Here is a 56,171-nt window from a genome sequence, read left to right as displayed (position 1 = left end):
TGATGACCTCCCGCCGGGACCCGCTGGAGGCGCTCACGCCCCGCGAGCGCGAGGTGCTCGGCCTGATGGCGCAGGGCCTCGACAACGCCACGATCGCGACCACCCTCGTCATCACCGAGCGGTCGGTCAGCAAGCACATCGGCGCCGTCTTCGCCAAGCTCGGCCTGCCGCCGACCGACAGCGGGCACCGCCGCGTCCTCGCCGTGCTCGCCTACCTGAACTCATGAGGGTCCGCCGCGCCGTGCGGGCCCTCCTCCTGGACGGCGACGCGCTCGTCCTGCTCCGCCGCACCCGCCCGGACCGCCCCGTCTACTGGACGACCCCCGGCGGCAAGATCGAGCCCACCGACGCGTCCCCCGAGGCCGCCCTGCGCCGCGAACTGGACGAGGAGCTCGGCGCGACGGCCGGAGCCGTCCGCCAGGTCTTCGCGTGCGGCGAGCAGGGCCCCTGCGTGCACCGCCTCAACACCTTCTACGTCTGCCGCCTGACCTCGATGGACCTGTCCCGCCGCCACGGCCCCGAGTTCGCCGACCCGTCGCGGGGCCGCTACGACGTGGACCTCGTCCCGTGCACCCCCGCCGCCCTGGCGGCCATCGACCTCATCCCGGAGACCCTCGCGGCCTACCTGCACGACCACGCCGCGGACCTGCCGGGCCTCGTCCCCTAGATCCCGCCGGGCGGGTCTTGTCAGAAGTGACAGGGTGTGCGAATTTTGCGGGACTTCTGTGATCAAGGAGCCCCCATGTCGCGTACCGGCCTGCGGGCGGCGGGCACCGCGGCGGTCGCCGCCGCCGCCCTCTCCGCCGCCCTGGCGCCCGTGTCCCCGTCCGTGGCCGCCGTCGGCGAGCGCGGCATGTCGGCGACCGTCCGCTACACCGAGTACGGCATCCCGCACATCACCGCCGCGGACTACGCGGGCCTCGGCTACGGCACCGGCTACGCGGCGGCGAAGGACAACGCCTGCCTGATCGCACAGGGCGTCGTCACGCTCCGCGGGGAACGCTCCAGGTACTTCGGCCCGGACGCCTCGCCCGACAGGGCGCTGTCGTCGGCGTCCACCAACCTGGCCAGCGACGTCTTCTTCACCGGTGTCAACGACAGCGGCATCGTCGAGCGGCTGGCCGCCGCGCCCGCGCCCTACGGCCCGACCGGCGACGTGCGCGAGCTCAGCCGGGGCTGGGCCGCCGGCTACAACCGGTACCTGCGCGAAGGCGGGGTCGCCGACCCGGCGTGCAAGGGCGCCGCGTGGCTGAAGCCCATCACCGCGCTGGACGTCTACCGGCGCGGCTACGCCCTCGCCATGCTCGGCGGCTCCGGCATGGTCACCGACCAGATCACCGAGGCGGCGCCCCCGAGCGGCGCGCGGGCCGGGACCGGGGCGCAGTCCTTGGAGAAGGCGGCCGAAGGCGCCCGCGGGCTGCTGACCAACACCGACATGGGCAGCAACGCCATCGCCGTGGGCGCCGACGCCACCGCGAACGGACGCGGCGTCCTCCTCGGCAACCCGCACTACCCCTGGCACAACGGGCGGCGCTTCTGGCAGATGCAGCAGACGATCCCCGGCGAGCTGGACGTGAGCGGCGCCGCGCTCCTCGGCGCGCCGTCCGTCAACATCGGCCACACCTCGACGTTCGCGTGGAGCCACACCGTCGCGACCGGCGTCCCGTTCAGCCTGACCGAGCTGCGCCTGGCGCCGGGCGACCCGACGTCCTACTTCGTGGACGGCAGGATCGAGAAGATGACGCAGCGGCGGGTCACCGTCCAGGCCAGGCAGCCGGACGGCACCCTCAAGCCGGTCGCGAGGACGCAGTGGCGCAGCCGCTACGGCCCGATCGTCACGTCCGTCTCGTCCATCGGGCTCCCGTGGACGACCTGGAACGCCTACGCGATCACCGACCCGAACGCCACCAACCTGCGCCTGGCCAACACCTCGCTCGCCCTGGACAAGGCGCGCACCACCGGCGAGGCCGTCCGCGCGCTGAAGCAGACCCAGGGCCTGCCGTGGGTCAACACCATCGCGGCCGACTCGCGCGGGAAGGCGCTGTTCGCCCAGATCCAGGTGCTGCCCAACGTCACGAACGCGTTCGCCGACCGCTGCAACTCCCTGCTCGGCCACCTGACGCTCCGCCAGGCGGGCCTGGCGATCCTGGACGGGACGCGGTCGTCCTGCGCACCCGGGAAGGCGCCGGGGACCGTCCAGCCCGGCATTCTCGACCCCGACCGGTATCCGGTGCTGACCCGGGGCGACTACGTCACGAATTCCAACGACAGCTACTGGCTGTCGAACCCCGGGAAGCCGCTGACCGGATACGACCGCATCATCGGGGACGAGAAGACCGCGCGCACCCTCCGCACGCGAAGCGGCATCGTCTCCGTCCAGGACCAGCTCGCCGAGAGCAGGTTCACCCGCACCGACATGCAGGACCTCGTCTTCGCCGACCGCAACCACGCGGGCGAACTCGCCGCCGCCGGGACGGTGGAGATGTGCCGCGACATGCGCCTCGGCGAGCCGTGCGACGTCCTGGCCAAGTGGGACGGGACCGCCGACGCCGGCAGCCGCGGCGCGCTCCTCTTCGACCGGTACTGGCGCAAGGCGCTCTCGGCGTGGGACCTATGGAGGACGCCGTTCGACGCGTCCGACCCGGTCCGCACGCCGCGCGGCTTCAACACCGGTTCATGGGCCGCCCGCAAGGCCCTGGTCGACGCGGTCGACGAACTGCGGACGTCGAACATCCCGCTCGACGCGCCTCTCGGCGAGCACCAGTACGTCACCCGCAACGGCGAGAGGATCCCCCTCGGCGGCGGCAGCGAGGACCTCGGCGTCCTCAACAAGATCGAGGCCGCGTGGACGCCGGGCAAGGGCTACACGGAGGTCACCACGGGCTCCAGCTACGTCCAGGTCGTCTCGTTCGACGGGGACGCCTGCCCGGACACCCGGACCCTCCTCACCTACTCCCAGTCGGCGGACCCGACGTCACCGCACTACGCCGACCAGACGCGGCTCTTCTCCAAGAAGGGCTGGGTCGCCGAGCGCTTCTGCTCCGGCGAGATCGGCAGGGCGCCCGGCCTCAGGGTCGTCACTCTCACCGGGAACTGACCCCGCCGATCCCGTCGAGGAGGTGATCCAGGCCCTGGGCGAACGCGGCGTCCCAGTCGCCGGCGTCCAGACGGCCGTGCGCGGCGAGGGCCGGGTACAGGTCGCGGCCCGCGCGCAGGGACGCGTCCAGTACGCTCATCAGCCGCGCGACGCGGTTCTTGCCGGCCGGCGCGAGCGGATACCGGGAGAGGACCTCCGCCAAGACCGGTGCGGCCCGCTGCCGGGCCCGCCCGATCAGCATCCCGCCGACCGCGGGATCGCCCCCCGCGTCCAGCTCCCCGATCCGCGCGGCGCTCGCCGCGGCGCGCAGGATGTGCCCGACCTGCGTCGCCCGCGCGATCGGGTGCAGGTAGGCGGCGGACGCGGCGTCCCCGGCGGCCTGCGCGGCGAGGCGGGCGACCTCGGTGCCCGCCTCCTTCGCCGCCCGGTGCGCGTCCAGCGAGGTGACGCGCTGCAACTTCGTCCGCCTGGCGCCGCCGGCGAACTCCCACGCGGCGTCGAGGGCCGCTCGCGGCCGGGAATCCCCGGGAACGGCCTCCTCGAACACCGGCAGGACGTCCTGCGCGCTCTCCGCCGCGAAGCGGGCCACGATCCGAAGCTCGTCCATGGTCAGCTCGAAGTCGCCCGACACACTCGCCACGCTCCCGCCCCCGCTCCACGCGCCTCGGTCCCGCCGAAGATCATCACACGATCCGGCCACTCCACCGCCGATTCGGCGGACGCGGCTCGGGCCTGTCACCTGCCGCGGTTCGCGGAGTCGGGAGCAGGCCGGTTCGCACGGTCGTACGCCTCCTGCGACGCCGACACATCGTGGAGGTACGCGATCGCCCATTCCTCCAGCGCGCGCAGCGGCTCGCGCAGGGTGCGGCCCGCCTCGGTGAGCGTGTACTCGACGCGGACCGGCACTTCGGGGTGGACGGTGCGGCGCACGAGCCCGTCCCGTTCGAGCCCGCGGAGCGTCTGGGTGAGCATCTTCTGCGAGATGCCCTCGACGCGCCGGAGCAACTCGGAGAAGCGGGCGGTGCCGTCCCAGAGGGCGCCCACGATGAGCACCGTCCAGCGGTCGCCGATGCGGTCCAGGATGCGGCGGGTCGGGCAGTCGGCGCGGTAGGGGCTGCCGCGGAGCACCGGCTCGCCCGGAGTGGTTACCACAAAGTGCCTTCTTCCCGTTGGAGAGTAGGTCTCATACGGTAACCAGTGTGCGTCGTCCGGCGCCACCCGTCCCGTCGAAAGGCACCCCGTGTCCCGCATCACCGTCCTCGGAGGCACCGGCTACGCCGGTTCGGCCATCGTCGCGGAGGCCGCCGCCCGCGGTCACCAGGTCACCGCACTGAGCCGCTCGCTCCCCGAAGCGCCGATCCCCGACGTGACCTACGTCCAGGGCGACGCCACCGACGAAGCAACGCTCGCAGCAGTCATCGAGGGCTCGGACGTCGTGGTGGGCGCACTCGCCCCGCGCGGTCCGCTCGCCGGCGCCTTCCGCGACGTCTACCGCGCCGTCGCGCGTCTGGCCGATGCCGCAGGCGTGCCCCTGTTCGTCGTCGGGGGCTACTCGTCGCTGCGTCCCGCGCCCGGGGCGGATCGCTTCGTCACCGACCTCGGCCACATCCCCGCGGAGCTCCACGACGAGATCCGCGCGGGGGCGGCGCTCATCATCGAGGACCTCCCGGCAGCGCCCGCGACCCTCGACTGGGTCTTTGTGAGCCCCGCGCTCAGGTTCGGCGCGCGGATGCCCGGCGAACGGCTCGGCCGCTACCGGCTCGGCGCCGACGTCGCGGTCCAGCCCGACGGCGGCGGCGCGATCTCCGCCGCGGACTACGCCCTCGGGTTCCTCGACCTGATCGAGAAGGGCGACCACCGCAGGGCACAGGTCAACCTCGGCCACTGATACCCCGCCCGCGTTCGAGGCGGCGGGCGGATAGCAGGGTGGTGATAGCCGCCGGGCGAATCGGTATTTGCCCGGTCGCGCGGGGCGGGGGAGGGTGGGAGCGTGAGCGATCTGGACGACTGGCCGGGAAGCGGGCTCAGCGACGAGGAGCTGGACGTCGCCTACAACGTGCGGCGGAAGGCCGGGCCCGAGCTCTTCGCGCGGCACATGGCGCGGTACCGCGAGATGTCGGAGCGGGCCGTGGACGGGCTGCCCGGCCGTCCGGGGATCGTCTACGACGAGGCGAGCGGCGAGCGGCTCGACGTGTGGGGCGCCGGGGACGGCCTGCGGCCCGTGTTCGTCTTCGTGCACGGCGGCTACTGGATGGCGCTGTCGCGGGACGTGTCGTCCTTCATGGCGCGGGCCCTGTACGAGCAGGGCGTCGCGACCGTGGTGCCCGACTACACGCTGGCGCCGGAGGCGCCGCTGGAGGAGATCGTCCGGCAGGTGCGGGCCGCCGTGGCGTGGGTGTACCGGCATGGACGGGAGCACGGGCTCGATCCCGGCCGGATCGTGGTGGGCGGGAGTTCGGCGGGCGGGCACCTGACCGGGATGACCATGGTCGGCGGGTGGCAGGAGCCGCTCGGGCTCCCCGAGGACGTGGTGAAGGCCGCGATGCCGTTCAGCGGGCTGTTCGACATCCGGCCGATCACTCGCGTGTACGTCAACGAGTACGTGCGGCTGGACGTGGAGCGGGCGGCCGCGCTCAGCCCTTCGCTGCTGGACGCCGGCTACCGGTGTCCCGCGGTCTTCGTCGCCGGAGAGGACGACGGGGACGGGTTCCTGGAGCAGTCGCGGCTGTTCCAGCCTCGGTGGGGCCCCGGCGAGCTGCTGATCGTGCCCGGCCGCGATCACTTCGACGTCGTGCTCGATCTCGCCGATCCGGAGTCGCGGGTGAGCGCGGAGCTGAGGCGCCTGATCAGGCGGTGAGGGCCGCCGCCTCCCGGTGGAGGTGGTCGAGCATCAGGCGTGCCGACGGTGTGGGGGCGCGGTGCGCGGGGAGCGTGACGCCCACCTGGCGGCGGACGGCCTCCAGCGGGACGGGCAGCGGCGCGATCTCGGCGTCGGTGCGGGCGACCAGTTCGGGAAGCGCGGCGATCATGTCGGTGTCGCGCACGAGGGTGCGGACGGTCAGCACCGAGGTGCACTCCACCAGGTTGCCCGGCGGGACGAGGCCCGAGGCGCGGAAGACCTGTTCCAGTTCGGTGCGCAGCGCCGTCTGCTCCAGGGGGAGCACCCACGGGTAGGCCAGGAGGTCGGCGAGGCCGACGTCCGGCAGGGCGCGGGCCGGGTGGCCGTGCCGGGCCACGAGGAGGACGGGCTCGCCGTACAGGGTGGTCTGGCGCAGGCCGCGCAGGTCGCCGATCGGGTTGAGGCGGCCGAGGATCAGGTCGATCTCGCCGTCCAGGAGGCGGGGGACCTGCGCGTCGAACGTGGCCTCCCGCACGATCACCGTGATGCCGGGCCGGTCCTTCTTCAGCGCGGCGATCGCGCGGGGGAGCAGGACGCTGGAGCCGGCCAGGAGGGTGCCGATGGTCACCGTGCCGACCTCGCCGTCCGCCAGGCCGGTGATGCGGTCGCCGGCGCGGCGCAGTTCGGCGAGGACGGCGCGGGCGTGCTCGATGAACGCGTCGCCGAAGAGGGTGGGGGTGACGCCGCGCGGCCCGCGGGTGAACAGGTCGACGCCGAGGAGCCTCTCCACCTCGCGCAGGCTGCGGGTGACGGCGGGCTGCGCCAGATGGAGGTGCTCGGCGGCCCGCAGGACGCTGCCGTGGTCGGCGATGGCGACGACGAGCACCAGGTGCCGGAGCTTCAGCCGTCCGTTGAGCAGGTCGATCGCGCGCATACCGCCTTACTATCACGGGTTCGTGATAGCTCACCGGCCGATTGGTATTTGCCAGGCATAGCTGGCGGGGCGGAGGATCGGGGCATGAAGGCTCAGCACTACGTCGGCGGCGTCTTCCGCTCGGACGGCTCCGCGTTCCCGCTCATCGACCCCGCGGACGGCGCCGAAGTGGGCGCCGTCCCCGAGGCGACGCCGGAGGTCGTGGACGACGCCGTCACGGCGGCGCGGGCCGCGCTGAAAGGCGGATGGGGCGCGCTGGGCGCCGAGGACCGGGCCGCCGCACTGCGGCGCGTCGCGGACGGGATCGACGCCCGGTTCGAGGAGTTCGCCGCGGCCGAGGTCGCCGACACCGGCCGCCCCCGGGCGTTCGCCGAGACCGTCGACGTCCCGCGCGCGGCGGGCAACTTCCGCGCCTACGCCGACCTGCTGTACGGGCGGCCCGAACGGGCCTACACGACGCAGGTCCCCGGCTGGAGCACCGGCGCGGGGCAGGCGCTCAACTACACGGTGCGCCGCCCGCTCGGCGTGGTGGCGGTCATCTCGCCGTGGAACCTCCCGCTGCTGCTGTCGACCTGGAAGATCGCCCCGGCGCTCGCCTGCGGCAACGCGGTCGTCCTCAAGCCGTCGGAGGAGACGCCGTCCACCGCGACCCTCCTCGCCCAGGTCATCGGCGAGGCGGGCCTGCCGGACGGCGCGTTCAACCTCGTGCACGGGCACGGCGCGGGCGCGGCGGGCGAGTTCCTCACCGGGCACCCGGGCGTGGACGCGATCGCGTTCACCGGCGAGTCGGCCACCGGCGCCGCGATCATGCGCAGCGCCGCCGACCGCGTCACGCCGGTCTCGTTCGAGCTGGGCGGCAAGAACCCCGCGCTGGTCTTCGCCGACGCCGACCTCGACGCCGCCGTGGACGGGACGGTCCGCTCGTCCTTCACGCACTCCGGCCAGATCTGCCTCTGCACCGAACGCGTCTACGTGGAACGGCCCGTCTTCGACGAGTTCGTCGCCCGGCTGGCCGCACGCGCGCGGGAACTCGACGGCTACGGCCCGATGATCTCGGCCGAGCACCGCGACAAGGTCCTGTCCTACTACCGGCTCGCCCGGGAGGAGGGCGCGACGGTCGTCGCCGGCGGCGGCGCCCCGCGGTTCGGCGACGCGCGGGACGGCGGCTTCTACGTCGAGCCCACCGTCCTCACCGGCCTCCCCGAGACGGCCCGCGCGGTGCGGGAGGAGATCTTCGGGCCGGTCTGCCACGTCGCCCCGTTCGACACCGAGGACGAGGCCCTCGCGCTCGCCAACGACAGCCCCTACGGCCTCGCCTCCGCCGTCTGGACGCGGGACCTGTCCCGCGCGCACCGGGTCGCGCCGCGCGTCGAGACGGGGATCGTCTGGGTGAACTGCTGGAACCTGCGCGACCTGCGCACCCCGTTCGGCGGTGTGAAGGCGTCCGGAATCGGGAGGGAGGGGGGAGAGTACTCCTTGGACTTCTTCTCCGAACCCGTCAACGTCTGCATCCAGATCTGAGGGCTGACCCAGTGACCACGAACATCGACGCCGCCGCGGAGCGGCTGCTCGGCGCCTACGCCGGCGGCACGCCGTGCGCGCCCGTCCGCGACCTGATCACGACCGCGGCGGACGCCTACGCCGTCCAGGACCGGCTGACCGGGCGCTGGCTGGCCGAGGGCCGCCGCCTCGCCGGACGCAAGATCGGGCTGACCTCCAGGGCCGTCCAGCGGCAGATCGGCGTGGACAGCCCCGACTTCGGGATGCTGTTCGCCGACATGGCCGTCCCGGACGGGGAGGAGATCCCCGCGGGCGCCGTGCTGCAGCCGCGCGCCGAGGCGGAGGTCGCGCTCGTGCTGGAGCACGACCTCACCCACGAGCGCCACACCGCCGCCGACGTCATCCGCGCGACCGCGTTCGCGCTGCCCGCCATCGAGGTCGTCGGCAGCCGCGTCCGCGACTGGGACATCACGCTCGCCGACACCGTCGCCGACAACGCCTCGTCCGGCATGTACGCGCTCGGCAACCGCCCCGTCCCGCTGAAGGACGTCGATCTGCGCCTGTGCGGGATGGTGATGGAGCGGCGCGGCGAGCAGGTCTCCACCGGCAACGGCGCGGCCTGCCTCGGCCACCCGCTGAACGCGGCGCTGTGGCTGGCCGACACGCTGGTCCGCGTCGGCCGCCCGCTGCGCGCCGGCGACACGGTGCTGACCGGCGCGCTCGGCCCGGTCGTCCCGGCCGCGCCCGGCGACGTGTTCGAGGCCCGCATCGACGGGCTCGGCGACGTGCGCGTCGCCTTCGGCCGTGACGACACGGGCAGGGAGGAAGGCTGATGGTCGACGTGCACGCGCTGGCCGCGACGCTGGACGAGGCCGCCCGGGACGTCCGGGCCGTCCCGAAGCTGACCGAGCGGACGCCGTTCGACGTGCCCGCCGCCTACGCGGTGCAGCGCGTCGGGATCGAGCGGCGCCGCCGCCGGGGCGAGCGCCTCGCCGGGGTGAAGATGGGCTTCACCAGCCGCGCCAAGATGGTGCAGATGGGCGTGGACGACGTCATCTGGGGCCTGCTCACCGACGGGATGCTCGCCGAGTCGTCCGTGGACGTGTCCCGCCTCATCCACCCGCGCGTCGAACCCGAGATCGCCTACCTGATCGGGCGGGAGGTCCGCTCGCCCGTCGAGGTCGAGTCGGCCGTGGCGGGCGTCGCGGTCGGGTTCGAGGTGCTCGACTCCCGCTACCGGGACTTCGGCTTCACCCTCCCCGACGTGATCGCCGACAACGCGTCGGCGGCGCGGTTCGGGTACGGGGCCTGGCACCCGCCGCGCGACCTGTCGAACGTCGGGCTGCTGATGGAGATCGACGGCCGCCCGGTGCAGGCGGGGTCGTCCGCCGCGATCCTCGGCGACCCGGCGCGGTCGCTGCGGGCGGCGGCGCGGCTCGCGCTCGGCGCCGGGCTGAAGCTCGAACCCGGCTGGATCGTCCTCGCGGGCGCGGCCACGGCGGCCGTCCCGCTGCCGAAGGGCGCGCACGTCCGCGTCACCGGCGCCGGGCTCGGCGCCGTGGAGGTGACGACGTGACCGGCGACGCGTTCCTCGTCGACGGGAAGGCCGAGCCGCGGGGACGGTTCCCGCACGTCAAGCGCGCGGGCGACCTCGTGTTCGTGTCCGGGACGAGCTCGCGCCGCCCCGACGGGACGTTCGCCGGGGCGAGCGCCGACCCTATGGGCGTCACCGACCTCGACATCCGGGCGCAGACCCGCGCCGTCATCGAGAACGTCCGCGACCTCCTGGCCGCCGCCGGAGGAGACCTCCGGGACGTCGTCAACGTCACCGCGTACCTGGTGAGCATGAACGACTTCGGCGGCTACAACGAGGTCTACGGCGAGTACTTCGACGAGACCGGCCCGGCCCGGACGACCGTCGCCGTCCACCAGCTCCCGCACCCGCACCTGCTCATCGAGATCTCGTGCGTCGCCCACATCCCCCCCAACGGCAAGGAGGCCCGGGCATGACCCTTCCGCAGCTGTCGCACGGACGGCCGTTCGACTTCGAGGCCTGGATCGACGAGCACCGCGACCTGCTGAAACCGCCGGTCGGCAACGTCCAGGTGTTCGACGGCGCCGGGCTGATCATCATGGTCGTCGGCGGGCCCAACCAGCGCACCGACTTCCACGACGACCCCACGGAGGAGTTCTTCTACCAGCTCAAGGGCAACATGGTGCTGCGCGTCATGGAGGAGGAGGGCCGCCCGCCGGTCGACGTCCAGATCAACGAGGGCGACATCTTCCTGCTGCCGCCGCACGTCCGGCACTCGCCGCAGCGGCCCGAGGCCGGCTCCATCGGCCTCGTCGTGGAGATCCCGCGGCCGGAGGGGCTGACGGAGGCGTTCGAGTGGTACTGCACCGAGTGCCACCACCTCGTCCACCGCGCCGAGCTCCAGGTCCGCTCGATCGTGGACGACCTGCCGCCCGTGTTCGAGCGCTTCTACGGCGGCGACCGGAAATGCTCCGAGTGCGGGGCCGTCCACCCCGGCAAGACGTGGCCGCAGACCATGACCCCGGCCACCGCGCCCCGGGTCTGACGGAGGTTCCGTGACTGTCATCGACGTCCACGCCCATGTCTTCCCGCGCATCGGCAGGGCCGAGGGCCGCGTGCTCGCCGACGACGGGCAGCCGTGGCTGCGCGTCGACGGCGGCGGCGCCGGGATGATGATGTGCGGCGACGAGGAGTACCGGCCGGTCGGCGAGGCGCTCTGGGACCCCGCGCGCCGCGTCGCCGACATGGACGCGGCGGGCGTGGACGTCCAGGCCGTCTCCTCCACCCCGCTGATGTTCGGGTACGCCGCCGAGCCGTCCCGCGCCGCCGACTGGTGCGACCTGGTGAACGACCGGATCCTGCGGCTCTGCGCGGACGCCCCGGACCGGCTGCTCCCGCTCTGCCAGGTCCCGCTCCAGGACCCGTCCCTCGCCTGCGAGGTCGCGACGCGGGCGGCCGCGGCCGGGCACCGCGGCGTCCACATCGGCAACCACGTCGGCGACCGCAACCTCGACGACGAGGGCATCACCGCGTTCCTCGCGCACTGCGCCCGGCTCGGCCTGCCCGTGCTGGCGCACCCGTGGGACATGCTCGGCGCCGACCGGATGCGCGGCCACATGCTGCCGTGGCTGGCCGGGATGCCCGCCGAGACGCAGCTGAGCATCCTCGGGCTGATGCTGTCCGGCGCGTTCGAGCGCATCCCCGCGTCGCTGCGGCTGTGCTTCTGCCACGGCGGCGGCAGCTTCGCGTTCCTGCTCGGCAGGGCCGACAACGCCTGGCGCAGGCGCGACATCGTCCGCGCCGACTCGCCGCGGCCGCCGTCGGAGTACGTCGACCGGTTCCACGTCGACTCCGCCGTGTTCGACCCGCGCGCCCTCCGGCTGCTCGTGGACGTGATGGGCCCCGAGCGCGTGATGCTCGGCACCGACTACCCCTTCCCGCTGGGCGAGCGCGAGCCGGGCTCGACGATCCGGGCGTGCCCCGGGCTGGACGACGCCGGCCGCGCCCGGCTGCTCGGCGGCAACGCGGAGGCGTTCTTCGCCCCCGCGCACGAACTGGTGACCACCGAAGGAATGACCCCGTGAGCCCCGAAGACCCGGCGAACCAGGAAGCGGAGGCGCGGCGGCTCGACGCGAGCGACCCGCTGCCCGCGCTGCGCGGCGAGTTCCTCGTCCCGCCCGCGCCCGGCGGGACGCACGCGGAGGCCGCCTACTTCGCCGGCAACTCCCTCGGCCTCCAGCCGCGGAGCGTCGCGGGACGGCTGCGCGAGGAACTGGACGACTGGGCGCGGCTCGCCGTGGAGGGGCACACGCGGGCCCGCCGCCCGTGGGTGGACTACCACGCGCTGCTCCGCGAGCCGGCCGCCCGGCTCGTCGGCGCGCTGCCGCACGAGGTCGTCGCGATGAACTCGCTCACCGTCAACCTGCACCTGATGATGGCGAGCTTCTACCGGCCCGCCGGGGCGCGCACCCGCATCGTCATCGAGGACGCGGCGTTCCCGTCCGACTCCTACGCGGTCGCCAGCCAGGCCGTCCACCACGGGCTGGACCCCGCGGTGACGGTCGTGCGGCTGAAGCCCCGCCCCGGCGAGGACAACCTGCGCACCGAGGACGTCCTCGCGTTCCTGGAACGGGAGGGCGGCACCGTCGCGCTGGTCATGCTCGGCGGCGTCAACTACCTGACCGGCCAGCTCATGGACATGCCCGCGATCACCAGGGCGGGCCGCGCCGCCGGGGCCGTCGTCGGCTGGGACCTCGCGCACGCCGCCGGGAACGTCCCGCTGCGGCTGCACGACTGGGACGTCGACTTCGCCGCCTGGTGCACCTACAAGTACCTGAACTCCGGGCCCGGCGCGGTCGCGGGCTGCTTCGTGCACGAGCGGCACGTGCGGGACGCCTCGGTGCCGAAGCTGTCGGGCTGGTGGGGGACCGAGCCGTCCGTCCGGTTCCGGATGGACCCGGTCGTCGCGCCGCCCGCGTCCGCCGACGCCTGGCAGCTCTCCAACCCGCCGATCATGGCGCTCGCGCCCGTGCTGGCCTCCCTGGAGATCTTCGACCGGGTCGGGATGGACGCGCTGCGCGCCAGGAGCGAGCGCCTCACCGGCTACCTCGCCGCCCGGCTCGCCCCGCTCCGGCGCGCGGAGACGATCACCCCGGCCGACCCGGCGGCGCGCGGGACCCAGCTGTCGCTGCGGGTCGCGGACGCGGGCGGGCTCGTCCGCCGGCTCGCCGAGCGGCACGGCGTGCTCGCCGACGCCCGCGAACCCGACGTCGTCCGGCTCGCGCCCGTCCCGCTGTACTGCACGTTCCACGACTGCCACCGCGCGGCCGAGGCAATGGCGGATCTTGTTTAGGTGTGTCGTTGCATAAACGGGGTCGGTATCGGGTAGGTTCGGAGGCGTTGCACGATGGCGCCGACCCGGTCGGCGTCGAGCAGTCTCGAAGCGTTTTCTCCGGGTGACCGGCGGACGTGGGATGAGTCCGCTTGCAGCCCGGTCCGCCGCCCGGCGGGTCGGTGAGGGTACACCCAGAAGGAACATAAGCATGGCCGAAGGCACCGTGAAGTGGTTCAACGCCGAAAAGGGCTTCGGGTTCATCGCCCCCGACGGCGGCGGCCCGGACGTGTTCGTCCACTACTCGGCGATCACCACCAACGGGTACCGCAGCCTGGACGAGAACCAGCGCGTCGGGTTCGAGATCACGCAGGGCCAGAAGGGCCCGCAGGCCGAGGGCGTCTACCCGCTCTAAGGCACTGATCTGACCCACGAACGGCCGGGGACGCTCGTCGTCCCCGGCCTTTCGCATGCCCGCACGCCGCGACGCGCCCCCGGGCCGCTACTCCTTGGGCAGGCGCTCGCCCGCGCGGAGCCGGTCGAGGCCCAGCCAGATGAACTCGACCGCCATCTGCTCGGCGCGCTCGCGCGGCGTGTCGGGGTGCTCGAGCCACCACGACACCATCGACAGCATCGACCCGTACATGAGCGGGACGAGCAGCCGGGCGCGGCGCTCGTTGACCTCCAGCGCGGCCCGGGACAGCGCGGGGTCGGCGCGGCGGCGGCGCAGCAGCAGGTCCGCGAACGCGGTGCCGAGCCGGTCGCGCAGCTCCCGCAGCTCCAGCCCCAGCTCGGGCTTGTCGAGGTGCCGGACGACCAGCGCCCACGCGTCCGGCTCCGCGGTGGCGTAGTCGAACAGGACGCGGATCATCGCCCGGATGCCGTCCGCCGAGCCGTGCGCGGCGAGCACGGCCTCGTTCAGCCGGCCGGTGAGCTCGCCGACGATCGTCTCGGTGACCTCGGTGAACAGCTCGTCCTTGGAGGTGAAGTGCTGGTACAGCAGCGCCTTGGACACCTGCGCCGCGACCGCCACGTGCTCCATCTGGGTCAGGTCGTAGCCGCGGCGGCCGAACTCGGCGAGCGCCACCTGGAGCAGCTGCTCGCGCCGCCGGGCGTACGGCATCCGCCGCCGTACGCCCGCCTCCCCCGTGTCGCCGGTCATGTGCCGACGTACTTGCCCAGCTCGGCGCGGGCCACGGAGCGGACGTGCACCTCGTCCGGGCCGTCCGCGAGGCGCAGGGTCCGCAGGCCCGCCCACATCGCGGCGAGCGGGGTGTCGTCGCTGACCCCGGCGCCGCCGTGCACCTGGATCGCCCTGTCGACGACCTCCAGCGCGACCCGCGGCGCGATCACCTTGATGGCCGCGACCTCGGACCTGGCCGCCTGGACGCCCTGCTCGTCGATCAGCCAGGCCGTCTTCAGGCAGAGCAGGCGGGCCTGCTCGATCGCCATCCGCGACTCGGCGATCTGCTGGCGGACCACGCCCTGCCTGGCGAGCGGCCCGCCGAACGCCACGCGGGACACCGCGCGCTCGCACATCAGCTCCAGCGCCCGCTCGGCCATCCCGATCGCGCGCATGCAGTGGTGGATGCGGCCGGGGCCGAGGCGGGCCTGCGCGATCGCGAAGCCGCCGCCCTCCTCGCCGACGAGGTTCTCCACCGGGACGCGGACGTCGGTGAAGGTGATCTCGCAGTGGCCGTGCTGGTCCTGGTAGCCGAACACGGGCAGCGCCCGGACGACCTCGACGCCGGGCGCGTCGAACGGCACCAGCACCATCGACTGCTGCTGGTACGGGTGCCCGTCCGGGTCGGTCTTGCCCATCAGGATCATGATCTTGCAGCGGGGGTCGGCGGCGCCGCTCGTCCACCACTTGCGGCCGTTGATGACGTAGTGGTCGCCGTCCCGCTCGATGCGGGTGGAGATGTTGGTGGCGTCGGAGCTGGCGACCGCCGGCTCCGTCATGGCGAACGCGCTGCGGATCTCGCCGTCCAGCAGCGGCTTCAGCCACTTCTCCTTCTGCTCGGGCGTGCCGAACAGGTGCAGGACCTCCATGTTGCCGGTGTCGGGCGCGGCGCAGTTGGTGGCCTCGGGCGCGAGGCTGGGGGAGCGTCCCGTCACCTCGGCGAGGGACGCGTAGTCGGTGACGGAGAGGCCGTGCGCCGGGTCCTCGCTGCCGGGGAGGAACAGGTTCCACAGGCCGCGCTCGCGGGCCTCGACCTTGAGGTCCTCGACGATCTGGGGGACGGTGTGCTCGCGCCCTTCCGCGCGAAGCTCCGCCCGCTGGGCGGCGTAGACCGGCTCCGCCGGGTAGACGTGGGAGTCCATGAATTCCTGGAGGCGGCCGAGGTGCTCCCGGGCCCGCCCGCTCAAACCGAAGTCCATTCCGCTAGAGTAACTGACGAGTCAGTTACTTCGGGAGGGAGTCCCCATGGCAGCCTTCGACGGCACCGGCAAGGTCGCGCTGATCACGGGCGGATCCAACGGCATCGGGGCCGCCGTGGCGCGCCGGCTCGCCCGCGAGGGCGCCCGCGTCGTCCTCGCCGACGTCGACGCGGAAGCGGGGGACGCGCTCGCCGATGAGCTGGACGGCGCGTTCGTCCGCTGCGACGTGCGCGAGCCCGCCGACAGCGAGGCCGCCGTCGCGACGGCCGTCGAGCGCTTCGGCGGGCTCGACGTCGCGTTCCTCAACGCCGGCGTCGCCGGCGGCGGGGGCGTGGGCGACGACTTCAACCTCGCCGCCTACCGGCGCGCCATGGGCATCAACCTCGACGGCGTCGTGTTCGGCGCGCGCGCCGCGCTGCCCGCCCTCCGCGCCCGCGGCGGCGGCGACATCGTCGCGACCGCGAGCATGGCGGCCCTCACCGCGACGCCGTTCGACCCGGTCTACGGCGCCAACAAGGCGGCCGTCGTCGGCCTCGTCCGCGCCCTGGGCCCCACCTACGCCGGGGAGGGCGTCCGCGTGAACGCCCTCTGCCCGTCCTTCGCCGACACCGACATCCTCACCCCGCTGAAGGGGCATCTCCAGGAGACCGGCTTCCCGATCCTGAACGTGGACGACGTCGTCGAGGCGTTCATCCGGATCCTGGACTCCGGCGGCGCGGGCGAGGCGTGGTACGTCGTGCCGGGCCGCCCGTCCGAGCCGTTCAAGTTCCGCGGCGTTCCCGGCCCCCGCTGAGCCCGCCGCCCGAGACCGACAGGAGAGACATGCGCGCGATCCAGATCACCGAGTTCGGCGGGCCCGAGGTCCTGACCGTCACCGAGCTGCCCGACCCGACCGCCGGGCCCGGGCACCTGCTCGTCGACGTCTCCCGGGCCGGCGTCAACTACGCCGACACCCACCAGGCGGAGAACAGCTACCTGTCGGCGTCCACGCTGCCGATGGTGCCGGGCGGCGAGGTCGTCGGCACCACCGCGGACGGCCGCCGCGTCGTCGCGCTCGTCGGCACCGGCGGCTACGCCGAGAAGGCCGTCGCACCCGAGGCGCTGGCCTGGAACGTCCCCGACGCCATCGACGACGTCACCGCCCTCGGCATGATCGTGCAGGGCGCGTCCGCGTGGGTGCTGCTGCGCCGCAGCGTCCACCTGGCGCCGGGCGAGTCCGTCGTCGTGCACGCCGCCGCCGGCGGGGTCGGCACCCTCGCCGTCCAGCTCGCCAAGGCGTGGGGCGCCGGGCGGGTCATCGCCACCGCCTCGTCCAAGGAGAAGCGCGACCTCGCCCTCGACCTCGGCGCCGACGCCGCGATCGACGCGAACGAGCCCGAGCTCAAGGACGCGCTGATCGAGGCCAACGGCGGCAAGCGCGTCGACACCGTCCTGGAGATGACGGGCGGCGCCGTCACCGACCAGAGCCTGCGCGCCCTCGCCCCGTTCGGCCGGCTCGCGTTCTACGGGATGGCCTCGCGGAAGGAGCCGTCGCCCGTCCGCCCCGCCACCCTGATGGCGCACTCCACCACGATCTCCGGCATGTGGCTGGCGCACGTCTTCCAGCTCCCCGGCGACGTCATGCGCGCCGCGCTGGACGAGCTGTTCGGCCTCGCCGCCGACGGCCGGCTGCGGGTGATCGGCGGCGGCGAGTACGGCCTCTCCGAGGTCAGGCAGGCGCACGAGGACCTGCGGGCCCGCCGCACCACCGGCAAGCTCGTCCTGGACCCCTCGCGCTAGCCGGACGCCCCGCCCGCTATCCCACGAGGCCGTTCTCGTAGGCGTACACGACGGCCTGGGTGCGGTCGCGCAGCGCCAGCTTGGTCAGCACGTGCCCGACGTGCGTCTTGATCGTCTGCTCGGCCAGCACCAGCTCGGCGGCGATCTCGGCGTTGGACAGGCCGCGCGCGATGAGCCGCAGCACGTCCAGCTCGCGCGGCGTCAGCCCCGCGGTCGCCTGCGGGCTCGGCCGCTGGTGCCGGCGCCGCCGCGCGAAGTCGCCGATCAGCCGCCGGGTGATGGACGGCGCGAGCAGCGCGTCGCCCGCCGCGACGATCCGCACGCCGTTCACCAGGTCGGCCGCCGAGGCGTCCTTCAGCAGGAACCCGCTGGCGCCCGCGCCGAGCGCCTCGTAGACGTACTCGTCCAGGTCGAACGTGGTGAGGACGAGCACCTTCGGCCGCGCCAGCGCCGGGTCGGCGCCCGGATCGGGGTCGCCCACCAGCTCGGCGGTGGCGGCGAGGCCGTCCATCTCCGGCATCCGGATGTCCATCACGATCACGTCCGGGTCGAGCCGGCGGCCCATCTCCACGGCCTCCAGGCCGTTGCCCGCCTGCCCCACCACCTCGATCCCGGGGTCGGAGGACAGCAGCGCCGCGAGCCCGTCGCGGATCATCACCTGGTCGTCGGCGATCAGCACCCGAATCGTCACGGGCCCAACCCTACGGCCGCGAAGATCAGTCCGCGTCCCCGTAGGGCAACTCGGCGACGACCGACCAGCCCGCGTCGGCGCGCGGGCCGGCGTCGAGGCGGCCGCCCAGCATCGTGACGCGCTCGCGCATCCCGACCAGGCCGTGCCCGCCGCCCTGCGACTCCTCCGCCGTGCTGCGGGCCCCGTCGTCGGCGACCGACACCGCCAGCGCCTTCGGCCCGTACCGCACCTCGACGTCGACCCGGGAGCCCGGCGCGTACCGGGCCGCGTTGCTCAGCGACTCCTGCACGATCCGGTACGCCGACAGGTCCACTCCCGCGTTCAGCGGACGCGGCATGCCGACCACGACGCTCGCGACCGACAGCCCGGAGCGGCGGGCGGCGGCGACCAGGTCGTCCAGCCGGTCCAGGCCCGGCTGCGGGGCCCGCTCGGGGCCCTCGCCGTCGGCGCGCAGCAGCCCGACGACCCGGCGCGTCTCGGTGAGCGCCTCGCGGGCGGCGTCGCGCACCACCCCGAACGTCTGCCGCGCGGCGTCCGGCAGGTCGGGGATCTTGTAGGGGGCCGCCTCCGCCTGCATCGCGATCACCGACATGTGGTGCGCGACGACGTCGTGCAGCTCGCGGGCGATGCGGGCGCGCTCCTCCAGCACGGCCTGCCGCGCCAGGTCCTGCCGGTGCTGCTCCTCGCGCCGGCGCAGCTCCTCCACCGCGGAGTGCCGGCCGCCGACCGCGTCGCCGAACGTCAGCGCGACCACGGCGATCCCCGCGAGGATCATGCCGAACCAGCCGGGCATCCCGAACAGCACGGCGGGCACCAGCACCCCGGCGATCGTCACCGCGCCCACGCCGACGGTGGTCTGCCGGTCGGAGCCGACGCCGGTGAAGAACAGGATGACGACCAGGGCCAGGATCGCCGTGACCGGCCACGGCATGAAGCCCGTCCCGTGCCGGATGACGACCGTGAGCAGCAGGCCGAACGCCGCGACCCGCCAGGCGACGAGCGGCCACCGGGCCGCGAAGATCAGCGGCGTCGCCTGCAGCACGCCGAGCGGCCAGGCCAGCCCGGTCTTGACGTGGTACTGCTGGATCGCGATGGCGATGGACCCCGCGGTGAAGCCGATGGTCAGCGCGGCGAGCAGGGCCAGGATCGGCAGGCGCAGCGCCAGCCGCCCCGGCAGCAGGGTGACGGGCGGGCCGTCCCTGCCGAGCAGGAGGGCGGAGCGGACCCCGGCGAGCAGGCGCGTGCGGCCCGCGGAGGCGAAGCGGTCTGGTTCGTTCATTTGACTCGGAGCCTAGGACCAGGGACGGCGGGACGGCCTGACCCGGGGGAGGGAGATCCGACCCGCCCCTCCAGTATCACCTCTGAGCAGCGCGACCAGCGCCGCCCGGCGCCGTGGGCGCGGCCCGCCGCGCCGGACCGCGATCTTGCGGTCACCGGCGCGGCGGCGGAGACTGCGGGAATGACCGACCTGAGCCATCCGATCTTCGCCCGGCTCTATCCCCGGCTGGACGCGGGCTGCGCCAAGGCGGGCGGGGACGCCCACCGCGCCGAGCTGCTCGCCGGGGCGTCCGGCCGCGTGCTGGAGGTGGGCGCCGGACACGGGGCCAACTTCGCGCACTACCCGCCGGACGTCGCCGAGGTGGTCGCCGTCGAGCCCGAGCCGCGGCTGCGCGCGAAGGCCGACCACTCCGCCGGCCGGGCGCCCGTCCCGGTCACGGTGCGGCCCGGCGTCGCCGAGGACCTCGACGAGGACGACGCCTCGTTCGACGTCGCGGTGGCCTCGCTCGTGCTGTGCTCGGTGCGCGATCCGGTCCGCGCCCTGGCCGAGCTGAGGCGCGTCCTCAAACCGGGGGGCGAGCTGCGCTACTACGAGCACGTCCGGGGCGGGACGCCGGGCAAGGTGCGCCTCCAGCGGTACGCCGACGTGCTGTGGCCGCTCTTCGCCGCGGGCTGCCACGTCTCGCGGCCGACGTCCGACTGGATCGCCGGCGCGGGCTTCACGGTGCGGGCCGAGCGGCGGTTCGACTTCCCCGAGCCGGGCCGGGGCAACCCCGCCTCGCCGCACGTCCTCGGAGTCGCCGTCCGCGACTGAGCCGCCGCCGGGCCCGCGCGTCGGGGCCGGACGCCGCATAAGGCCCTGCGCACGGGGAAGTCAGGGCCCATGACGACCTCGGGCAGCCAGCCGCGACCACCGGACGACCGGGCGCCGGAGGGGCCCTCGCACGCGACGGCCACCGCCGTGCTGCTCGCCGGGGCCGCCGCCCTCGGCGGCTTCCTGTTCGGCTACGACTCGTCAGTGATCAACGGAACCGTCGACGCGATCCAGGACGAGTTCGAGCTGAGCGGCTTCGCGGTCGGCTTCGTGGTGTCCGCCGCGCTGCTCGGCTGCGCGGTCGGCGCCTGGTTCGCCGGGCCGCTCGGCGACCGGATGGGCCGCGTCCGGGTGATGCTCGTCGCGTCGGCGCTGTTCGTGATCAGCGCGGTCGGCTCGGCGCTGGCCTTCAGCGCGGTCGACCTGACCGCCTGGCGGCTGGTCGGCGGGCTCGCCATCGGCGCCGCCTCGGTGATCGCGCCCGCCTACATCGCCGAGATCGCGCCCGCCGAGCTGCGCGGCCGGCTCGGCTCGCTCCAGCAGATGGCGATCGTCCTCGGCATCTTCGCGGCCCTCGTCGTCGACTACGTCATCGCCCGCGTGTCCGACGGCGGGGCCACCGGGACGTTCCCCCTGGGCGGGGACGCGTGGCGGTGGATGTTCGCCAGCGCCGTCGTGCCCGCCGTCATGTACGGCCTGATCGCCACGACCATCCCCGAGTCGCCCCGCTACCTGGTCAAGAAGCACCAGACCGCCCGCGCCCGCGAGGTGCTCCGGCGGGTCATGGGGCACGGCGACGTCGACGCCAAGATCTCGGAGATCGCCCGGTCGATCGCCGAGGACCGGCCCGTCCGCCTGACGGACCTGCGCGGGCACCGGCTCGGCCTGCTGCCCATCGTGTGGGTCGGCATCCTGCTGTCGGTCTTCCAGCAGTTCGTCGGCATCAACGTGATCTTCTACTACTCGTCCTCGCTGTGGCAGGCGGTCGGGTTCTCCGAGGACGACGCGATGCTCACCTCGGTGATCAACTCGCTGGTGAACGTCGCGTTCACGCTGGTCGCGATCGCGCTGGTGGACCGGGTCGGGCGGCGGCCGCTGCTGCTCGGCGGCGCCGCAGGCATGGCGGTCTCCCTCGGCACGCTCACCGTCTGCTTCGCCACCGCGCCCGTGGTGGACGGCGACCCGCGCCTCGGCGTCGTCGCCGGCCCGGTCGCGCTCGTCGCCGCCAACGCCTTCGTCGCCTCGTTCGCCGCGACCTGGGGACCGGTCGTGTGGGTGATGCTCGGCGAGATGTTCAACAACTTCATCCGGGCCTCCGCGCTCGCCGTCGCCGCGGCCGCGCAGTGGATCGCGAACTGGGTCATCACGACCACCTTCCCCGGCATCTCGGGCTTCTCGCTCGGCCTCGCCTACGGCCTCTACACGCTGTTCTCCGTCCTCGCGCTCCTGTTCGTGCTCCGCGCCGTCCCCGAGACGAAGGGACGCGAGCTGGAGGACATGGACCGGCTCGCCTCGCCGGGGTCCCGCGCGTGACCGCGCGCACGGCCCGGCGCGCGGCCGCGCCCGTCGGCTACAGTGGACGCATGCCGCACGTTCACGTCGAGACGACGACGCCGGGCCACTCCCGGCGCTGCGGCGGCATGTCCTGACATTGCACGCGCAAGGGCCCCGGGAGCGAATCCCCGGGGCCCTTCCGCGTTCCGGGGACCGCGACGGGGACCTCCGCCACGAGAGGAGACCCGATGGAACCGGATGCGTCCGGGGGAGACCCCGAGTCGATAGCATCGGAACCCGCTGATCCCAGACCGCAATCACGAGGAGTACCCGTGTCCACCGTGTCCGAACTGCGCATCACCCTCGACGGCGGCGAGCGGGCGGTACCGGTGGGCACCACCGCGGGCGAGGCCCTGGACGCCGACGGCCGCACCGTGATCGCCGCCCGGGTCAACGGCGAGCTGCGCGACCTCGCCGGGGAGCTGCGCGACGGCGACGCCGTCGAGCCGGTCGAGATCGGCTCCGCCGACGGCCGGTCGATCATGCGGCACTCCGCCGCGCACGTGATGGCGCAGGCCGTCCAGGAGCTGTTCCCCGAGGCCAGGCTCGGTATCGGGCCGCCGGTGGAGAACGGCTTCTACTACGACTTCGACGTCGCCGAGCCCTTCACCCCCGACGACCTCAAGCGCGTCGAGAAGCGGATGCGCGAGATCGTCAAGCAGGGCCAGCGGTTCTCCCGGCGGCCCGTGTCCGACGACGACGCGCGCGCCGAGCTGGCCGCCGAGCCGTACAAGCTGGAGCTGATCGGCCTGAAGGGCTCCGGCCCGGTCGAGGACGCCGCGGACGGCGCGGACGTCGAGGTGGGCGGCGGCGAGCTGACCATCTACGACAACCTCGACGCCAAGTCCGGCGAGCTGCGCTGGAAGGACCTGTGCCGCGGCCCGCACCTGCCGTCCACCCGCGTCATCCCCGCGTTCAAGCTGATGCGGTCCGGCGGCGCCTACTGGCGGGGCAGCGAGAAGAACCCGCAGCTCCAGCGCATCTACGGCACCGCGTGGGAGTCCCGCGAGAAGCAGGACGAGTACCTGCGGTTCCTGGAGGAGGCCGAGAAGCGCGACCACCGCCGGCTCGGCGCCGAGCTCGACCTGTTCTCCTTCCCGAACGAGATCGGCAGCGGCCTCGCCGTCTTCCACCCGAAGGGCGGCGCCGTCCGCAAGGTCATGGAGGACTACTCCCGCCGCCGGCACGAGGAGGAGGGCTACGAGTTCGTCAACACCCCCCACATCACCAAGGGGCACCTGTTCGAGACCTCCGGGCACCTCGGCTGGTACAAGGACGACATGTTCCCGCCGATGGAGGTCGACGGCGGCGACTACTACCTCAAGCCGATGAACTGCCCGATGCACAACCTGATCTACCGGGCGCGCGGCCGGTCCTACCGGGAGCTGCCGCTGCGGCTGTTCGAGTTCGGGTCGGTGTACCGGTTCGAGAAGTCGGGGGTCGTGCACGGCCTCACCCGCGTCCGCGGCATGACCCAGGACGACGCGCACATCTACTGCACCGAGGAGCAGATGGGCGAGGAGATCAAGCGGCTCCTCGACTTCGTCCTCGGGCTCCTGCGCGACTACGGACTGAACGAGTTCTACCTGGAGCTGTCCACCCGCGACGAGTCCGACAAGTTCATCGGCTCGAACGAGATGTGGGAGAAGGCCACCGCGGCGCTCCGCGACGCCGCCGAGTCGACCGGGCTCGGCCTCGTCCCCGACCCGGGCGGCGCCGCGTTCTACGGCCCGAAGATCTCCGTGCAGGCCAAGGACGCGATCGGCCGCACCTGGCAGCTGTCCACCATCCAGGTCGACCCGAACCAGCCCGAGCGGTTCGGCCTGGAGTACCAGGCGGCGGACGGCACCCGGCAGCGGCCCATGATGCTGCACCGGGCGCTGTTCGGGTCGATCGAGCGGTTCTTCGGCGTGCTGCTGGAGCACTACGCGGGCGCGATGCCGCCGTGGCTGGCGCCCGTCCAGGCGGTCGGCATCCCGATCGGCGACGCGCACGTCCCGCACCTGGACAAGATCGCGGCGAAGCTGCGCGAGCGCGGCATCCGCGTGGAGGTCGACACCTCCTCCGACCGGATGCAGAAGAAGATCCGCAACGCGCAGAAGCAGAAGGTCCCGTACATGCTGCTCGCGGGCGACGACGACGTGGCCAAGGACGCCGTGTCGTTCCGGTACCGCAGCGGAGAGCAGCGGAACGGGGTCCCGATCGCCGAGGCGGTCGGCGAGATCGTCAAGACCGTCGAGGCCCGCGTCCAGATCTGAGCCGGGGGGCCGCGCCCGCCCCGCGCGGGCGCGGCCCCGGTCCGGCGCCGGTCACTCCGCGGAGATGACCAGCGGTGCGTCGCCGTCCTTCTGCCCGACGGCCCACACCGCCGTGGAGCCCGGGACGCGCGTGATGCCCCGCACCTCTCCCCGCACGCCCGGCACGGTCGTTTCGAGCCGCCAGGCACCGCCCGTGTAGTGCAGGATGCGCGGCTCCGTGCCCGCCGGGCCGGGCCGCGGGACGGCCCAGAGCCCGCCCGCGCCGTCCTCGACGAGGCCGTCGGGGCGGTAGGACCAGAGGTCGAGGCTCGCGCTGTAGGTGTGGTGCAGCCCGCCGCCGAAGGCGGCGCCCTCCGGGAGGGCGTCCTCCCGCCATGACGAGCCGTCCCAGTGGTAGGAGCGGTCCACGCGGACACCGGCCTCCATGACGTAGCCGGTCACCCACACGTCGTCGGCTGCCAGCGGCAGGACGGCGACGAGGCGGCCCTCCTTGCCCGCGGCCTGCGGCGGCGTCACGGTGTGCCAGGCGGACCCGTCGAAGCGCGCCGCGAAGCCGCGCTCGGGCGCTCCGCCCGCCTCGGGCGTGCGGCCCACGGCCCACACGTCGCCCGGGGTCCGCTGCCGGACGCCCTGGATCGACGCGCCCAGCGTGTGCGGGGTCCAGCCGCCGTCCGCCCACCGGTGGACGGACGCGCCGCCGTCCGACGCCGGGATCCCCGAGACCCACGCGCCCGCCGCGTCGCCGTCGAGCGACTCCACCGCCCGGAGCGCGGACGGGACGGCGAGCTCCGTCCAGCCCTGGCCGTCCGACCTCGCGAGGTAGGGCGTGCCGAGCCCCTTGCCGTCGGCGGCGTCGCGGCTGCCGGCGGCCCACCCGTCGGCCGCCGTGACGGCGTCGACGAACTTGACCTGCCCGCGCCCGGACAGGCCGGGAGTGCCGATCCACGACCAGCCGCCGCCGTTCCGGCTCTGCAGGACGGGGTTCTGGTGGATGGCCGGCACGCAGGGGCCGCCGATCTCGCCGCAGAACATCGAGGTCCGGTAGCTGTACCACTGGTAGCCGCCGGTCAGCATCGCGTCCGGGCCGGCCGCCGACACCCCGAACAGGCCGCTGGCGCCGAGGGTGAACGGGGCGGGCCGCACCGTCCAGGCGGTGTCGGCGCGGGCGGCGGGCGCGGGGCCCGCGGCGACGCCCAGGGCGACCGCGGCGGACACCGCCGCGACCGCGGCCGGGACCGAGCGCCGCGCGCGGGAGGCGGGCATCGTGTTCATGTGACGGTCCCTTCCGGACGCCGGCCGCGGCGCTGGCGGAGGCCGATCCGCACCGCGCGCTTCCGGGGGAAACATATGATCTTCACCTCACGCACTATGTGACAAGCGGCCCCGGGGTCTCTTGTCCGGCGGGTGACAACCTCAGGGGGCACGGCGTGGCGCCGGATGGGCGAAATCGCGGAATGTGTCCACCGCGCCCTCCGCGCGAGCGGCTCCTCGACGCCGCCTACGCCATCGTGGAGGGCGGGGACTGGGACTCGCTGCGGCTCGCTCAGGTCGCCCGCGCGGCGGGGGCCAGCCGGCAGACCGCCTACAACGAGTTCGGCTCCAAGGTGGGGCTGGGCCGCGCCCTCGTCGAGCGCGAGATCGACGTGCTGGTGGGCGGCGTCCAGGAGCGCATGGAGGCGCACCTCGACGACCTTCCGGCGGCGGTGGAGGCCGCCGTGCTGTTCGTCCTGACCGTTGCGGGGCGCCGGACGCTGCTGCGGAGCATCCTGGGCGCCGGGCGCTACCGCGACGACGACCTCGTGGCCCTCGCCACCCGGCGCGGCGAGCCGATGCTCGCCGAGGTGATCGGCAAGTTCCGGCGCTACGCCGACGGCAGCTGGCCCGCCGTGTCCGGGGACGTCAAGGACGTGCTGGTGGAGACGCTGCTGCGGGTGACGATCAGCCATGTGGTGGCGCCCCTGCACGAGCGCGCGGAGGTCGCCCGCGACCTCGGCGCGCTGACCCGGCTGCTCCTCGCGCCGGCGGGCGCGGCGGGCGGGCCGGGCCCGCCCCGGTCCGCCGATGGCGGAGTGGGCGCCGCCCGGAGTTGGTAGCCTCGTCGCTCACGTGCCACGACGGGGAGTCAGCGGAGATGAAGTCCAGGAGGCCGGCGCGGCGGGGCCGGAGGGCTCGGCTCTGGGGCCGGATCGCCGGCTACGGCTGCACCCTGCTGCTCGTCACCGCCGCCGTCATCGTGCTCCTCATGCCACTGATGGACGACGGGGACAAGGGGACGACCGGGGCGCGGGGGCAGGCGAACCCGTCCGCGTCCGGGCCCGGCCAGCCCGGCGTCCCGGGCCCGGGGCTCCCGGCGACGCCCACCAACCCGCTGCCGCAGCAGAACGGCGGCGGCCGGCCGTATCCGGGCGGGCAGGACGGCGGCGGGTCCGGCGGCCAGGGCGGCGGCCCGGAGATCCCGGAGCAGAACGGCGGCGGCGGCTCCGTCGCCAAGTGCCCGGACGGCACGGCGTTCTACCGCGGCACGGCCACCGGCGTGGACGTGCTGGTCACCGTCTCCGCCAGCGGCCTGATCCGGGCGGAGCTCGTCCTGCAGGGGCGGTCCCCCACGTCGCAGCAGGCGAGCGCGAGCGCGGGCAGGCCGCACACCTTCCACTTCACGGGCGTCTCGCCGCCCCTCGTCGAACGCGTCAAGGTCACCACGGTGTCGGTCGGCGGCGGAATGCAGAGCTGCTACGCGCGGGGCGTCTGACCCGTCCCGCCGCGGGGCTGGGGCGGCGCGGGCATGCGGACGTCCCCCACGGAGACGTTGACCGCCGCGACGCGCGTGCCCAGCATCAGGCCCGTCACCCGCGCCACGTTCTCCTGCACGAGATGGGCGACGTCCCTGATCACGCAGCCGTACTCGACCGCGATGGCGAGGTCGACCGTGACCTCCTCGCCGTCCGCGGCGACGCGGGCGCCCGCCGGGGCCGGCCCGGAGACGCCGGCCACCTCCAGCGCGGCCAGCGCGGCGATCTTCTCCAGCACCGCGTCCTCGACCGTGACCCTGCCCTCCACGCGCACGGTGACGTCGCCGGGGGAGCCGTGCATGGTCATCGGCACCGCCCCGCCGACCCCGGACGCGGGCGGTGCGGGCGGCGCGGGCGGCGCCGGGAGGGGAGTGCCCGGCGGCGGCACCGTCCCGTTCCGCCCCGTTCCCGGCGGCGCGGGCAGCCCGGGGAAGTACGGCGCGGACCCGGGGTCCGGCCCCGGCTCGCCGCCGTCGGTCCGCCGCTTGTCGAGCCCGGTCATGATCGCTCCCCATGGTTCGGTCGGACGACCATGGTGTCGGAGTGGCCCGGAAACGTCACGCCCCGAAGGGCCTCCGGGTGCGCCCGGGAAGGGGATCCCGGCTACAGCCCCGCGCGCTTCTCTCTCTATGCTGCTGGTCAGGCCGTGAACAAAGGAGACCGCCGCCTTGACCGCAGAGCCGGAGGAGTCCGTGGTGCACCAGGGGCGCGAGGACGGGCCCGGGGCGGGCGCCGGGAACGCGCGCACGCCCCGCTTCGAGGAGGAGGGAGGCGGCGCGGGCACGCCCGACAACTTCCAGCGGCTCTGGACCCCGCACCGGATGGCCTACATCAAGGGGGAGGGCAAGCCGACGGGCGCGGGCTCGGACGACGGCTGCCCGTTCTGCGAGATCCCGGGGATGACCGACGAGGACGGCCTCGTCGTCGCGCGCGGCGGGTCGGTGTTCACGGTGCTGAACCTCTACCCGTACAACTCCGGCCACCTGATGGTCGTCCCGTACCGGCACGTCGCCGACTACGCCGACCTGGACGAGCCCGAGTACGTGGAGCTGGCGGACTTCACGCGGCGCTCGCTCACCGCGCTGCGCAAGTGCAGCGGCGCGCAGGGCTTCAACGTCGGCATGAACCTCGGCCTCGTCGCGGGCGCCGGCATCGCGGCGCACCTGCACCAGCACGTCGTCCCGCGCTGGGGCGGCGACACCAACTTCATGCCGGTCGTCGGGCACACCAGGGTGCTGCCCCAGCTTCTGCGCGACACCCGGCAGATGCTCGCCGACGCGTGGCCGGTCTCATGAGCGGCGCCGAGCGGCCGGTGCTGGTCTACGACGGCGACTGCGGGTTCTGCACGTCCTCGGCACGGTTCCTGGAGCGGCACGTGCCCGTCCGGGCCGCGGTCGTCGCCTTCCAGTTCGCCGACCTGGACGCGCTCGGCACCACGGCGGAGCGGGCGGGGCACGAGGTGCTGTGGGTCGACCGAGCCGGGCGGGTCAGCGGCGGCGCGGAGGCCATCGGGCGGATGCTGACCGCCGCGGGCGGCCTGTGGCGGGTCCCCGGGGTCGTCATGCGGGTCCCGCCGGTGAGCTGGGCCGCGCACGCCGTGTACCGGCTGGTCGCCAACAACCGGCACCGGATGCCGGGCGGTACGGCGGCGTGCATGCTGCCCCCCGACCGGCGTCCCGGCGCGCAGCCCTGACCCGGCTCAGGCGGCGGCGTCCCGCGGCGCCGCCGTCCCGCCCCGCAGGCGCTCGGGCAGCAGCCCGGTGAGCCGCTCCAGCGGCAGGAACGCGGCGAGCCAGATGGCGTGCGGCAGGAAGTGGATCGTCATCAGCGCGTAGGTGACGGCGTGGAAGCCGACGAAGAACAGCACCAGCGCGTACAGCGGCCGTCCGCGCAGGAACAGCAGCGCAGGCGACAGCGCCTCCGCGGTGAACATGAACCACTGGCCGGCCTTCAGCAGCACCGGATAGCCGATGAGGGCGCGCCCGAGCGGCGTCCCGCGCCGGCTCAGCGCCCACTGGACGGTCGACCCGTTCGGCCACGCGGGGAACCCGCCGATGCGGACCTTCGCCCACGCGGAGAAGAAGTAGGCCGCCACCACGCCGACCTGGATGGAGCGCACCGACCACGCCGACGCCTCGCAGCGCCGCGCGTCGCCGACGCGGGCGCGCCCGGCGCTCGGCAGCGCGAACAGCGCCACGACGAGCGCCAGGTGGTCGTGGTCGACCTTGCCGTACGACATGCTGATCGTGACCCACCACAGGTACCCGCACGCGGCGAGGTACCCGCTCGCGCGGGGCAGCACCCGGCCGGTCGCGGCGACGAGCCCGGCCGCGACCGTCACCACCAGCAGCGTGTACATGGCCTGCGGCGTCGGCGCGGGCAGGTGCAGCAGCCGGCCGAGCAGCACCGGCTGGTACAGGTCGGCGGGCAGCCGCGCGTGCGCGAGCGAGCTGCCGGTCAGCAGCAGCATGTCGAACGGCAGGAACACGTAGCCGAGGATCCGCAGCCAGGCGACGCGGGCGCGCGGCACGGGCCCGAACCACCAGCGGCCCCACGCGGTGCGGGCGGGCTCGGGCGCGTCCCCGGCGGGCCGGACGGGACGCGGCGCCTCCGGCGTCGCGGCGGCGGTCATCGCACGTCCCAGACGACGCGGTTCTGCCTCATCGTCGACACGACCTTGCCGCGCTTCAACTTCTTGATCTCCTGCACGACGTAGATCCGGGTGAGGCCGGGCTCACCCGGATGGAGCCTGCGCTGCCCGTCGGCGATGCCCTGCAGCAGCGACGGGTCGCGGACGATGCGCGGCATCTGCCCCTCGATCTCGGCGCGCTTCATGCCCGTCCCGACGGCGTCGAAGGACAGCGCCACGTGGACGCCCGCCGCGGTGTCGGCCTCCAGCCAGTACGAGCTGATCGTGCCGCCGTCGTCCTTCACCGAGAACGCGAACTGCGTCATCGGCCCGAGCGGGAAGTCGTCGTTGCCGCCGTACGCGCTGGTGTAGCACAGCGCGCCGACGACCGCGGCGCCCGCGAGCGACCGCCAGAGGCGCGCGCGGGGGGCGAGCCGGAGGGCAGGAAGATCCACCCGGCAAGCCTAGAGCCCCGCCGGGCGGACGCGGGCGGGGCTCTGGGCGCGCGGCCGGGCGCGGCGCCGCTAGCCGTCCCGGGACTCGGCGGCGACCTTGTCGGCCAGGTGCGTCGGGAGCGGCTCGTACCGCAGGAACGTGCGGCTGAACGTGCCGGTGCCCTGCGACATCGACCGCAGGTCGATCGCGTACCGGACGATCTCCAGCTGCGGCACCTCGGCCTTGATCATGGTGCGGCCGCCGGGCACCGCCTGGGAGCCGAGGACCCGGCCGCGCCGCGAGGTGAGGTCGGACATGATCGGGCCGACGTAGTCGTCGGCGATCAGCACGGCGACCTCGTCGACCGGCTCCAGCAGCAGGATCGGCACCTGCCCGGCCGCGTCCTTGAGCGCGAGCGCCCCGGCGGCCTGGAACGCCATGTCGGACGAGTCGACCGAGTGCGCCTTGCCGTCGTGCAGGGTGACCCGGATGTCGACCAGCGGGTACCCGGCGGACACGCCGCGGCCCATCTGCTGCCGGACGCCCTTCTCGACCGACGGGATGAACTGCCGCGGCACCACCCCGCCGACGATCTTGTCGACGAACTCGAAGCCCTCGCCGGACGGCAGCGGCTCCACGTCGATGTGGCAGATGCCGTACTGGCCGTGCCCGCCGCTCTGCTTGACGTGCCGGCCGAGGCCCTTGGCCGTCCCGCCGAACGTCTCCCGCAGCGGGACGCGCAGGCCGACCCGGTCGACCTCGACGCCGTACCGGGTCTTGAGCCGGTCGATCAGCACGTCGGCGTGCGCCTCGCCCATGCACCACAGCACCAGCTGCCGCGTCTCGGCGTTGTTCTCCAGCCGGAGCGTCGGGTCCTCGGCGACGAGCCGGCCGAGCGCCTGGCTGAGCTTGTCGTCGTCGGCCTTGGACTTCGCCCGGATCGCGACCGGCAGCAGCGGGTCGGGCATCGACCAGGGCGCCATCACCAGCGGCGTCCCGGGATCGGACAGGGTGTCGCCCGTCTCGGCGCGGCTCAGCTTCGCCACCGCGCAGATGTCGCCCGCGCCGCAGGAGGACATGGTCCGCTGGGTCTTGCCCAGCGGGGAGGTCAGCGCGCCGACCCGCTCGTCGACGTCGTGGTCCTCGTGGCCGCGCTCCTGCATGCCGTGCCCGGACACGTGCACCGTCATGTCGGGGCGCAGCGTCCCGGAGAACACCCGGACCAGCGAGATCCGCCCCACGTACGGGTCGGACGTGGTCTTGACGACCTCGGCGACCAGCGGGCCCGCCGGGTCGCAGGCGATCTCCTTCGGCGGGCCGCCGCTCACCGCCGTCACCGGGGGGATGCCGTGTTCGAGCGGGGACGGGAACGCCTGCGTGATGACCTCCAGCAGCTCCAGCATGCCGACGACCGGGCCGGGGTGGTCGCCGTGCGGCACCGACGTCGCGAGGACGGGGTAGAAGCTGCCGCGCGCCACCGCGGTCTCCAGGTCCTCGATGAGCGCCTTGACGTCGATCTCCTCACCGGACAGGTACCGGTCCATGAGGGTCTCGTCCTCGCTCTCCTGGATGATCCCCTCGATCAGCGACGCGCGCTGCTCGGCGATCTGCTCCAGGTACTCGGGGGCGGGGTCGCACTCGGTGCGCCGGCCCGTCGAGTAGTCGAGGCAGCGCTGCGACAGCAGCCCGATCAGGCCGCGCAGCCCGTCCTCCCCGGCGGCGGGGAAGTACAGCGGCGAGACGCCCTCGCCGAACACGTCCTGGCAGGTCATGACCACGTCGTCGTAGTCGCCGCGCTGCTGGTCGATCTTGGTGATGACGACGGCGCGGGGCATCTGCACCGCCGCGCACTCCTCCCACAGCATCCGGGTGAGGCCGTCGATGCCGTCCACCGCCGAGATGACGAACAGCGCCGCGTCGGCGGCGCGGAGCCCGGCCCGCAGGTCGCCGACGAAGTCGGCGTAGCCCGGTGTGTCGATGAGATTGACCTTGACGTCGCCGTGCGCGAGCGGGGCGAGCGCGAGGTTCACCGAGCGCTGCTGGCGCACCTCGACCTCGTCGAAGTCGGTGACCGTGGTGCCGTCCTCGACCTTGCCCGCCCGCTGCAGCGTGCCCGTCGCGGCGAGCAGCGCCTCCACGAGCGTGGTCTTGCCGGCTCCCGAATGGCCGACCAGCGCGACGTTGCGCACCCTGTCGCACCCGCCGGCCTCCGGTGCCCTGCCGGGGGCTCCCGGGTGGCCTCCCTTGTCCGCCATGACTACCTCCTCGGACGGGCCTCCGCGCGGAGGCCCGCGTGCGGCTGGGGCCCGGCCCTGCGGGCCCGGCCCTGACGTCCGAGTGCGGCGTCCGACCTCGTCCAACGCGCGTGACCGACGTCACACCCGTGTCAACACCCTTTCCCGTGATGGCCGGGACCACAAGGGGTGAACGGCATTCAACCGTGATCTGTCCGGGCCGCGCGGCCCCCAAACCCCGTGCTGAGCGCGCCCGCGCCGCGGCCGCACTACGATGGGCGCGCCCGGTCGCGGGCGGGGCGGGCCCGTCCCCGCCGGCCGCGGCCCCCCACCCCGCGAACACGAGAACGGACGGCGATGCTCAACAAGATCAGGCCCGCGCTGGGGCGCGTCCTCACCCCCGTCGGGCGGGCGGTCGCGCGGACCGGGGTCTCGCCCAACGCCATCACCGTCATCGGGACGGTCGGCGTCGCCGCCGGCGCGCTCGTCCTCTTCCCGCGCGGGTCGTTCTTCTGGGGCACGATGGTGATCACCGCGTTCGTGCTGTTCGACATGCTGGACGGCGCGGTCGCCCGGGTCACCGGGAAGATCTCCAAGTTCGGCGCGTTCCTCGACTCCACCATGGACCGGGTCGCCGACGCCGCGATCTTCGCCGGGCTGATGATCGGGCTCTACCGGGACGGCCAGGAGCCGCTGGCCGGGGTCGCGCTGTACTGCCTCGTCGCCGGCGTCGTGGTGTCCTACGCCAAGGCCCGCGCCGAAGGGCTCGGCTACACCTGCGACGTCGGCATCGCCGAGCGCGCGGAGCGCCTCATCGTCGTCCTGGTCGCCGCCGGCTTCGACGGCCTCGGCGTCCCCTTCATCCTCGCGATCGCGCTGTGGGCGCTCGCCGCGCTCAGCACGATCACGGTCGGGCAGCGGTTCGCCACGGTGTACGCGCAGGCCAAGCAGGGCGCGGGCGCCGGGGCGCCGGGCGGCGCCGAGAAGGAGAACGGCGCGCGCAAGACGCCGGAGCCGCGGCCGTGACCACCCCCCGCCGCGGAGCCGACCGGACGTCGCTCCGCGACGAGGTGACCGACGCCGTCTACGCCCTCGGCTGGACGGTCGTCCGCAAGATGCCGGAGCGCGCGGCGCGGCTGGTCTTCGCCGCGCTCGCCGACCGCACCTGGCACCGGTACGGCTCCGGGGTGCGGCAGCTGGAGCGCAACCTGTGCCGCGTCCTCGGCAAGGACGCCGTCGACGACGAGGTCCGCGTCCTCAGCAAGAAGGTGCTGCGCTCCTACCTGCGCTACTGGCTGGAGGTGTTCCGGCTGCCCGAGTACGACAAGGCCCGGATCCTCGGCCGGATGCGCGTCACCGGCGAGAAGAAGATCTTCACCAACCTCGACTCCGGCCGCGGCGTCGTCCTCGCCCTGCCGCACATGGGCAACTACGAGCACGCCGGCGCGTGGCTGGTGCACTGCGGATACCCGTTCACCACCGTCGCCGAGCGGCTGGAGCCCGCGTCGCTGTTCGACCGGTTCGTCGAGTTCCGCGAGAGCCTCGGCATGGAGGTCCTCGCCCACAAGGGCGCCTCCGCGTTCGGGCGGATGGCCCAGCGGCTCCGCGCCGGGCGGCCCGTGTGCCTCGTCGTCGACCGGGACCTCACCGAGAGCGGCATCGACGTCGAGTTCTTCGGCGCCACCGCGCGGATGCCCGCCGTTTCCGCCGCGCTCGCGATCCAGACCGGCGCCGCGCTCATTCCCGTGACACTCTGGTACGAGGGGGAGTACTGGGCGGCGCGCGTCCACGAGGAGATCCCGGTCCCGGGCGAGGGCCGCAGACAGGAGAAGATCCAGGCCATGACCCAGGAGCTCGCCCGCGCCTTCGAGGAGGGCATCGCCGCCCACCCCGAGGACTGGCACATGCTGCAGAAGGTCTGGGTGGACGACCTGGGCGACGCCCCGGGCGGCGGCCGGGGATGAGCGCCGGCCCATGAGGATCGGGATCGTCTGCCCGTACACGTGGAACGTCCCGGGCGGCGTGCAGCAGCACATCGGCGACCTCGCCGAGGCGCTGATCGGGCTCGGCCACGACGTGTCGGTGATCACGCCCGCGGACGACGACGCCGAGCTGCCGCCCTACGCCGTGTCCGCCGGGCGCGCCGTCCCCGTCCCCTACAACGGGTCCGTGGCCCGGCTGGCGTTCGGGTTCCTGTCGTCCGGGCGCGTCCGGCGGTGGATCCGCGAGGGCGGCTTCGACGTCCTGCACGTCCACGAGCCCGCCGCGCCCTCGCTCGGGCTGCTCGCCTGCTGGGCGGCCGACGGGCCCATCGTCGGCACCTTCCACGCGTCCTACGAGAAGTCGCGGGCGCTGTCGGTCACCGCGCCGATCCTGCGGAGCGCCCTGGAGAAGATCACCGGCCGGATCGCGGTCTCGGAGGCCGCCCGCACCACGCTCGTCGAGCACCTCGGCGGCGACGCCGTGCTGATCCCCAACGGCGTCGCGACCGAGCGGTACGCGATGGCCGAGCCGCTGCCCGGCCGGCGCGGGCGCAGCGAGCCGCCGCCCGCGGGCGGCGGGACGCTCGGGTTCCTCGGCCGGATGGACGAGCCGCGCAAGGGCCTCCAGGTGCTGCTGCGCGCCTTCGAGATCCTCGGCCGCCGCCGACCCGGGCTGCGGCTGCTGCTCGCCGGGCCCGGCGACGCCGACGACGTGATCGCCCGGGTCTCGCCGGAGCTGCGCGACCGCGTCGCCGTCCTCGGCCTGGTCAGCGCGGAGGACAAGGTCCGCGCCTACCACTCGGTGGACGTCTTCGTCGCGCCGAACCTCGGCGGCGAGAGCTTCGGCATCGTGCTCGCCGAGGCGATGTCGGCGGGCGCGCCGATCCTCGCCAGCGACATCGAGGCGTTCGACCGGGTGCTGCTCGGCGGGCGGGCCGGGGCGCTGTTCCCGGCCGGCGACCACGAGGCGCTCGCGGCGGCCGCCGGCGAGCTCCTCGACGACCCGGCCCGGCGCAAGCAGCTGTCCGCGGAGGCGCGCGCCGCCGTCCGCGCCTACGACTGGTCGGCCGTCGCCCGCGACGTGCTGAGGGTGTACGAGACGGTCACGGACGGCGGCGCCCGCGTCGTCGAGTCCGGGCACGGGGTGTAGGGGAGCGCCGGATGTCCTACGACTGGATCATCGACGTCCTGTTCTGGGTCGCCGTCGTCTTCCTGGTCGCCGTGTACGTGTCGTGGCGCGCCACCCGGCTCGACCGGCTGCACGTCCGGGTCGAGACCGCCCGCGCCGCGCTGGACGCCGCGCTCGTCCGGCGGGCCGCCGCCGCGCTGGAGCTGGCCGCGTCCCGCCTCCTGGACCCGGCCACCAGCCTGGTGCTGGCGACGGCCGCCCACGAGGCGCGCACCGCCGATGCCGAGGGCCGCGAGTTCGCCGAGAGCGACCTGTCCCGGGCGCTGCGCGCGGTCGTCGACCAGCCCGAATTCGTGGGCACCATCACGGCCAGGGGCACGGGCGCGGACGGCGGGGAGGTCCTGGACGAGCTGTCCTCGGCCGCCGCGAAGGTCGCCTACGCCCGCAACTTCTACAACGACGCCGTCTCCCAGGCCCGGGCCGCGCGCCGCAAGCCGCTGATCCGGGTCCTGCCGCTGGCCGGGCGCGCCCCGCTGCCGGACTACTTCGAGATCGACGACGACCCGCCGGCGATCTGACCGGACGGCACCGATCACGCGGCACCGATCACGCGACATTGATCGCGCGACATTGATCACAGTCGGGGGCCCGGGACGTACCGCTGGACGGGCGAGCACATCCGAACGCGTTCGCTACCCTCTGGCAGACCGTCCAAGGGAGGGGTACATCGTGCGATCCGCCTGGGGCACCGCCGCCGGGGTCCGCGCGGCCGCGGGGCTCGGCGTCCTCGTTCTCGGCGCCGCCGCCCTGGCCGCCTGCTCGGACTCCGGCGACCCGGAGACGGCTCCGCCGCCGCGCAGCACGGGCGCGCCGCCGCCGAGCGGGACGCCCGAGCCCGCGGCGCACCCGTTCACCGGCGGCGCGAAGGGCCTGCGCAACCCGGTCCTGGCCGTCAAGATCGAGAACACCGCGCCGGCGCTGCCGCAGAGCGGCGTGAAGGCCGCCGACATCGTCTACGTCGAGCAGGTCGAGGGCGGCGAGACGCGGCTGATGGCCGTCTACTCGTCCAAGCTGCCGGGCAGGGTCGGGCCCGTCCGCAGCGCCCGCATCTCCGACCTGCACATCCTGCCGCAGTTCGGCCGGCCCGCCTTCGCGTTCTCCGGCGTCCAGAGCAAGATGAAGAAGTACGTCCGCACGTCGCCGGTGTACGACCTCTCCCAGGAGAAGGCGGGCGGCGCCTACTTCCGGTCCAGCGCCAAGCGCATCCCGTACAACCTGTACGCGGACCCGAAGGACCTGCTCAAGCGGGCGCCGAAGGCCGCGCGGCCGCGCGACATCGGGTTCCGCTTCGGGGACGCGCCCGAGGGCGGCGAGCCGACCAGGTCGTTCACCGCGCGCTGGCCGTCCGCCACCATGGGTTTCACCTGGTCGGCCAAGGAGAAGCGGTGGCTCGCCAGCTGGGGCGGACGCCCCGACCGCGCCGCCGAGGGCGGGCGGCTCGGCGGGAAGACCGTCGTCGTCCAGTACGCCAAGACGACCCGGTCGAAGTTCCACGACTTCCTCGGCAGCTACACGCCGCTGATCCACACGACCGGGAGCGGGCGGGCGGTCGTCCTGCGCGACGGGAAGTCCTACAAGGCCAAGTGGACGCGGCCGTCCGAGGGCAAGGGGACGACCTTCACCACGCCCGGCGGCGAGCCGATGACCTTCGCGCCGGGCCAGGTATGGGTGCTGCTCGTCAACGACGGCAAGCCCTACACGCCCTGACCCGCGTCCCGGACGTCCCGCCGGTCACTCCGTAAGCCGCGGGCCTCGCGCGCTGACACTCTGCCGGGTCGAGAGGTCGTGCGAGCAGGCAATATCATGGAAAGTGATTTGTCGTCCGTCCACGTGAGGAAATGCCCGTGTCCACTTCCACTCCCGCCACTGACAACGCCGCGCCCGAGACCGGGACCGCCCGCGTCAAGCGCGGCATGGCGGAGATGCTCAAGGGCGGCGTGATCATGGACGTCGTCACGGCCGAGCAGGCGAAGATCGCCGAAGACGCCGGCGCCGTCGCCGTCATGGCCCTGGAGCGGGTGCCCGCCGACATCCGCGCCGAGGGCGGCATCTCCCGGATGAGCGACCCCGACATGATCGACGGGATCATCGGGGCGGTCTCCATCCCCGTCATGGCCAAGGCGCGCATCGGCCACTTCGTCGAGGCCCGGGTGCTGCAGGCCCTCGGCGTCGACTACGTCGACGAGTCCGAGGTGCTCACCCCGGCCGACTACGACAACCACATCGACAAGTGGGCGTTCACCGTCCCGTTCGTGTGCGGCGCCACCAACCTCGGCGAGGCGCTGCGCCGCATCACCGAGGGCGCGGCGATGATCCGCTCCAAGGGCGAGGCCGGCACCGGCGACGTCTCCAACGCCACCACGCACATGCGGCAGATCCGGCAGGAGATCCGCCGGCTCCAGTCGCTGCCCGAGGACGAGCTGTACGTCGCCGCCAAGGAGCTCCAGGCCCCCTACGAGCTGGTCAAGGAGGTCGCGCGGGCCGGCAAGCTGCCCGTCGTGCTGTTCACCGCGGGCGGCATCGCCACCCCGGCCGACGCCGCCATGATGATGCAGCTCGGCGCCGAGGGCGTCTTCGTCGGCTCCGGGATCTTCAAGTCCGGCAACCCGGCCCAGCGCGCCGAGGCCATCGTGAAGGCCACCACCTTCCACGACGACCCCGACGTGATCGCCAAGGTGTCCCGCGGGCTCGGCGAGGCGATGGTCGGCATCAGCGCCGCCTCCCTCGGCGAGGACCAGAAGTTCGCCGGCCGCGGCTGGTGACCCGATCGGGGCCCGCCCTCCACAGCGGGCCCCGGCCGGGTTAACCTGGCGGCGTGGCCGGGAGGCGGTGCCGGGCCGCGGGAGGGGAGAGCATGGCTTGGTCGGTCGCGCTGGCGTGCGCGAGCGCGGGTGAACCCACCGAGGTGTTCCGGCCGGGCCTCATGCCCGACCCGGACACCGCCGCGGCGATCGCGCGCAGGCTCTACCCGGCGGACACCCTGACCGAGACCGGTGACACGGTCCTGGACTTCGCGCTCTGGCCCTACGAGGACGAGCTGTTCGTCGGCGCGTTCGAGCGGGCGCTGCTGCTGTGCGACCGGCGGCTGTTCTGCCTCGACGACGACGCCCGCCGGATCGCCGACACCGCCGCCGCGGCCCTGCCCGGCTCGCACTGCGGCGTCCTCGTCCTGCACAACGTGATCCGCGGCTGCTGGTTCCGCTGGTACGAGTCGGGCGAGCTGCTCCGCGACGTCTTCGTCACCGCCGAGGACGGCGTCGTCGTCGACCAGGGCGAGCGGCTGCCCGCCGAGCGGCCGTTCTGGGCCGCCATCGACGCGGGCGCCGCGGACGTCCCGCTCCCGTTCGACCCCGAGGAGTTCGGGCTCGCGCTCGCCGAGGCGCACATGTTCGGCCGCGGCATCGCCGACCGCGGCACGGACGGCTTCCTCCCCCTGGAGCTCCCCTTGCGGCGCTTCAAGCACGCCTGACGGCGTCTCAGGAACCGGCTCCTCCGGGAGCCGCGCGGAGGCCCGTCGCCCCCGCGGCCGAAGGGAAGCCGGGCAGGTCGTGGCGTGTTGTAGGGAACGTCTAGGGTTGAGAGCATCCCCTTGTCCCGGAAGGTTCCCACGTGACGACTGCGCCCACGATCGGTGTCCTCGCCCTGCAGGGCGACGTGCTCGAGCACGTCCGCGCGCTGGAGGCCGCGGGGGCGCGGACCCTCGCCGTGCGCCGTCCCGAGGAGCTGGAACGCGTCGACGGCCTCGTCCTGCCCGGCGGAGAGTCGACCACGATGTGGCGGCTGGCGCGCTCCTTCGAGCTGCTCGACCCGCTGCGCAAGCGGATCGAGGCGGGCATGCCCGCCTACGGCTCCTGCGCCGGCATGATCATGCTGGCGGACCGGATCCGGGACGGCGCGCCGGGCCAGGAGACCGTCGGCGGGATCGACATGACGGTGCGGCGCAACGCGTTCGGCCGGCAGGTCGACTCCTTCGAGGGGGCGGTGCCGCTGACCGGCATGGGGGACACGCCGTACCACGCCGTTTTCATCCGCGCGCCCTGGGTCGAGTCCGTCGGCGGCGCCGTCGAGATCCTCGGACGCGCCGAGAGCGGCCCGAACGCCGGTAGGATCGTCGCCGTTCGTCAGGGACGTCTCATGGCGACCTCGTTCCATCCGGAGTTGACAGGCGATTTCCGCGTGCACCACTACTTCGCCGATCTGGTGCGCCGGACGACAGAGGAGGAGTGACAATGTCCGGCCATTCCAAGTGGGCGACGACCAAGCACAAGAAGGCGGCCCTCGACGCCAAGCGGGGCAAGCTCTTCGCGAAGCTGATCAAGAACATCGAGGTGGCGGCCCGCACCGGCGGCGGCGACCCCGACGCGAACCCCACCCTCTACGACGCCATCTACAAGGCGAAGAAGAACTCCGTCCCCAACGACAACATCGAGCGCGCCCGCAAGCGCGGCGCCGGTGAGGAGGCGGGGGGCGCCGACTGGCAGAACATCACCTACGAGGGCTACGCGCCCGGCGGTGTCGCGGTCCTGATCGAGTGCCTGACCGACAACCGCAACCGGGCCGCCTCGGAGGTCCGCGTCGCCCTCACCCGCAACGGCGGCTCCCTCGCCGACCCGGGCTCGGTCTCCTACATGTTCAACCGCAAGGGCGTCGTGATCGTCCCGAAGGCGAACACCAGCGAGGACGACGTGATGATGGCCGTCCTCGACGCCGGCGCCGAGGAGGTCAACGAGCTCGACGACGAGAACTTCGAGGTCGTCAGCGAGGCCGGCGACCTGGTCGCCGTCCGCACCGCCCTGGTGGACGCGGGCATCGACTACGAGTCCGCCGAGAGCAAGTTCCTGCCGAGCGTCACCGTCCCCCTCGACGAGGACAGCGCGAAGAAGGTCTTCCGCCTCCTCGACGCCCTGGAGGACTCCGACGACGTCCAGGACGTCTACGCCAACTTCGACGTCTCCGACGAGGTCATGGCCTCCCTGGACGCCTGAGCCCCTGCCCCGCGCCGCCGTGCCCCCTCCGGGGCGCGGCGGCGCCGCGCGTCCGCGGCGTCCCCGGCCACGCCCGTTCTCGGTGGATTGCCGCTGACCGGCGACGCGGGTTGGTAGCGTTGGCGGCCGAACAGATGATCGAAGGAGCGGCCGTGCGGGTGATGGGGGTGGACCCCGGCCTCACCCGGTGCGGGGTGGGGGTCGTCGAGGGCTCCCCGGGCAAGCGGCTCCACCTGGTGCACGTGTCCGTCGTCCGGACCGGCCCCGACGAGGACCACGCCCTGCGCCTGCTGGCCGTCCAGACCGGCATCGAGGCCCTGATGGACGAGTTGAGCCCCGACGCCGTGGCCGTGGAGCGCGTGTTCGCCCAGCACAACGTCCGCACCGTGATGGGCACCGCGCAGGCCGCCGGCATCGCGATGCTGGCGGCGGCCCGCCGCGGGCTGCCCGTCGCGCTGCACACGCCGAGCGAGGCCAAGGCCGCCGTCACCGGGAACGGGCGCGCCGACAAGGCGCAGGTGACCCGGATGGTGACCCGGCTCCTGTCCCTGGAGACGGCCCCCAGGCCGGCGGACGCCGCCGACGCGCTCGCGCTGGCCATCTGCCACGTGTGGCGCGGGGGAGCGCAGCAGCGGCTCGCACACGCCCAGCGGTCGCGGATCGAGGAGGCGGCCCGGGCCGAACGCGCCCGGCTCGCCGCCCGCAGCAGAGGAGGAACCGTCCAGTGATCGCCTTCGTCAGCGGCCGGGTGGCCGCCGCCGGGCCCGACGGCGCGGTGATCGACGTGCACGGCGTCGGCCTGTCGGTGCAGTGCACGCCCGCCACCCTCGCCGGGCTGCGGGTCGGCGACCCCGCGCACGTGCCGACGTCCCTCGTCGTCCGCGAGGACTCCCTCACCCTGTTCGGGTTCGCCGACGACGACGAGCGCGGGGTGTTCGAGCTGCTGCAGACCGCCAGCGGCATCGGGCCCCGGCTCGCGCTGGCGATGCTCGCCGTCCACACGCCGGACGGGCTGCGCCGCGCGGTCGCCGCGGAGGACCTCACCGCCCTGACCAAGGTGCCCGGCATCGGCAAGAAGGGCGCCCAGCGGATCGTCCTGGAGCTCAGGGACCGCCTCGGCGGGCCGATCGGCGACGGCGCCGCCGGCGTCCGCGCGCCCGCCCGCGGCGAGGCGTGGCGCGAGCAGGTCCAGATGGGCCTGATCAACCTCGGCTGGTCCGCCAAGGACGCCGACGCCGCGGTGGACGCCGTCGCCGCCGAGCTCGACGGCGCGGAGACCCCGCCGGTCGCGGCCCTGCTGAAGTCCGCGCTGAAGAAGCTGAGCAAATGACGGGCGCCGGCGAACCGGGGGGCCGCGCGGGCATGGGCGAGGAGTTCGAGCGGCTGGTCTCGGCGGACGCAGACGGGGCCGAGGAGCAGCGGATCGAGGCCGCGCTGCGGCCGAAGAAGCTCGACGACTTCGTCGGGCAGGAACGGGTGCGCGAGCAGCTCTCCCTCGTCCTGCACAGCGCGCTGCGGCGCGGCCGGACGCCCGACCACGTACTGCTGTCGGGCGGTCCCGGCCTCGGCAAGACCACCCTCGCGATGATCATCGCTGCGGAGCTGGGGCAGCCGCTGCGGATCTCCTCCGGGCCGGCGATCGAGCGGGCCGGCGACCTCGCGGCGGTGCTGTCGACCCTCGCCGAGGGCGAGGTGCTGTTCCTGGACGAGATCCACCGGCTGGCGCGGCCCGCCGAGGAGATGCTCTACATGGCGATGGAGGACTTCCGGGTCGACGTCGTCGTGGGCAAGGGGCCGGGCGCGACCGCCATCCCCCTCGACATCGCGCCGTTCACGCTGGTCGGGGCCACCACCCGGGCGGGGATGCTGCCGGGGCCGCTGCGCGACAGGTTCGGCTTCGTCGCGCACATGGACTTCTACGAGCCCGCCGAGCTGGAGATCATCGTCCGCCGGTCGGCGCAGCTGCTGGACGTGGAGATCGCCGACGACGCGGCCGCCGAGGTCGCCGGGCGGTCCCGCGGGACGCCCCGCATCGCCAACCGGCTGCTGCGCCGCGTCCGCGACTACGCCGAGGTCCGCGCCGACGGGGTCGTCACGCAGGAATCGGCGCGGGCCGCCCTCGCGTTGTACGAGGTGGACGAACGGGGACTGGACCGGCTCGACCGGTCCGTCCTGGAGTCGCTGATGCGCAAGTTCGGCGGCGGGCCCGTCGGCCTGTCCACCCTCGCCGTGTCGGTGGGGGAGGAGCCGGAGACCGTCGAGGTCGTCGCCGAGCCGTTCCTCGTCCGGCAGGGACTGCTGGCGAGGACGCCGCGCGGGCGCGTCGCCACGGCCGCCGCATGGGCGCACCTGGGCCTGCCCCAGCCGCCGACGGCGCCGCTGGCGGGCACCCTGTTCGACGTGGCCGAAGACGCCGGCCGGGGCGAATAGTGATCATCCGATAACGGGTTGGGAACTTCCCGGCGTCGTCGTTCGTCGCGTCGTTGCCGGGGTCTCGCGTACTCTCTAGACTCCGGGACTTGGTTCACCGTCTCCAGCCGGCGGTCCCGTGCGCGCGACCGTTACGGTCACAGGCTGGGCAATCGACTTCGGAAGGATGCCCCAGTAATGGGCAGCGACATGATTCTCGCGGCGGATTCGGGCGGTAGCGGGGCCTTCAACATCCTGCTCCTCCTCGCCGTACCTGTGGTCTTCTACCTCCTGCTCATCCGGCCGCAGAGCAAGCGCCGCAAAGAGCAGGCGCAGATGCAGAGCGACGTACAACCCGGCGTTCGCGTCCTGACGACCAGCGGCATGAAGGCCACGGTCGTGGAGGTCGACGACGACGGTGTGATCCTGGATATCGCGGACGGCGTCGAAGTGCGCTTCGTCAAGCAGGCGATCATGCAGGTCTTGAAGGACCCCGAGCCCGAGGACCTCGACGACGAGGACGCCGAGGACGACGAGGACGCCGAGGAGCTGGACGGGGACGAGTCCGTCGACCTCTCCAAGGACGGCGCCCAGGTCGACCTGTCCAAGGACGGCGGCGCCGAGGTCGGGGACGAAGCGGACGAGGACGTCGAGCCCGAGTCCGAGCCGAAGGGGAAGACGAAGGTCAAGGCGGCCGACAAGCCGTCCGCCTGACCCCTCCCACGGCGACGACAAAGACGGGAAGTACGACGACAAGTGGCTTCGCCCAGAAACGCTCCCAAGCCAGGGCGCACGCTCCTCGCGCTGTTCGCGATCCTGGTCGTCCTCGGCGGTCTGGCGGTCTGGCAGGGGCGGACGACGCCCAAGCTGGGGCTGGACCTCGCCGGCGGGACGACCGTGACCCTCACGGCGAAGACCCCGGGCGGGAAGAATCCGCCGTCCGCGCAGATGGACCAGGCCGTCAAGATCATGACGCAGCGCGTCAACGGTCTCGGGGTCTCCGACGCGGAGGTCGCGAAGCAGGGCAGCAACAACATCGTGGTGAACGTCCCCGGCGAGGGGCAGAGCCGCGTCGTCAGCCTGATCGGCACCACGGCGAAGCTCCAGTTCCGCCAGGTGTTCGCGAGCGCGGACGGGCGCCCGGCGAGCGCGGCCGCGCCGGCTCCGTCGCCGAGCGGGTCCGCCAAGAGCGGGGACGGCGGCAAGAGCCCGTCGCCCTCCGCCTCGCCGTCCGCTTCGGCGACCCCGCGCGGCCGGGCGCTGTCGGGGGCGCTGACCGCCCCGACGCCGAAGCCGTCCGGCACGCCGAGCCCGTCGGCCTCGCCGTCGTCGCCGCTGATCCAGCCGTCCGGGCAGCCGACCGCTCCCGCGCAGGACGTCCCGGGCGTGACCGACAAGGCCGTCGTCAAGCAGTTCGAGGCGCTCGACTGCTACAACGGCGACCGGCACGCCGCCGGGTCCAACGACCCGAACCGCCAGTTCGTCGCCGCCTGTGACCAGGACGAGGAGAGCGGCCAGGTCACCAAGTACATCCTCGGCCCGGTCCGGGTGCTCGGCGAGAACGTCGACGAGGCGAACGCGATGCCGCCGAACGCCCAGCAGGGCCAGGCGAGCTGGTCGGTCTCGCTGAAGTTCGACGGCAAGGGCGCCCGCCAGTTCGGCGCGGTCACCACCGACGCCTCCCGGGCCTACCAGGCGGACCCGTCCGCCGCGCAGGCGCAGGTCGCGATCGTGCTGGACGGCCAGGTCGTCTCGGCCCCCGCCATCCGGGAGGGCCCGATCACCGGCGGCACCGCCAGCATCGACGGGCCGCCCGAGAGCTTCAACCAGCAGTACGCCACCGACCTCGCCAACGTGCTGAAGTACGGCGCGCTGCCGCTGGAGTTCACGCAGAGCTCCATCGACGAGGTGTCGTCCACGCTGGGCTCCGACCAGCTGACCGGCGGCCTCATCGCCGGCGCGATCGGCCTCGGCCTGGTGGTGCTGTACTGCCTGTTCTACTACCGGGGCCTCGGCCTGGTCGCGGTGTCCAGCCTGGTCGTGGCGTCCGCCATCACCTACCTGGCGGTGGTGATCCTCGGCGAGGGCATGGGCTTCCGGCTCTCCCTGCCGCACATCATCGGGCTGATCGTCTCGATCGGCATCACCGCCGACTCGTTCATCGTCTACTTCGAGCGGCTGCGGGACGAGCTGAGGGCCGGGCGCAGGCTGCGCCCCTCGGTGGAGAACGCCTGGAAACGGGCGCGGCGCACCATCCTCGTCGCCGACGCCGTCACCTTCCTGGCCGCGCTGGTGCTGTACTTCCTCGCGGTCGGCGGCGTAGCCGGGTTCGCGTTCGCGATGGGCCTGACGACGCTCATCGACATCGTCGTGGTGTTCTTCTTCACCAAGCCGCTGGTCGCGCTGCTGTCGCGCACCAAGTTCTTCGGCCGGGGGCATCCGATGTCCGGGCTCGACCCGAAGCGGCTGCACCGCGCCGTCCAGGACCCGGCCGCCACTGGCCGCAAGACGAGCCAGGAGGCCTGACCAATGGGACTGCGCGCGGTCACCTCGCGGATCTACCGGGGCGAGATCAGCGCCGACATCGTCGGCCGGCCGAAGATCTGGTACACGATCTCCGGCCTGCTGCTGGCGCTGTCGATCGCCGGCCTGCTCGTCCAGGGCCTGAACTTCGGCGTCGAGTTCAAGGGCGGCTCCGTCTTCACCTTCAAGGCCACGAGCGCCTCGATCGAGCAGGTGCGCGGCGCCGTCACCGACGGCGGCGCCCACCAGGCGATCGTGCAGAAGGCCGGCGAGGACTGGCGGGTCACGACGGAGAGCATGTCGTCCCCGCACGTCACCGAGGTGAAGTCGAGCATCACGCAGGAACTGGGCATTCCCGCGGAGAAGGTCAGCACCCAGGTCGTCGGCGCCTCGTGGGGCGGTGAGATCCAGAAGAAGGCATGGCAGGCGCTGGCCGTCTTCATGGTCTTGATCATCCTCTACCTGTCGGTGGCGTTCGAGTGGCGGATGGCCGTGGCCGCGGTCGTCGCGCTGGTCCACGACCTCGTCATCACCGCGGGCGTCTACGCCTGGTCCGGCTTCGAGGTCACCCCGGCGACGCTGCTCGGCTTCCTGACGATCCTCGGCTACTCGCTGTACGACGCGGTCGTCGTCTTCGACATGATCAAGGAGGTCACCAAACCGCTCGGCCCGACCTCCAAGACCACCTACAGCGAGGCCGCGAACCAGGCGCTCAGCAGCACGCTGGTCCGCTCGCTGAACACCTCGCTGGTCGCGATCCTGCCGGTCGGCGCGATCCTGTTCATCGGCACCACGCTGTTCGGCGCCGGCACCCTGAAGGACCTGTCGCTCGCCCTGTTCGTCGGCATGATCGTCGGGACGTACTCCTCGATCTGCGTGGCGACGCCGCTGCTCGTCCAGTTCAAGGAGCGCGAGCCGAAGTACCGGCAGATCCGGGAGAACATCGCCCGCCGCGAGCGGAACGCGCAGAAGCAGGTCAAGACCAGCAAGGTCACGGCCGGTGCGGGCGCGTCCGGGAAGCCTCCGGCCGGCGGCGGGGAGACCGGCGACGACGGCGACGAGGCCGGCGACGATTCCTCCGAGGACGTGCGGAGCAGTGTCACCGTGCGGAAGGTCGTGCAGACGGGGCCGCGGCAGCAGCCCAAGCGGGGAACGCGGCATCAGCGCCGCGGCGGCAAGTAGGGCAGGGGAATCTCGAACGTGGACCTCGTCAAGCTGATCCAGGAACGGATCCGGGACATCCCCGACTACCCGAAGCCCGGCGTGATGTTCAAGGACATCACGCCGCTGCTGGCCGACCATGTCGCGTTCGCCGGCGTGGTCGACTCGATCGTCAACCACCACGGCCGCGGCACCATCGACAAGATCGTCGGTATCGAGGCCCGCGGGTTCATCGTCGCCGCGCCCGTCGCCTACCACTTCGGCGCCGGGTTCGTCCCGGTGCGCAAGAAGGGCAAGCTGCCCGCGGAGACGCGGGCGGAGACCTACGACCTCGAATACGGGACCGAGACCATCGAGATCCACTCCGACGCCTTCGAGGAGGGCGACCGGGTGCTGATCGTCGACGACGTCCTGGCCACCGGGGGGACGGCCAGGGCCGCCGCCGAGCTCGTCCGCCGCTGCGGCGGCGAGGTCGCCGGGCTGTCGGTCCTCCTTGAACTGTCGTTCCTGCACGGACGCGACAAACTGGGGAATCTGGACGTCCATTCGCTGGTTACGGTCTAGTGCGAAATCGCCGCCGGATACACTGGCGCCATCAGGGTCCGGTGGGGACGGGCGCGACCCGCGGGGCGTGCACAGCAGCGCCCGGACGGTCAAAGGAGGCTGGGTGCCCGGTGAGGTGGTATCGACCGGAGCGGTGAGCGACGCCGCCGCGGCGCCCCCGGCCGGGAAGCACCCGGTGCGGGACACCGCGGGCGAGCGGGCCGTCAAGGCGGCCGGGGCGTCCACCGTGCCACCGCGGCGCGCCGATCGCCGCACGCCGCCGCCCGGACCCGCCGCCGAAGGCCCCGCGCTCCCCGGCGGCCCGGCCGCCGAAGGCCCCGCCGCCGAGCTCCCGCCGGAAACCGAGGCCCCCGCCGGCGATGGACCGGCCGGCGAACCGGAAGCCGATTCAGCAGACGAAGACCCGCCGGCGCTGAAACCCGCCGCGCGAGCCCCCCGACCAGAGACTCTCCCCGCCGAGCGCACCGGCTCCACGGAGGACGCAGATGGCGCGTCCGAGCACGACGTCCCGTCCAGGCCCACGCCGGCCACGATCCCGCCGTCCGCCGCCCGGGTGCGCCGCAGGCTCGCCAGGCTGGGCGCCCAGCGCGGCCCCACTATGAACCCGGTACTCGAACCCCTGATCAAGACGGTCCGCAACACCCACCCCAAGGCGGACCTCCGGCTCATCGAACGCGCCTACGACGTCGCGGCGCACTACCACCGCAACCAGAAGCGCAAGAGCGGCGACCCCTACATCACGCATCCGCTCGCGGTCGCGACCATCCTCGCCGAGCTCGGCATGAACACCGAGACGCTCTGCGCGGCGCTGCTGCACGACACCGTCGAGGACACCCCGTACACGCTCGACCAGCTGAGCGCCGAGTTCGGCGAGGAGATCGCCGCGCTCGTCGACGGGGTCACCAAGCTCGACAAGGTCAAGTACGGCGAGGCGGCCGAGGCCGAGACCGTCCGCAAGATGGTCGTGGCGATGTCCCGCGACATCCGCGTCCTGGTGATCAAGCTCGGCGACCGGCTGCACAACATGCGCACGCTGCGCTACATGCCGCGGCACAAGCAGGAGAAGAAGGCCCGCGAGACCCTGGAGGTGTTCGCGCCGCTCGCGCACCGCCTCGGGATGAACACGCTGAAGTGGGAGCTGGAGGACCTCGCGTTCGCCACGATGTACCCCAAGCGGTTCGACGAGATCGCCCGGCTGGTGTCCGAGCGCGCCCCGCGCCGCGACGTCTACCTGCAAGAAGTGATCGAGAACGTCTCCACCGACCTGCGCGAGGCCCGGATCAAGGCCACCGTGACGGGCCGGCCGAAGCACTACTACTCGATCTACCAGAAGATGATCGCGCGGGACGTCTCCTTCGACGACATCTACGACCTGGTCGGCATCCGGGTCCTCGTCGACAGCGTCCGCGACTGCTACGCCGCCCTGGGCTCGATCCACGCGCGATGGAACCCGGTCCCCGGCCGGTTCAAGGACTACATCGCGATGCCGAAGTTCAACATGTACCAGTCGCTGCACACGACGGTGATCGGCCCGGAGGGCAAGCCCGTCGAACTGCAGATCCGCACCTGGGGCATGCACCGCCGCGCCGAGTACGGCGTCGCCGCGCACTGGAAGTACAAGGAGGAGACGGTCGGCGGCCGCAAGGCCGGCGACATGCAGTGGCTCCGCCAGCTCCTCGACTGGCAGAAGGAGACCGCCGACCCGGCCGAGTTCCTGGAGTCGCTGCGCTTCGACCTGTCGGTCTCCGAGGTGTTCGTGTTCACCCCGAAGGGCGACGTCATCGCGCTGCCGCAGGGCGCGACCCCCGTCGACTTCGCGTACGCGATCCACACCGAGGTCGGGCACCGATGTATCGGCGCCCGCGTCAACGGGCGCCTCGTCCCCCTCGAATCGGCCCTCGACAACGGCGACACCGTCGAGGTCTTCACCTCCAAGTCGCCGGACGCGGGCCCCTCCCGCGACTGGCTCGGGTTCGTCAAGAGCGCCCGCGCCCGCAACAAGATCAAGCACTGGTTCTCCAAGGAGCGCCGCGACACCGCGATCGAGTCCGGCAAGGACGCCATCGCCCGCGCGATGCGCAAGCAGAACATGCCGCTCCAGCGGATGATGTCCGGCGAGGCGCTGCTCGCCCTCGCCCGCGACATGCGCTACCCGGACGTCTCGTCCCTGTACGCCGCCGTCGGCGAGAGCCAGGTCTCCGCGCAGCACGTCGTCCAGCGCCTCGTCGACGCCCTCGGCGGCGTCGAGAGCGCCGAGGAGGACCTCGCCGAGATCGCCCTCCCGACCCGCCGCAAGCGGGGCCGTCCCGCCGGGGACCCCGGCGTCGTCGTCGCCGACGACCCGGACGTCTGGGTACGCCTGTCCCGCTGCTGCACCCCGGTGCCGGGCGACGACATCGTCGGCTTCGTCACCCGCGGGCACGGCGTCTCCGTGCACCGCGCCGACTGCGTCAACGTCGCCAGCCTGAAGACGCAGCCCGACCGGCTGATCGACGTGAAGTGGTCGCCCAGCGAGGAGTCGGTCTTCCTCGTCGCCATCCAGGTCGAGGCCCTGGACCGTCCCCGCCTCCTGTCGGACGTCACCCGCGTCCTGTCCGACCAGCACGTCAACATCCTGTCGGCGTCGGTCACCACGTCCCGCGACCGCGTGGCCGTCAGCCGCTTCACCTTCGAGATGGGCGACCCGAAGCACCTCGGCCACGTCCTGAAGGCCGTCCGCACCATCGACGGCGTCTACGACGTCTACCGGGTGACGAGCGGCGCCACCCGCTGACCGCCGCAGGCATGACGAGGGCGGCCGCCCTGCAGCGGCCGCCCTCGTCGCGTCCCGGTCAGGAGCCGGCGGGCTCGTCCTCGGGGACGAAGTCGACGCCCGCCTCGGCGCGCTGCTGGGGGGTGATCGGCGTGGGGGCGGCGGTCAGGGGGTCGTACCCGGACGCGGCCTTCGGGAAGGCGATCACGTCGCGGATCGAGTCCTGGCCGGCGAGGAGCATGACCGTGCGGTCCCAGCCGAAGGCGATGCCGCCGTGCGGGGGCGGGCCGAACTTGAACGCCTCCAGCAGGAAGCCGAACTTGGACTCGGCCTCCTCCTTGGAGAGCCCGAGGACGTCGAAGACCCGCTGCTGCATCTCGGCGCGGTGGATGCGGATGGAGCCGCCGCCGATCTCGTTGCCGTTCAGGACGAGGTCGTAGGCGTCGGCGAGGGCGGGGCCCGGGTCGTCGTGGAAGGTGCCGGCGAACTGCGGCTTCGGCGCGGTGAACGGGTGGTGGACGGACGTCCAGCCGATGCGCTCGCCCTTGTCGTCCTCGACGGGCTCGAAGATCGGCGCGTCCACGACCCAGACGAACTTCCAGGCGGACGCGTCGATCAGGTCGCGGCGGCGGCCGATCTCCAGGCGGGCGGCGCCGAGGAGCTCCTGGGTGGCGTGCCGCCTGCCCGCCCCGAAGAAGACCGCGTCGCCGGGGGCGGCCCCGGTCTCGGCGGCCAGGCCCTCCTTCTCGGCGTCGGAGAGGTTCTTCGCGACCGGGCCGCCGAGGGTGCCGTCCTCCTGGACGAGCACGTAGGCGAGGCCGCGGGCGCCGCGGGCCTTCGCCCAGTCCTGCCAGCCGTCCAGCTCCTTGCGGGTCTGCGCGGCGCCGCCCGGCATGACGACCGCGCCGACGTACGGGGCCTGGAACACGCGGAACGACGTGCCGGCGAAGTACTCCGTCATGTCGGTCAGTTCCAGGCCGAAGCGCAGGTCGGGCTTGTCGGAGCCGTACCTGTCCATCGCGTCGGCGTAGGTGATGTGGGGGATCGGGAGGGGGATCTCGTAGCCCGCGATGTCCTTCCAGAGGCGCGCCACGAGGTCCTCGCCGACCTTCAGGACGTCGTCCTGGTCGGCGAACGACATCTCGATGTCGATCTGGGTGAACTCGGGCTGCCGGTCGGCGCGGAAGTCCTCGTCGCGGTAGCAGCGGGCGATCTGGTAGTAGCGCTCCAGCCCGCCGACCATGAGGAGCTGCTTGAACAGCTGCGGCGACTGCGGCAGCGCGTACCAGTGGCCGGGCTGCAGCCGGACGGGGACGAGGAAGTCGCGGGCGCCCTCGGGCGTCGACCGGGTGAGGGTGGGCGTCTCGACGTTGACGAAGCCGTGCTCGCGCATCACCTCGTGCACCAGGAACGACGCCTCCGAGCGGATCTTCATCGCGCGGGCGACCGACTCGCGGCGCAGGTCGAGGTACCGGTACTTGAGCCGGATCTCCTCGTTGACGTTGACGTCGCCCTCGATGGGGAACGGCAGCGGCGCGGCGTCCGACAGCACCTCGATGTCGGACGCGGCGACCTCGATGTCCCCGGTGGGCAGCTCGGGGTTCTCGTTGCCCGCCGGCCGGACGCGGACCTCGCCGACGACCTTGACGCAGTACTCCGAGCGCAGGTCGTGCGCGGTGTCCTCCTCCCGGAAGACGACCTGCGCGGTACCGGACGCGTCGCGCAGGTCGATGAACGTGACGCCGCCGTGGTCGCGGCGGCGGCCGACCCAGCCGGCCAGCGTGACCTGCTGCCCGGCGTGCTCCTTGCGGAGCGTCCCCGCCTCGTGGGTGCGGATCATTCGGAGAGCCCTTCTTTCAACGTCGTGGTGAGGTCGGTGAGCGGGACGGCGGTCTGCTCGCCCGTGGCCAGGTCCTTGACCTGGGCGACGCCGTCCGCGATATCTCGCTCCCCGAGGATCACGGCGTAGCGGGCGCCCGACCGGTCCGCGTCCTTCATGGCGCCCTTCAGCCTCTTGCCGCCGAACGCCATGTCGGCGGCGATCCCGGCGCGGCGCAGGTCGGCGACGAGCGCGAACATGCGGCGCTCGGCGGCGTCGCCGAGCGCGACGCCGAACGCCTCGCAGCGCGGCTTCGCGCCGAACGCGGCGCCGGGCCCCTCCTGCGACTCGGCCTCCAGCGCCAGGATCGTCCGGTCCAGGCCGAGGCCGAACCCGATGCCGGGCAGCGGCGGGCCGCCGATGTCCTCGGAGAGGCCGTCGTAGCGTCCGCCGCCGCCGATCCCGGACTGGGCGCCGAGCAGCGGGTGGTCGAACTCGTAGGTCGTGCGCGTGTAGTAGTCGAGGCCGCGGACGAGGGTGGGCGTGTCCTCCCACGCGATGCCGAGGTCGGCGAGCAGCTCGCGGACCCGGTCGTGGTGCGCCTTGCAGGCCGGGCACAGGTGGTCGGCCATCAGCGGGGCGCCGGCGAGCTGGTCCCGCACCCTGGGGCGCTTGTCGTCCAGCACGCGCAGCGGGTTGATCTCGACGCGGGCTCGGGTGTCGTCGTCCAGGTCCAGGCCGCGCAGGAAGTCCTGCAGCAGGGCGCGGTAGGCCGGGCGGCACTCCTTGCAGCCGAGCGAGTTCAGCAGCAGCCGCACCCGGGTCAGCCCGAGCGACCGGTACCAGCCGGACGCGATCGCGATCGTCTCGGCGTCGACCTGCGGGTCCTCGCTGCCGATCGCCTCCAGGTCGAGCTGGTAGAACTGCCGGTAGCGGCCCTGCTGCGGGCGCTCCGCGCGGAACGCGGCGCCCGTCGTCCACACCTTCACCGGCAGCACGCCCTTGTGCAGGTTGTTCTCCAGGACGGCGCGCAGCACCGTCGCGGTGAACTCGGGGCGCAGCGTCAGCGAGCGGCCGCCCCTGTCCTCGAACGTGTACATCTCCTTGGACACCACGTCGGTGGACTCGCCGACGCCGCGCCGGAAGAGGTTGGTGTCCTCGAAGACGGCCAGCTCCAGATAGCCGTACCCGGCCAGCCGCGCCTGCTCGGCGAACGCCTCGCGGATGGCGTAGAAGAGGTCCGCGCGCGGCGGAACGTATTCACTGACCCCCTTGGGGGCCCGGAAGCTCGAACTCATGGTCTCTTGCTCAGAATCCCTTGTTGGGTCCGTCCGCGGGCGCGGCCGTCTCGTTCAGGGGGGACGGCCCCCCTGCACCTCCCGGCGGAAGCCCGGTGAGGAACGGGTTCGTCGCGCGCTCGCGGCCGATTGTGGTCTGCTCTCCGTGGCCGGGCAGGACGGCGGTGTCGTCGGGCAGGCTCAGGCACACCCGGGACAGGCTGGCGAGGATCTCCTCGTACGATCCGCCCGGCAGGTCGGTGCGCCCGATCGACCCCGCGAACAGCAGGTCGCCGGAGAACATCACGTCCGGGACCTGCTGCGCCTTCGGCGTCCGGAAGGTCACCGACCCGGGCGTATGGCCCGGCGCGTGGTCGACGGTGAAGCTCAGCCCGGCCAGCTCCAGCACCGACCCGTCCGCGAGCTCCCTGACGTCGTCCGGCTCCGCCAGCTCCAGGCCGCCGAACAGCTGCTGCCCGGCGCCGAGCGACAGGCCCTTCGCCGGGTCGGTGAGCAGGTCGCGGTCGTCCGGGTGGACGTAGGCGGGGACGTCCTTGGCGCCGCAGACCGGGGCCACCGACCAGACGTGGTCCAGATGGCCGTGCGTCAGCAGCACCGCGACCGGCTTCAGCCGGTGCTCGCGCAGGATCTCGTCGATCCCCGCCTCGGCGTCCTGGCCGGGGTCGATGATCACGCACTCCTCACCCGCGGCGGGCGCCACGATGTAGCAGTTCGCGGCGAACGATCCAGCGGGGAACCCGGCGACGAGCACGGTCGTCCTTCCTTAGAACCATCTCGGGTAGGCGTGTCCGAGGGTACCGGCGGGGCCGCGGCCACCGCGAACGAGATAGGGCCGTCGCCGTGTCGCGTCCGGGGGCCGGCCGCGCCGGCGGGGGCCCGGGAAGCGCTCCCTGAACGCGGAGGCGCTTTTACTCGCGCGTACCGCTACTATGCGCTGCACGTTCACCTGATCACACCGGAGAGGCGAGGCACGTGGCGGGGAAGGACCGCAAGAAGCAGCTCGCGCGGCAACGCTACGAGCGCCAGGAGCAGCGGCGCGCGCAGGAGGCCGCGAAGGCGCGCAGACTCAAGATCATCGGCTCGGTGGCCGCGGTGGCGGTGGTCGTCGCCGGCGTCGCGGCGTTCATGGTCTTGAACAAGGACGAGTCCACGGCCGCCGGCCCGCGCTGCGTCTACCAGTCGGACACGCAGGGCCGGGTGAAGAAGGTCGCCACCCCTCCGGGCGAGCCCGCCCACAAGGGCATCGTCCAGGCCCTGGTCAAGACGAACCAGGGCGACGTCGTGATGCAGCTGTACGGCGACAAGGCGCCCTGCACGGTGAACTCCTTCGCGTCCCTCGCGCAGAAGGACTTCTACGACAAGACCCAGTGCCACCGGATGACGAGCGGCGGACTCAACGTCCTGCAGTGCGGCGACCCGTCGGCGTCCGGCAGCGGCGGGCCCGGCTACCGGTACGCCAACGAGAACACCTCGGGCGCCACCTACACCGAGGGCACGCTCGCGATGGCGCACACCCAGCAGCCGGACTCCAACGGCAGCCAGTTCTTCATGGTCTACAAGGACTCGCAGCTCCCGCCGGAGTACACCGTCTTCGGCAAGATCACCAAGGGGCTGGACGTGCTCAAGAAGATCGCCAAGGGCGGCACGGAGCCGGCGGGCGACGGCAAGCCCAAGAAGAAGGTCGAAATCCAGGACGTCACGATCGCCGGGAATTAGGCGAACGGGATACTAAGGTGTGGAGGGTCCGGAGGGCGTGAGTCGTCCGGGCCCGCGATTCAGGAGGCAAGGGTGTCCAGCGCGACCGATCCCTGGGGCCGGGTGGACGAGGACGGCACCGTCTATGTCAGGACGGCGGACGGCGAGCGGGTCGTCGGATCCTGGCAGGCCGGAGCGCCCGAAGAGGCCCTGTCCTACTTCAAGCGCAAGTACGACGCGCTCGTCACCGAGATCGGCCTGCTCGAACAGCGTCTCCGCACCACCGACCTGCAGCCCGCCCAGGCGCAGGCGAGCATCGACCGGCTCCGCGAGTCCGTCGCCGGGGCGCACGCCGTCGGCGACCTCGACGCGCTCGCCCGCCGCCTGGACGGCCTGACCGAGCAGGTCGGCCGGCGCCGCGAAGAGGTCAAGGTCCAGCGCGAGCAGCACCGCCACGAAGCCCGCGAGGTCAAAGAGCGCATCGTCGCCGAAGCCGAGCGGATCGCGGCCGAGGAGACGCACTGGAAGAACGGCGGCGAGAGGCTTCGCCGCCTCGTCGAGGAATGGAAGGCCGCCGACCGCATCGACCGGCCCACCGAGACCGCCCTGTGGAAGCGGCTGTCGTCCGCCCGCAACGCCTTCACCAAGCGCCGCAAGGCCTACTTCGCCACCCTCGACGACCAGCGCGAGGAATCCCGCAGGGAGAAGGAGCGCCTCGTCGCCGAGGCCGAGGCGATGTCCGGCTCCACCGACTGGGGCGACACCGCCGCCGCCTACCGCGACCTGATGCGCCGCTGGAAGACCGCCGGCCGCGCCTCCCGCGACGTCGAAGAAGACCTCTGGACCCGCTTCAAAGGCGCCCAGGACGCCTTCTTCCAAGCCCGCGGCGCCGCCTTCGCCGAACGCGACGCCGAGTTCCGCGGCAACGCCGAGGAGAAGGAGAAGATCCTCGCCGACGCCGAACGGCTGCTGCCCGTCCGGGACGTCCGCCAGGCCCGCCAAGCGCTCCGCACCATCCAGGAACGCTGGGAGGCCGCCGGCATGGTCCCCCGCGACCAGCGCGACCGCCTCGAAGGCCGGCTCCGCAAGATCGAGGAGACCGTCCGCTCCGCCGAAGAGAACGAATGGCGCCGCACCAACCCCGAAGCCCGCGCCCGCGCCGAGGCCACCGTCGGGCAACTGCGCAGCTCCATCGAACAACTGGAGAAACGCCTCGGCAAAGCCCGCGACGCCGGCCGCGACAAGGACATCAAGGAAGCCGAAGAGGCCCTCAACGCCCGCCGCGCCTGGCTCGAAGAAGCCGAACGCACCCTCGCCGAATTCTCGTGATCTCCCAGGGGGGCGACCCCCTGGAACCCCCGTTGCGACGCAGGCGATCCTCACGCCGCTGTTGCGGTCTTTTGTGCCTGTGACGGTGTGTGTGGCGTCGCTGCGGTCGCCTGCGTCGACGGGCATGCCCGCTGCGCTCGCTTGCGCTCGCTCCGCGTGCCTGCCCGTGGCCGTCGGTTGAGGTCAGTACCCGCTGTGTTCGCAGGGCTCGCTTCTGGCGCCTGCCCGTAAGTGGTGGCTGAGGTCGGTGTCGGCTGCGGTTGCAGGGCTCGCTTCCTTGTGCTTGCCCGTGTGTTCTGGCGGCTCGGGTGCCGGGGCCGAGGTCCAGGGCTATGGGGGCTGGGGTTCGGGCTGTCGGGGGTGGGGCTCAAGCCTGCGGTGCTCGGG

At 73.1% G+C, this 56,171-nt stretch carries 56 protein-coding genes (1 of these 56 running past the window's edge); 41 read left to right on the top strand and 15 right to left on the bottom strand.

Going from position 1 to position 56,171, the window contains the following annotated elements; translation table 11 throughout:
• The 3 genes from ACA511_RS39610 to ACA511_RS39600 all read left to right on the top strand — a co-directional run.
• Positions 1-227: the final stretch of a LuxR C-terminal-related transcriptional regulator gene (locus ACA511_RS39610; protein ID WP_375029894.1), read on the top strand. 412 nt of this gene lie to the left of the window's left edge; 227 of the gene's 639 nt are visible here — the last part of the coding sequence; its start codon lies off the left edge, out of view; it ends in the stop codon at positions 225-227.
• Entirely contained in the window at positions 224-667 is a 444-nt protein-coding gene (locus ACA511_RS39605; RefSeq protein WP_375029893.1) for an NUDIX domain-containing protein, read from the top strand. Before ACA511_RS39610 ends, ACA511_RS39605 begins: the two co-directional genes overlap by 4 nt.
• A 75-nt stretch (positions 668-742) precedes the next feature.
• Complete coding sequence (locus ACA511_RS39600; RefSeq protein WP_375029892.1) at positions 743-3,097, top strand: penicillin acylase family protein; 2,355 nt, start codon at positions 743-745, stop codon at positions 3,095-3,097.
• Here the strand turns inward: ACA511_RS39600 and ACA511_RS39595 are convergent.
• Both ACA511_RS39595 and ACA511_RS39590 read right to left on the bottom strand, forming a co-directional pair.
• Positions 3,084-3,737 (bottom strand): putative immunity protein, encoded by a 654-nt coding sequence (locus tag ACA511_RS39595; RefSeq protein WP_375029891.1) that lies wholly within the window; start codon positions 3,735-3,737, stop codon positions 3,084-3,086. The genes ACA511_RS39600 and ACA511_RS39595 overlap by 14 nt on opposite strands.
• Positions 3,738-3,832: 95 nt before the next feature.
• Positions 3,833-4,249 carry a winged helix-turn-helix transcriptional regulator gene (locus tag ACA511_RS39590; RefSeq protein ID WP_375029890.1) on the bottom strand — a complete coding sequence of 139 codons (417 nt, stop codon included), beginning with the start codon at positions 4,247-4,249 and terminating at the stop codon, positions 3,833-3,835.
• Positions 4,250-4,337: 88 nt separating this feature from the next.
• Here ACA511_RS39590 and ACA511_RS39585 point away from each other — a divergent pair, with 88 nt between their 5' ends.
• Both ACA511_RS39585 and ACA511_RS39580 read left to right on the top strand, forming a co-directional pair.
• Positions 4,338-4,985, top strand: coding sequence for an NAD(P)-dependent oxidoreductase (locus ACA511_RS39585; protein WP_375029889.1), 648 nt, complete (start codon positions 4,338-4,340; stop codon positions 4,983-4,985).
• 102 nt (positions 4,986-5,087) lie between these two features.
• On the top strand, positions 5,088-5,954 hold the full coding sequence (locus ACA511_RS39580; protein WP_375029888.1) for an alpha/beta hydrolase: 867 nt from the start codon (positions 5,088-5,090) through the stop codon (positions 5,952-5,954).
• On the opposite strand, the gene ACA511_RS39575 is transcribed toward ACA511_RS39580, so the two are convergent.
• Positions 5,944-6,870 (bottom strand): LysR substrate-binding domain-containing protein, encoded by a 927-nt coding sequence (locus ACA511_RS39575; protein ID WP_375029887.1) that lies wholly within the window; start codon positions 6,868-6,870, stop codon positions 5,944-5,946. The genes ACA511_RS39580 and ACA511_RS39575 overlap by 11 nt on opposite strands.
• Before the next feature lie 84 nt (positions 6,871-6,954).
• On the opposite strand from ACA511_RS39575, the gene ACA511_RS39570 reads away from it, so the two are divergent.
• From ACA511_RS39570 to ACA511_RS39535, 8 genes are all read left to right on the top strand, one after another.
• The gene (locus ACA511_RS39570; protein WP_375029886.1) at positions 6,955-8,391 is read left to right on the top strand and encodes a 2-hydroxymuconic semialdehyde dehydrogenase; all 1,437 of its coding nucleotides are present in this window, start codon (positions 6,955-6,957) and stop codon (positions 8,389-8,391) included.
• Positions 8,392-8,402: 11 nt separating this feature from the next.
• Positions 8,403-9,203 (top strand): 2-keto-4-pentenoate hydratase, encoded by an 801-nt coding sequence (locus tag ACA511_RS39565; protein WP_375029885.1) that lies wholly within the window; start codon positions 8,403-8,405, stop codon positions 9,201-9,203.
• Positions 9,203-9,946, top strand: coding sequence for a 2-keto-4-pentenoate hydratase (locus ACA511_RS39560; protein ID WP_375029884.1), 744 nt, complete (start codon positions 9,203-9,205; stop codon positions 9,944-9,946). The genes ACA511_RS39565 and ACA511_RS39560 overlap by 1 nt, the downstream gene beginning before the upstream one ends.
• Positions 9,943-10,380 (top strand): RidA family protein, encoded by a 438-nt coding sequence (locus ACA511_RS39555; protein WP_375029883.1) that lies wholly within the window; start codon positions 9,943-9,945, stop codon positions 10,378-10,380. The genes ACA511_RS39560 and ACA511_RS39555 overlap by 4 nt, the downstream gene beginning before the upstream one ends.
• Positions 10,377-10,949: a 3-hydroxyanthranilate 3,4-dioxygenase gene (locus ACA511_RS39550; RefSeq protein WP_375029882.1), complete on the top strand. Its 573-nt coding sequence runs from the start codon at positions 10,377-10,379 to the stop codon at positions 10,947-10,949. Before ACA511_RS39555 ends, ACA511_RS39550 begins: the two co-directional genes overlap by 4 nt.
• 10 nt (positions 10,950-10,959) lie before the next feature.
• Positions 10,960-11,988, top strand: coding sequence for an amidohydrolase family protein (locus ACA511_RS39545; protein ID WP_375029881.1), 1,029 nt, complete (start codon positions 10,960-10,962; stop codon positions 11,986-11,988).
• Positions 11,985-13,256, top strand: a complete 1,272-nt coding sequence (gene kynU / locus ACA511_RS39540; RefSeq protein WP_375029880.1) for a kynureninase — start codon at positions 11,985-11,987, stop codon at positions 13,254-13,256. The genes ACA511_RS39545 and kynU overlap by 4 nt, the downstream gene beginning before the upstream one ends.
• A gap of 190 nt (positions 13,257-13,446) precedes the next feature.
• Complete coding sequence (locus tag ACA511_RS39535; RefSeq protein WP_067639228.1) at positions 13,447-13,650, top strand: cold-shock protein; 204 nt, start codon at positions 13,447-13,449, stop codon at positions 13,648-13,650.
• 87 nt (positions 13,651-13,737) lie between these two features.
• Here ACA511_RS39535 and ACA511_RS39530 read toward each other — a convergent pair whose 3' ends face one another.
• Both ACA511_RS39530 and ACA511_RS39525 read right to left on the bottom strand, forming a co-directional pair.
• Entirely contained in the window at positions 13,738-14,397 is a 660-nt protein-coding gene (locus ACA511_RS39530; RefSeq protein ID WP_375029879.1) for a TetR/AcrR family transcriptional regulator, read from the bottom strand.
• Complete coding sequence (locus ACA511_RS39525; RefSeq protein WP_375029878.1) at positions 14,394-15,617, bottom strand: acyl-CoA dehydrogenase family protein; 1,224 nt, start codon at positions 15,615-15,617, stop codon at positions 14,394-14,396. Before ACA511_RS39525 ends, ACA511_RS39530 begins: the two co-directional genes overlap by 4 nt.
• Before the next feature lie 46 nt (positions 15,618-15,663).
• Between ACA511_RS39525 and ACA511_RS39520 the strand changes: the two genes are divergently transcribed.
• Both ACA511_RS39520 and ACA511_RS39515 read left to right on the top strand, forming a co-directional pair.
• Positions 15,664-16,410, top strand: a complete 747-nt coding sequence (locus tag ACA511_RS39520; RefSeq protein WP_375029877.1) for an SDR family NAD(P)-dependent oxidoreductase — start codon at positions 15,664-15,666, stop codon at positions 16,408-16,410.
• Positions 16,411-16,439: 29 nt separating this feature from the next.
• The gene (locus ACA511_RS39515; protein ID WP_375029876.1) at positions 16,440-17,396 is read left to right on the top strand and encodes a zinc-binding alcohol dehydrogenase family protein; all 957 of its coding nucleotides are present in this window, start codon (positions 16,440-16,442) and stop codon (positions 17,394-17,396) included.
• A gap of 16 nt (positions 17,397-17,412) precedes the next feature.
• Here ACA511_RS39515 and ACA511_RS39510 read toward each other — a convergent pair whose 3' ends face one another.
• Positions 17,413-18,087, bottom strand: a complete 675-nt coding sequence (locus ACA511_RS39510; RefSeq protein ID WP_375029875.1) for a response regulator — start codon at positions 18,085-18,087, stop codon at positions 17,413-17,415.
• Between the two features lie 25 nt (positions 18,088-18,112).
• Entirely contained in the window at positions 18,113-19,366 is a 1,254-nt protein-coding gene (locus ACA511_RS39505) for a sensor histidine kinase (protein WP_375029874.1), read from the bottom strand.
• A 180-nt stretch (positions 19,367-19,546) separates the two neighbouring features.
• Between ACA511_RS39505 and ACA511_RS39500 the strand changes: the two genes are divergently transcribed.
• From ACA511_RS39500 to thrS, 3 genes are all read left to right on the top strand, one after another.
• Entirely contained in the window at positions 19,547-20,179 is a 633-nt protein-coding gene (locus tag ACA511_RS39500; RefSeq protein ID WP_375029873.1) for a class I SAM-dependent methyltransferase, read from the top strand.
• A 69-nt stretch (positions 20,180-20,248) separates the two neighbouring features.
• On the top strand, positions 20,249-21,712 hold the full coding sequence (locus tag ACA511_RS39495) for a sugar porter family MFS transporter (protein ID WP_375029872.1): 1,464 nt from the start codon (positions 20,249-20,251) through the stop codon (positions 21,710-21,712).
• Positions 21,713-22,005: 293 nt separating this feature from the next.
• Positions 22,006-23,991, top strand: a complete 1,986-nt coding sequence (gene thrS / locus ACA511_RS39490) for a threonine--tRNA ligase (RefSeq protein WP_375029871.1) — start codon at positions 22,006-22,008, stop codon at positions 23,989-23,991.
• Positions 23,992-24,042: 51 nt separating this feature from the next.
• Here the strand turns inward: thrS and ACA511_RS39485 are convergent, their stop codons facing one another.
• A complete protein-coding gene (locus ACA511_RS39485; RefSeq protein ID WP_375029870.1) occupies positions 24,043-25,263 on the bottom strand; it encodes a hypothetical protein in 1,221 nt (406 codons plus the stop codon).
• A 182-nt stretch (positions 25,264-25,445) separates the two neighbouring features.
• Between ACA511_RS39485 and ACA511_RS39480 the strand changes: the two genes are divergently transcribed.
• Both ACA511_RS39480 and ACA511_RS39475 read left to right on the top strand, forming a co-directional pair.
• On the top strand, positions 25,446-26,084 hold the full coding sequence (locus tag ACA511_RS39480) for a TetR family transcriptional regulator (protein WP_375029869.1): 639 nt from the start codon (positions 25,446-25,448) through the stop codon (positions 26,082-26,084).
• Positions 26,085-26,122: 38 nt separating this feature from the next.
• Positions 26,123-26,740: a hypothetical protein gene (locus tag ACA511_RS39475; RefSeq protein ID WP_375029868.1), complete on the top strand. Its 618-nt coding sequence runs from the start codon at positions 26,123-26,125 to the stop codon at positions 26,738-26,740.
• Here ACA511_RS39475 and ACA511_RS39470 read toward each other — a convergent pair.
• Positions 26,722-27,282, bottom strand: coding sequence for an Asp23/Gls24 family envelope stress response protein (locus ACA511_RS39470; RefSeq protein WP_375029867.1), 561 nt, complete (start codon positions 27,280-27,282; stop codon positions 26,722-26,724). The two genes, ACA511_RS39475 and ACA511_RS39470, sit on opposite strands and share 19 nt — an antisense overlap.
• A 166-nt stretch (positions 27,283-27,448) precedes the next feature.
• On the opposite strand from ACA511_RS39470, the gene ACA511_RS39465 reads away from it, so the two are divergent.
• Positions 27,449-28,075, top strand: coding sequence for an HIT domain-containing protein (locus ACA511_RS39465; RefSeq protein WP_375029866.1), 627 nt, complete (start codon positions 27,449-27,451; stop codon positions 28,073-28,075).
• Complete coding sequence (locus ACA511_RS39460; RefSeq protein WP_375029865.1) at positions 28,060-28,473, top strand: thiol-disulfide oxidoreductase DCC family protein; 414 nt, start codon at positions 28,060-28,062, stop codon at positions 28,471-28,473. The genes ACA511_RS39465 and ACA511_RS39460 overlap by 16 nt, the downstream gene beginning before the upstream one ends.
• 6 nt (positions 28,474-28,479) lie before the next feature.
• Here the strand turns inward: ACA511_RS39460 and ACA511_RS39455 are convergent, their stop codons facing one another.
• The 3 genes from ACA511_RS39455 to ACA511_RS39445 all read right to left on the bottom strand — a co-directional run bounded on the left by ACA511_RS39455 (position 28,480) and on the right by ACA511_RS39445 (position 32,099).
• Positions 28,480-29,412, bottom strand: a complete 933-nt coding sequence (locus ACA511_RS39455; RefSeq protein WP_375029864.1) for a hypothetical protein — start codon at positions 29,410-29,412, stop codon at positions 28,480-28,482.
• Entirely contained in the window at positions 29,409-29,864 is a 456-nt protein-coding gene (locus tag ACA511_RS39450; protein WP_375029863.1) for a hypothetical protein, read from the bottom strand. The genes ACA511_RS39455 and ACA511_RS39450 overlap by 4 nt, the downstream gene beginning before the upstream one ends.
• Positions 29,865-29,933: 69 nt before the next feature.
• Positions 29,934-32,099, bottom strand: coding sequence for an elongation factor G-like protein EF-G2 (locus ACA511_RS39445; protein WP_375029862.1), 2,166 nt, complete (start codon positions 32,097-32,099; stop codon positions 29,934-29,936).
• Between the two features lie 336 nt (positions 32,100-32,435).
• Here ACA511_RS39445 and pgsA point away from each other — a divergent pair, with 336 nt between their 5' ends.
• From pgsA to ACA511_RS39360, 17 genes are all read left to right on the top strand, one after another.
• A complete protein-coding gene (gene pgsA / locus ACA511_RS39440) occupies positions 32,436-33,104 on the top strand; it encodes a phosphatidylinositol phosphate synthase (protein WP_375029861.1) in 669 nt (222 codons plus the stop codon).
• Entirely contained in the window at positions 33,101-34,042 is a 942-nt protein-coding gene (locus ACA511_RS39435) for a phosphatidylinositol mannoside acyltransferase (RefSeq protein ID WP_375029860.1), read from the top strand. Before pgsA ends, ACA511_RS39435 begins: the two co-directional genes overlap by 4 nt.
• A 10-nt stretch (positions 34,043-34,052) precedes the next feature.
• A complete protein-coding gene (locus ACA511_RS39430; protein ID WP_375029859.1) occupies positions 34,053-35,210 on the top strand; it encodes a glycosyltransferase family 4 protein in 1,158 nt (385 codons plus the stop codon).
• Positions 35,211-35,221: 11 nt separating this feature from the next.
• Positions 35,222-35,767 (top strand): hypothetical protein, encoded by a 546-nt coding sequence (locus tag ACA511_RS39425; protein WP_375029858.1) that lies wholly within the window; start codon positions 35,222-35,224, stop codon positions 35,765-35,767.
• Between the two features lie 151 nt (positions 35,768-35,918).
• Positions 35,919-36,956 carry a DUF3048 domain-containing protein gene (locus tag ACA511_RS39420; protein ID WP_375029857.1) on the top strand — a complete coding sequence of 346 codons (1,038 nt, stop codon included), beginning with the start codon at positions 35,919-35,921 and terminating at the stop codon, positions 36,954-36,956.
• A gap of 131 nt (positions 36,957-37,087) precedes the next feature.
• Complete coding sequence (gene pdxS, locus ACA511_RS39415) at positions 37,088-38,011, top strand: pyridoxal 5'-phosphate synthase lyase subunit PdxS (RefSeq protein WP_375029856.1); 924 nt, start codon at positions 37,088-37,090, stop codon at positions 38,009-38,011.
• A gap of 92 nt (positions 38,012-38,103) precedes the next feature.
• Positions 38,104-38,718, top strand: a complete 615-nt coding sequence (locus ACA511_RS39410) for a hypothetical protein (protein ID WP_375029855.1) — start codon at positions 38,104-38,106, stop codon at positions 38,716-38,718.
• 140 nt (positions 38,719-38,858) lie between these two features.
• Entirely contained in the window at positions 38,859-39,476 is a 618-nt protein-coding gene (gene pdxT, locus ACA511_RS39405; protein WP_375029854.1) for a pyridoxal 5'-phosphate synthase glutaminase subunit PdxT, read from the top strand.
• Positions 39,477-39,478: 2 nt separating this feature from the next.
• Positions 39,479-40,234, top strand: a complete 756-nt coding sequence (locus ACA511_RS39400; RefSeq protein WP_375029853.1) for a YebC/PmpR family DNA-binding transcriptional regulator — start codon at positions 39,479-39,481, stop codon at positions 40,232-40,234.
• A gap of 152 nt (positions 40,235-40,386) precedes the next feature.
• Positions 40,387-40,962: a crossover junction endodeoxyribonuclease RuvC gene (ruvC, locus tag ACA511_RS39395; RefSeq protein WP_375029944.1), complete on the top strand. Its 576-nt coding sequence runs from the start codon at positions 40,387-40,389 to the stop codon at positions 40,960-40,962.
• The gene (gene ruvA / locus ACA511_RS39390) at positions 40,959-41,564 is read left to right on the top strand and encodes a Holliday junction branch migration protein RuvA (RefSeq protein WP_375029852.1); all 606 of its coding nucleotides are present in this window, start codon (positions 40,959-40,961) and stop codon (positions 41,562-41,564) included. The genes ruvC and ruvA overlap by 4 nt, the downstream gene beginning before the upstream one ends.
• Positions 41,565-41,596: 32 nt before the next feature.
• Positions 41,597-42,664 carry a Holliday junction branch migration DNA helicase RuvB gene (gene ruvB, locus ACA511_RS39385; protein ID WP_375029943.1) on the top strand — a complete coding sequence of 356 codons (1,068 nt, stop codon included), beginning with the start codon at positions 41,597-41,599 and terminating at the stop codon, positions 42,662-42,664.
• 177 nt (positions 42,665-42,841) lie between these two features.
• Positions 42,842-43,357: a preprotein translocase subunit YajC gene (gene yajC, locus ACA511_RS39380; protein ID WP_375029851.1), complete on the top strand. Its 516-nt coding sequence runs from the start codon at positions 42,842-42,844 to the stop codon at positions 43,355-43,357.
• A gap of 42 nt (positions 43,358-43,399) precedes the next feature.
• Complete coding sequence (secD, locus tag ACA511_RS39375) at positions 43,400-45,169, top strand: protein translocase subunit SecD (RefSeq protein ID WP_375029850.1); 1,770 nt, start codon at positions 43,400-43,402, stop codon at positions 45,167-45,169.
• Between the two features lie 3 nt (positions 45,170-45,172).
• Positions 45,173-46,348 (top strand): protein translocase subunit SecF, encoded by a 1,176-nt coding sequence (gene secF, locus ACA511_RS39370; RefSeq protein ID WP_375029849.1) that lies wholly within the window; start codon positions 45,173-45,175, stop codon positions 46,346-46,348.
• 9 nt (positions 46,349-46,357) lie between these two features.
• Positions 46,358-46,891, top strand: a complete 534-nt coding sequence (locus ACA511_RS39365) for an adenine phosphoribosyltransferase (RefSeq protein WP_375029942.1) — start codon at positions 46,358-46,360, stop codon at positions 46,889-46,891.
• A 598-nt stretch (positions 46,892-47,489) separates the two neighbouring features.
• Positions 47,490-49,664 (top strand): RelA/SpoT family protein, encoded by a 2,175-nt coding sequence (locus ACA511_RS39360; RefSeq protein WP_375029941.1) that lies wholly within the window; start codon positions 47,490-47,492, stop codon positions 49,662-49,664.
• A gap of 58 nt (positions 49,665-49,722) precedes the next feature.
• Here ACA511_RS39360 and aspS read toward each other — a convergent pair whose 3' ends face one another.
• From aspS to ACA511_RS39345, 3 genes are read right to left on the bottom strand one after another with little or no spacing between them, the layout of a single operon-like run.
• Positions 49,723-51,483, bottom strand: a complete 1,761-nt coding sequence (aspS, locus tag ACA511_RS39355) for an aspartate--tRNA ligase (RefSeq protein WP_375029848.1) — start codon at positions 51,481-51,483, stop codon at positions 49,723-49,725.
• Positions 51,480-52,760, bottom strand: a complete 1,281-nt coding sequence (hisS, locus tag ACA511_RS39350; RefSeq protein ID WP_375029847.1) for a histidine--tRNA ligase — start codon at positions 52,758-52,760, stop codon at positions 51,480-51,482. The genes aspS and hisS overlap by 4 nt, the downstream gene beginning before the upstream one ends.
• A 10-nt stretch (positions 52,761-52,770) precedes the next feature.
• A complete protein-coding gene (locus ACA511_RS39345) occupies positions 52,771-53,511 on the bottom strand; it encodes an MBL fold metallo-hydrolase (protein ID WP_375029846.1) in 741 nt (246 codons plus the stop codon).
• A 221-nt stretch (positions 53,512-53,732) separates the two neighbouring features.
• Here ACA511_RS39345 and ACA511_RS39340 point away from each other — a divergent pair, with 221 nt between their 5' ends.
• On the top strand, positions 53,733-54,476 hold the full coding sequence (locus tag ACA511_RS39340) for a peptidylprolyl isomerase (protein WP_375029845.1): 744 nt from the start codon (positions 53,733-53,735) through the stop codon (positions 54,474-54,476).
• Between the two features lie 72 nt (positions 54,477-54,548).
• Positions 54,549-55,784 carry a DUF349 domain-containing protein gene (locus ACA511_RS39335; protein WP_375029844.1) on the top strand — a complete coding sequence of 412 codons (1,236 nt, stop codon included), beginning with the start codon at positions 54,549-54,551 and terminating at the stop codon, positions 55,782-55,784.
• Positions 55,785-56,171 lie beyond the last annotated feature (387 nt).

Origin of the sequence: Actinomadura sp. GTD37, assembly GCF_041951365.1 — a bacterium.
GTDB lineage: Bacteria > Actinomycetota > Actinomycetes > Streptosporangiales > Streptosporangiaceae > Spirillospora.
The sequence above is the reverse complement of the archived record's forward strand: the minus strand, read 5'-3'. Positions and strand labels throughout refer to the sequence as shown.

What these genes read in the sequence shown, in the direction of transcription:
- ACA511_RS39515 (WP_375029876.1), top strand. Translation starts at nt 16,440, where the DNA reads ATGCGCGCGATCCAGATCACCGAGTTCGGCGGGCCCGAGGTCCTGACC.
- yajC (WP_375029851.1), top strand. Translation starts at nt 42,842, where the DNA reads ATGGGCAGCGACATGATTCTCGCGGCGGATTCGGGCGGTAGCGGGGCC.
- ACA511_RS39560 (WP_375029884.1), top strand. Translation starts at nt 9,203, where the DNA reads ATGGTCGACGTGCACGCGCTGGCCGCGACGCTGGACGAGGCCGCCCGG.
- ACA511_RS39605 (WP_375029893.1), top strand. Translation starts at nt 224, where the DNA reads ATGAGGGTCCGCCGCGCCGTGCGGGCCCTCCTCCTGGACGGCGACGCG.
- ACA511_RS39400 (WP_375029853.1), top strand. Translation starts at nt 39,479, where the DNA reads ATGTCCGGCCATTCCAAGTGGGCGACGACCAAGCACAAGAAGGCGGCC.
- ACA511_RS39520 (WP_375029877.1), top strand. Translation starts at nt 15,664, where the DNA reads ATGGCAGCCTTCGACGGCACCGGCAAGGTCGCGCTGATCACGGGCGGA.
- ACA511_RS39550 (WP_375029882.1), top strand. Translation starts at nt 10,377, where the DNA reads ATGACCCTTCCGCAGCTGTCGCACGGACGGCCGTTCGACTTCGAGGCC.
- ruvB (WP_375029943.1), top strand. Translation starts at nt 41,597, where the DNA reads ATGGGCGAGGAGTTCGAGCGGCTGGTCTCGGCGGACGCAGACGGGGCC.
- ACA511_RS39480 (WP_375029869.1), top strand. Translation starts at nt 25,446, where the DNA reads ATGTGTCCACCGCGCCCTCCGCGCGAGCGGCTCCTCGACGCCGCCTAC.
- ACA511_RS39410 (WP_375029855.1), top strand. Translation starts at nt 38,104, where the DNA reads ATGGCTTGGTCGGTCGCGCTGGCGTGCGCGAGCGCGGGTGAACCCACC.
- ACA511_RS39475 (WP_375029868.1), top strand. Translation starts at nt 26,123, where the DNA reads ATGAAGTCCAGGAGGCCGGCGCGGCGGGGCCGGAGGGCTCGGCTCTGG.
- ACA511_RS39535 (WP_067639228.1), top strand. Translation starts at nt 13,447, where the DNA reads ATGGCCGAAGGCACCGTGAAGTGGTTCAACGCCGAAAAGGGCTTCGGG.
- ACA511_RS39600 (WP_375029892.1), top strand. Translation starts at nt 743, where the DNA reads ATGTCGCGTACCGGCCTGCGGGCGGCGGGCACCGCGGCGGTCGCCGCC.
- ACA511_RS39430 (WP_375029859.1), top strand. Translation starts at nt 34,053, where the DNA reads ATGAGGATCGGGATCGTCTGCCCGTACACGTGGAACGTCCCGGGCGGC.
- ACA511_RS39530 (WP_375029879.1), bottom strand. Translation starts at nt 14,397, where the DNA reads ATGACCGGCGACACGGGGGAGGCGGGCGTACGGCGGCGGATGCCGTAC.
- ACA511_RS39575 (WP_375029887.1), bottom strand. Translation starts at nt 6,870, where the DNA reads ATGCGCGCGATCGACCTGCTCAACGGACGGCTGAAGCTCCGGCACCTG.
- ACA511_RS39505 (WP_375029874.1), bottom strand. Translation starts at nt 19,366, where the DNA reads ATGAACGAACCAGACCGCTTCGCCTCCGCGGGCCGCACGCGCCTGCTC.
- ACA511_RS39485 (WP_375029870.1), bottom strand. Translation starts at nt 25,263, where the DNA reads ATGAACACGATGCCCGCCTCCCGCGCGCGGCGCTCGGTCCCGGCCGCG.
- ACA511_RS39445 (WP_375029862.1), bottom strand. Translation starts at nt 32,099, where the DNA reads ATGGCGGACAAGGGAGGCCACCCGGGAGCCCCCGGCAGGGCACCGGAG.
- ACA511_RS39470 (WP_375029867.1), bottom strand. Translation starts at nt 27,282, where the DNA reads ATGACCGGGCTCGACAAGCGGCGGACCGACGGCGGCGAGCCGGGGCCG.
- secF (WP_375029849.1), top strand. Translation starts at nt 45,173, where the DNA reads ATGGGACTGCGCGCGGTCACCTCGCGGATCTACCGGGGCGAGATCAGC.
- ACA511_RS39455 (WP_375029864.1), bottom strand. Translation starts at nt 29,412, where the DNA reads ATGACCGCCGCCGCGACGCCGGAGGCGCCGCGTCCCGTCCGGCCCGCC.
- ACA511_RS39500 (WP_375029873.1), top strand. Translation starts at nt 19,547, where the DNA reads ATGACCGACCTGAGCCATCCGATCTTCGCCCGGCTCTATCCCCGGCTG.
- ACA511_RS39570 (WP_375029886.1), top strand. Translation starts at nt 6,955, where the DNA reads ATGAAGGCTCAGCACTACGTCGGCGGCGTCTTCCGCTCGGACGGCTCC.
- ACA511_RS39360 (WP_375029941.1), top strand. Translation starts at nt 47,490, where the DNA reads ATGAACCCGGTACTCGAACCCCTGATCAAGACGGTCCGCAACACCCAC.
- pgsA (WP_375029861.1), top strand. Translation starts at nt 32,436, where the DNA reads ATGCTCAACAAGATCAGGCCCGCGCTGGGGCGCGTCCTCACCCCCGTC.
- ACA511_RS39425 (WP_375029858.1), top strand. Translation starts at nt 35,222, where the DNA reads ATGTCCTACGACTGGATCATCGACGTCCTGTTCTGGGTCGCCGTCGTC.
- aspS (WP_375029848.1), bottom strand. Translation starts at nt 51,483, where the DNA reads ATGATCCGCACCCACGAGGCGGGGACGCTCCGCAAGGAGCACGCCGGG.
- hisS (WP_375029847.1), bottom strand. Translation starts at nt 52,760, where the DNA reads ATGAGTTCGAGCTTCCGGGCCCCCAAGGGGGTCAGTGAATACGTTCCG.
- ACA511_RS39525 (WP_375029878.1), bottom strand. Translation starts at nt 15,617, where the DNA reads ATGGACTTCGGTTTGAGCGGGCGGGCCCGGGAGCACCTCGGCCGCCTC.
- pdxS (WP_375029856.1), top strand. Translation starts at nt 37,088, where the DNA reads ATGCCCGTGTCCACTTCCACTCCCGCCACTGACAACGCCGCGCCCGAG.
- ACA511_RS39495 (WP_375029872.1), top strand. Translation starts at nt 20,249, where the DNA reads ATGACGACCTCGGGCAGCCAGCCGCGACCACCGGACGACCGGGCGCCG.